Annotated in this window: 55 protein-coding genes; 8 read left to right on the top strand and 47 right to left on the bottom strand. The window is 62.2% G+C overall.

The genetic code is table 11. The annotated features are described in order from the left end of the window. Positions 1–1,363 precede the first annotated feature (1,363 nt). The 34 genes from JGR64_RS00270 to JGR64_RS00110 form a co-directional block, all read right to left on the bottom strand. A complete protein-coding gene (locus tag JGR64_RS00270; RefSeq protein WP_199375777.1) occupies positions 1,364–1,888 on the bottom strand; it encodes a hypothetical protein in 525 nt (174 codons plus the stop codon). Positions 1,889–1,968: 80 nt separating this feature from the next. Beyond that, positions 1,969–2,358, bottom strand: a complete 390-nt coding sequence (locus JGR64_RS00265; protein ID WP_199375776.1) for a hypothetical protein — start codon at positions 2,356–2,358, stop codon at positions 1,969–1,971. Continuing rightward, the gene (locus tag JGR64_RS00260; RefSeq protein WP_200649747.1) at positions 2,355–2,759 is read right to left on the bottom strand and encodes a hypothetical protein; all 405 of its coding nucleotides are present in this window, start codon (positions 2,757–2,759) and stop codon (positions 2,355–2,357) included. The genes JGR64_RS00265 and JGR64_RS00260 overlap by 4 nt, the downstream gene beginning before the upstream one ends. Positions 2,760–2,871: 112 nt before the next feature. Next, positions 2,872–3,393: a hypothetical protein gene (locus tag JGR64_RS00255; protein ID WP_200649746.1), complete on the bottom strand. Its 522-nt coding sequence runs from the start codon at positions 3,391–3,393 to the stop codon at positions 2,872–2,874. A gap of 493 nt (positions 3,394–3,886) precedes the next feature. Next, on the bottom strand, positions 3,887–4,294 hold the full coding sequence (locus tag JGR64_RS00250) for a hypothetical protein (RefSeq protein ID WP_199375774.1): 408 nt from the start codon (positions 4,292–4,294) through the stop codon (positions 3,887–3,889). Positions 4,295–5,885: 1,591 nt separating this feature from the next. Beyond that, complete coding sequence (locus JGR64_RS00245) at positions 5,886–6,269, bottom strand: hypothetical protein (protein ID WP_199375773.1); 384 nt, start codon at positions 6,267–6,269, stop codon at positions 5,886–5,888. A 90-nt stretch (positions 6,270–6,359) separates the two neighbouring features. Continuing rightward, positions 6,360–6,692: a hypothetical protein gene (locus JGR64_RS00240; protein ID WP_199375772.1), complete on the bottom strand. Its 333-nt coding sequence runs from the start codon at positions 6,690–6,692 to the stop codon at positions 6,360–6,362. Between the two features lie 471 nt (positions 6,693–7,163). Beyond that, complete coding sequence (locus JGR64_RS00235) at positions 7,164–7,646, bottom strand: hypothetical protein (protein WP_199375771.1); 483 nt, start codon at positions 7,644–7,646, stop codon at positions 7,164–7,166. 65 nt (positions 7,647–7,711) lie between these two features. Continuing rightward, a complete protein-coding gene (locus tag JGR64_RS00230; RefSeq protein WP_199375770.1) occupies positions 7,712–8,206 on the bottom strand; it encodes a hypothetical protein in 495 nt (164 codons plus the stop codon). 961 nt (positions 8,207–9,167) lie between these two features. Beyond that, entirely contained in the window at positions 9,168–9,617 is a 450-nt protein-coding gene (locus JGR64_RS00225; RefSeq protein ID WP_199375761.1) for a hypothetical protein, read from the bottom strand. A gap of 25 nt (positions 9,618–9,642) precedes the next feature. After that, on the bottom strand, positions 9,643–10,056 hold the full coding sequence (locus JGR64_RS00220) for a hypothetical protein (RefSeq protein ID WP_234446969.1): 414 nt from the start codon (positions 10,054–10,056) through the stop codon (positions 9,643–9,645). A gap of 76 nt (positions 10,057–10,132) precedes the next feature. Further along, the gene (locus JGR64_RS00215) at positions 10,133–10,573 is read right to left on the bottom strand and encodes a hypothetical protein (RefSeq protein ID WP_199375763.1); all 441 of its coding nucleotides are present in this window, start codon (positions 10,571–10,573) and stop codon (positions 10,133–10,135) included. Positions 10,574–10,641: 68 nt separating this feature from the next. Continuing rightward, entirely contained in the window at positions 10,642–11,052 is a 411-nt protein-coding gene (locus tag JGR64_RS00210) for an MAPEG family protein (RefSeq protein ID WP_199375764.1), read from the bottom strand. An 86-nt stretch (positions 11,053–11,138) separates the two neighbouring features. Beyond that, positions 11,139–11,609, bottom strand: coding sequence for an RDD family protein (locus JGR64_RS00205; protein WP_199375765.1), 471 nt, complete (start codon positions 11,607–11,609; stop codon positions 11,139–11,141). A gap of 77 nt (positions 11,610–11,686) precedes the next feature. Beyond that, positions 11,687–12,052, bottom strand: coding sequence for a hypothetical protein (locus tag JGR64_RS00200; RefSeq protein WP_199375766.1), 366 nt, complete (start codon positions 12,050–12,052; stop codon positions 11,687–11,689). 147 nt (positions 12,053–12,199) lie between these two features. Then, a complete protein-coding gene (locus tag JGR64_RS00195) occupies positions 12,200–12,721 on the bottom strand; it encodes a hypothetical protein (protein WP_199375767.1) in 522 nt (173 codons plus the stop codon). Positions 12,722–12,790: 69 nt separating this feature from the next. Continuing rightward, positions 12,791–14,299 carry an RNA-directed DNA polymerase gene (locus tag JGR64_RS00190; RefSeq protein WP_199375768.1) on the bottom strand — a complete coding sequence of 503 codons (1,509 nt, stop codon included), beginning with the start codon at positions 14,297–14,299 and terminating at the stop codon, positions 12,791–12,793. Positions 14,300–17,075: 2,776 nt separating this feature from the next. Further along, positions 17,076–17,393: a hypothetical protein gene (locus JGR64_RS00185; RefSeq protein WP_199375769.1), complete on the bottom strand. Its 318-nt coding sequence runs from the start codon at positions 17,391–17,393 to the stop codon at positions 17,076–17,078. A gap of 2,317 nt (positions 17,394–19,710) precedes the next feature. Next, positions 19,711–19,986, bottom strand: a complete 276-nt coding sequence (locus JGR64_RS00180) for a hypothetical protein (RefSeq protein ID WP_199375783.1) — start codon at positions 19,984–19,986, stop codon at positions 19,711–19,713. 17 nt (positions 19,987–20,003) lie between these two features. Further along, positions 20,004–20,498 carry a hypothetical protein gene (locus JGR64_RS00175; protein ID WP_199375782.1) on the bottom strand — a complete coding sequence of 165 codons (495 nt, stop codon included), beginning with the start codon at positions 20,496–20,498 and terminating at the stop codon, positions 20,004–20,006. A 58-nt stretch (positions 20,499–20,556) separates the two neighbouring features. Further along, positions 20,557–21,084, bottom strand: a complete 528-nt coding sequence (locus JGR64_RS00170; protein WP_199375781.1) for a DUF2726 domain-containing protein — start codon at positions 21,082–21,084, stop codon at positions 20,557–20,559. 125 nt (positions 21,085–21,209) lie between these two features. Beyond that, positions 21,210–21,578, bottom strand: coding sequence for a VOC family protein (locus JGR64_RS00165; RefSeq protein WP_255531439.1), 369 nt, complete (start codon positions 21,576–21,578; stop codon positions 21,210–21,212). Positions 21,579–21,716: 138 nt separating this feature from the next. Further along, positions 21,717–22,106: a hypothetical protein gene (locus tag JGR64_RS00160; RefSeq protein ID WP_199375779.1), complete on the bottom strand. Its 390-nt coding sequence runs from the start codon at positions 22,104–22,106 to the stop codon at positions 21,717–21,719. Between the two features lie 1,868 nt (positions 22,107–23,974). Continuing rightward, positions 23,975–24,382: a hypothetical protein gene (locus tag JGR64_RS00155; RefSeq protein ID WP_199375778.1), complete on the bottom strand. Its 408-nt coding sequence runs from the start codon at positions 24,380–24,382 to the stop codon at positions 23,975–23,977. Between the two features lie 497 nt (positions 24,383–24,879). Continuing rightward, complete coding sequence (locus JGR64_RS00150) at positions 24,880–25,266, bottom strand: hypothetical protein (RefSeq protein ID WP_234446967.1); 387 nt, start codon at positions 25,264–25,266, stop codon at positions 24,880–24,882. Positions 25,267–25,467: 201 nt separating this feature from the next. Continuing rightward, positions 25,468–25,800 carry a hypothetical protein gene (locus JGR64_RS00145; protein WP_199374274.1) on the bottom strand — a complete coding sequence of 111 codons (333 nt, stop codon included), beginning with the start codon at positions 25,798–25,800 and terminating at the stop codon, positions 25,468–25,470. A gap of 478 nt (positions 25,801–26,278) precedes the next feature. After that, on the bottom strand, positions 26,279–26,647 hold the full coding sequence (locus JGR64_RS00140) for a hypothetical protein (RefSeq protein ID WP_199374272.1): 369 nt from the start codon (positions 26,645–26,647) through the stop codon (positions 26,279–26,281). Positions 26,648–26,679: 32 nt separating this feature from the next. Further along, positions 26,680–27,033 (bottom strand): hypothetical protein, encoded by a 354-nt coding sequence (locus JGR64_RS13810; RefSeq protein ID WP_234446966.1) that lies wholly within the window; start codon positions 27,031–27,033, stop codon positions 26,680–26,682. Positions 27,034–27,932: 899 nt separating this feature from the next. Further along, positions 27,933–28,349 (bottom strand): hypothetical protein, encoded by a 417-nt coding sequence (locus JGR64_RS00135; protein WP_199374270.1) that lies wholly within the window; start codon positions 28,347–28,349, stop codon positions 27,933–27,935. Between the two features lie 948 nt (positions 28,350–29,297). Continuing rightward, positions 29,298–29,702 (bottom strand): hypothetical protein, encoded by a 405-nt coding sequence (locus JGR64_RS00130; protein WP_199374268.1) that lies wholly within the window; start codon positions 29,700–29,702, stop codon positions 29,298–29,300. Positions 29,703–29,759: 57 nt separating this feature from the next. Beyond that, positions 29,760–30,044 carry a hypothetical protein gene (locus JGR64_RS00125; RefSeq protein WP_199374266.1) on the bottom strand — a complete coding sequence of 95 codons (285 nt, stop codon included), beginning with the start codon at positions 30,042–30,044 and terminating at the stop codon, positions 29,760–29,762. 1,898 nt (positions 30,045–31,942) lie between these two features. Beyond that, positions 31,943–32,335 (bottom strand): hypothetical protein, encoded by a 393-nt coding sequence (locus JGR64_RS00120; protein ID WP_199374264.1) that lies wholly within the window; start codon positions 32,333–32,335, stop codon positions 31,943–31,945. Positions 32,336–32,365: 30 nt separating this feature from the next. After that, complete coding sequence (locus JGR64_RS00115) at positions 32,366–32,731, bottom strand: hypothetical protein (RefSeq protein WP_234446965.1); 366 nt, start codon at positions 32,729–32,731, stop codon at positions 32,366–32,368. 1,812 nt (positions 32,732–34,543) lie between these two features. Beyond that, positions 34,544–34,897: a DUF3147 family protein gene (locus JGR64_RS00110; protein WP_199374261.1), complete on the bottom strand. Its 354-nt coding sequence runs from the start codon at positions 34,895–34,897 to the stop codon at positions 34,544–34,546. A gap of 183 nt (positions 34,898–35,080) precedes the next feature. On the opposite strand from JGR64_RS00110, the gene JGR64_RS00105 reads away from it, so the two are divergent. Next, positions 35,081–36,166, top strand: a complete 1,086-nt coding sequence (locus tag JGR64_RS00105) for an integron integrase (RefSeq protein WP_199374259.1) — start codon at positions 35,081–35,083, stop codon at positions 36,164–36,166. Between the two features lie 4 nt (positions 36,167–36,170). Here the strand turns inward: JGR64_RS00105 and JGR64_RS00100 are convergent, their stop codons facing one another. Continuing rightward, the gene (locus tag JGR64_RS00100) at positions 36,171–36,647 is read right to left on the bottom strand and encodes an Lrp/AsnC family transcriptional regulator (RefSeq protein ID WP_199374257.1); all 477 of its coding nucleotides are present in this window, start codon (positions 36,645–36,647) and stop codon (positions 36,171–36,173) included. A gap of 311 nt (positions 36,648–36,958) precedes the next feature. Between JGR64_RS00100 and phhA the strand changes: the two genes are divergently transcribed. From phhA to JGR64_RS00080, 4 genes are all read left to right on the top strand, one after another. Continuing rightward, positions 36,959–37,855, top strand: coding sequence for a phenylalanine 4-monooxygenase (phhA, locus tag JGR64_RS00095; RefSeq protein ID WP_199374255.1), 897 nt, complete (start codon positions 36,959–36,961; stop codon positions 37,853–37,855). A gap of 121 nt (positions 37,856–37,976) precedes the next feature. Next, positions 37,977–40,109 carry a TonB-dependent receptor gene (locus tag JGR64_RS00090; protein ID WP_199374253.1) on the top strand — a complete coding sequence of 711 codons (2,133 nt, stop codon included), beginning with the start codon at positions 37,977–37,979 and terminating at the stop codon, positions 40,107–40,109. Between the two features lie 89 nt (positions 40,110–40,198). After that, on the top strand, positions 40,199–41,257 hold the full coding sequence (locus tag JGR64_RS00085) for a class 1 fructose-bisphosphatase (protein WP_199374252.1): 1,059 nt from the start codon (positions 40,199–40,201) through the stop codon (positions 41,255–41,257). A gap of 24 nt (positions 41,258–41,281) precedes the next feature. After that, positions 41,282–41,989, top strand: coding sequence for a 2OG-Fe(II) oxygenase (locus JGR64_RS00080; RefSeq protein ID WP_199374250.1), 708 nt, complete (start codon positions 41,282–41,284; stop codon positions 41,987–41,989). A 15-nt stretch (positions 41,990–42,004) separates the two neighbouring features. Here JGR64_RS00080 and JGR64_RS00075 read toward each other — a convergent pair whose 3' ends face one another. Then, positions 42,005–42,445, bottom strand: a complete 441-nt coding sequence (locus JGR64_RS00075) for a response regulator (RefSeq protein ID WP_199374248.1) — start codon at positions 42,443–42,445, stop codon at positions 42,005–42,007. Further along, entirely contained in the window at positions 42,442–43,311 is an 870-nt protein-coding gene (locus tag JGR64_RS00070; RefSeq protein WP_199374246.1) for an ATP-binding protein, read from the bottom strand. Before JGR64_RS00070 ends, JGR64_RS00075 begins: the two co-directional genes overlap by 4 nt. A gap of 141 nt (positions 43,312–43,452) precedes the next feature. Between JGR64_RS00070 and cls the strand changes: the two genes are divergently transcribed. The 3 genes from cls to JGR64_RS00055 all read left to right on the top strand — a co-directional run bounded on the left by cls (position 43,453) and on the right by JGR64_RS00055 (position 46,105). Then, positions 43,453–44,898, top strand: a complete 1,446-nt coding sequence (gene cls, locus JGR64_RS00065) for a cardiolipin synthase (protein WP_199374244.1) — start codon at positions 43,453–43,455, stop codon at positions 44,896–44,898. Between the two features lie 106 nt (positions 44,899–45,004). Beyond that, positions 45,005–45,283: a hypothetical protein gene (locus tag JGR64_RS00060; RefSeq protein WP_199374242.1), complete on the top strand. Its 279-nt coding sequence runs from the start codon at positions 45,005–45,007 to the stop codon at positions 45,281–45,283. Positions 45,284–45,349: 66 nt separating this feature from the next. Then, positions 45,350–46,105, top strand: coding sequence for a pyridoxine 5'-phosphate synthase (locus JGR64_RS00055; RefSeq protein WP_199374240.1), 756 nt, complete (start codon positions 45,350–45,352; stop codon positions 46,103–46,105). 92 nt (positions 46,106–46,197) lie between these two features. Here the strand turns inward: JGR64_RS00055 and JGR64_RS00050 are convergent, their stop codons facing one another. From JGR64_RS00050 to dnaA, 10 genes are all read right to left on the bottom strand, one after another. Next, positions 46,198–46,611, bottom strand: coding sequence for a biopolymer transporter ExbD (locus tag JGR64_RS00050; protein WP_182824002.1), 414 nt, complete (start codon positions 46,609–46,611; stop codon positions 46,198–46,200). 15 nt (positions 46,612–46,626) lie between these two features. Next, positions 46,627–47,052 (bottom strand): biopolymer transporter ExbD, encoded by a 426-nt coding sequence (locus JGR64_RS00045; protein ID WP_199374238.1) that lies wholly within the window; start codon positions 47,050–47,052, stop codon positions 46,627–46,629. Between the two features lie 26 nt (positions 47,053–47,078). Then, positions 47,079–47,825, bottom strand: a complete 747-nt coding sequence (locus JGR64_RS00040; RefSeq protein WP_182824005.1) for a MotA/TolQ/ExbB proton channel family protein — start codon at positions 47,823–47,825, stop codon at positions 47,079–47,081. 100 nt (positions 47,826–47,925) lie between these two features. Beyond that, entirely contained in the window at positions 47,926–48,591 is a 666-nt protein-coding gene (locus JGR64_RS00035) for an energy transducer TonB (protein WP_199374236.1), read from the bottom strand. A 141-nt stretch (positions 48,592–48,732) separates the two neighbouring features. Further along, positions 48,733–49,920, bottom strand: coding sequence for a tetratricopeptide repeat protein (locus JGR64_RS00030; protein WP_199374235.1), 1,188 nt, complete (start codon positions 49,918–49,920; stop codon positions 48,733–48,735). A 120-nt stretch (positions 49,921–50,040) separates the two neighbouring features. Next, positions 50,041–50,862 (bottom strand): M48 family metallopeptidase, encoded by an 822-nt coding sequence (locus tag JGR64_RS00025; protein WP_199374233.1) that lies wholly within the window; start codon positions 50,860–50,862, stop codon positions 50,041–50,043. An 80-nt stretch (positions 50,863–50,942) separates the two neighbouring features. Then, entirely contained in the window at positions 50,943–53,390 is a 2,448-nt protein-coding gene (gene gyrB, locus JGR64_RS00020; RefSeq protein ID WP_199374231.1) for a DNA topoisomerase (ATP-hydrolyzing) subunit B, read from the bottom strand. Positions 53,391–53,639: 249 nt separating this feature from the next. Continuing rightward, positions 53,640–54,728 (bottom strand): DNA replication/repair protein RecF, encoded by a 1,089-nt coding sequence (gene recF / locus JGR64_RS00015; RefSeq protein ID WP_199374229.1) that lies wholly within the window; start codon positions 54,726–54,728, stop codon positions 53,640–53,642. Positions 54,729–54,798: 70 nt separating this feature from the next. After that, entirely contained in the window at positions 54,799–55,899 is a 1,101-nt protein-coding gene (dnaN, locus tag JGR64_RS00010) for a DNA polymerase III subunit beta (protein ID WP_199374227.1), read from the bottom strand. A gap of 258 nt (positions 55,900–56,157) precedes the next feature. Next, positions 56,158–57,477 carry a chromosomal replication initiator protein DnaA gene (gene dnaA / locus JGR64_RS00005; protein WP_199374225.1) on the bottom strand — a complete coding sequence of 440 codons (1,320 nt, stop codon included), beginning with the start codon at positions 57,475–57,477 and terminating at the stop codon, positions 56,158–56,160. Positions 57,478–57,671 lie beyond the last annotated feature (194 nt).

The raw sequence follows: 57,671 nt of genomic DNA, 5'->3' as shown, positions 1-57,671 counted from the left end.
CTAACACCTGAATTAAGCCGTGCCGCGAAGCGGCATCGGCTTGAATGAATTGTTAGGCCCCGCCACGAAGGCGCCATTTGAGCCCAGCCGCGACAAGAAACCCAAAATGTATTGCGCCGGCCGCAAGAGACATGGAACCAAGGAAGCCAGCGATGCAAGCCAATAATGCCAAAGGGGTCAGTTGCAGTGCGTACGCAGCAACGATTAGGGCTGCCACCACAATAGTTCCGCCTGTGCCCGCCAACCCGCGTGACATTGCATCGGGCCGGACTGTGAAATGCGCCGCTCGCTTGCGAGAGATTCCGTAGAAACCTGCTCGCTCTAAGGCTGTGTGCCAATGTGCGACTGTGATGCCTAATGTAGTTGCCGCGCCTGCGCAAGCGGCGATCAGAGTATGCCCAGTGGCGTGCTGAGTAGCCGCCAGTACTAACGCCACAACACCAAATATGACTCCAATGAGAAGAAATGCGATACCGGCAGTTTTCTGAGAAGCATCCATAGGGGCCTAACACCTCCAGTAGCGCCTAACGCCTGAATTAAGCCGCGACGCGAAGCGGCGTCGGCTTGAATGAATTGTTGGACGCCAACTCTAGCCGAAGCCGACTCGCTTGCCACCAAGCCCGCAGTCACCCGAAGCCGGTGCCACAAGCAGGCCCGCCGCGTGGCGTCGCCCTGGCCGAAGCCGGGAAAGGCCGGCCTCGCGGCCACGAACCCACACCGTGAACTCTCTAATGCGACTGCTTGGGCGGAGCGCAGCGTAGCTAGTGAGAGCGCAGCGCACGAAGCCGAAGATGCCTAGCTAGACACCGACACCGCGAGCGAGATGTCCCGACGAAGCTCTCACACGCACCCGCATTGTCTCGCTCGAGCGCTCTGGTGCTCAGACGAAGCCGCCAGCGGAAAGGTCACCGCGGCCTACACACTGAAGCTCTGAGCGGCCAACGCCTGAATTAAGCCGCGACGCGAAGCGGCGTCGGCTTGAATGAACTGTTGGACGCCAACTCTAGCCGAAGCCGAGGTGCCTGCGACCAGCCCGCGCCGACGCGAGGCCGGTGCCACGACTACGCCCGCCGCGTGGCGTCGCCCTGGCCGAAGCTGGGAAAGTCCGGCCTCGCGGCCACGAACCGACACCGTTAACTATCTAATGCGACTGCTTGGGCGGAGCGCAGCGTAGCTGGTGAGAGCGCAGCGCACGAAGCCGAAGATGCCTGGCTAGACACCGACACCGCGAGCGAGATGTCCCGGCGAAGCTCTCACACGCACCCGCATTGTCTCGCTCGAGCGCTCTGGTACTCAGACGAAGCCGCCAGCGGAAAGGTCACCGCGGCCTACACACTGAAGCTCTGAGCGGCCAACGCCTGAATTAAGCCGCGCCGCGAAGCGGTGTCGGCTTGAATGAATTGTTAGACGCCGTCGATCCTGCATCGCTTGTGCAATGCAGGTAGATCGGGGCTGAGCCGTTGCCGGCAACGTACTTACATGATTGCCCTTTACCCAAGTCTTCTAGGAACGGCTGAGTAGTCTTCCCGTCAGCCGAGATCTCATGACGTATCACGTAGTTGTGTCCGGCCTCCACAGTCACCGTCAGGTCAAAATTGGTATAGGGAGTCGCTTGAATGGTGGGCATATCTACCCGCACAAACGAGTAGACGGAAACCGTGTACATGCCCGGTGGCACCGTCACAGCGTAAGGGCGTGAACGAATCGATTTCCCGTCAACTTTTGTGATCACAGATGAACGCTTCGGTGCATTCTCTGTCCAGATAACTGGCCAATTGGTATCAGCGATGGTTGCTGACTCATACAACTTCACAGGTGCGACCACCGAGCATGACGTAACAAGAAGGCAGGCAACAGCGTATGCGGTGATTTGCGCTTTTCGGATCACGATGGTTACCTTGAACGAGGAAAGGCGGCTAACGCCAGAATTAAGCCGTGCCGCGAAGCGGCATCGGCTTGAATGAATTGTTAGGCAGCGGGAACCTGCGTGCCCGTCTCACGAATCAATCTCGATACGTATGCCTTTCGCCCAGACTCTGAGGGTTGTTCCAGCGCTCGAGTGATGAGTGTTCTTTGATGACTCTCAAGTGCTGCAATGGCCTGGTGGATGTGACGGATATAATCCTCGTAAGCATCGCGTGGAAAAGGTTCGCTGGTAGCCGTTGCCTCTAGCAGCTGATTGAGCTTCTTCTGCTCATTAATTTTAAGATAACTACGCGTTAGCTCACGTATGAGGCGCCGCTCAGCAGAAATGCGGCGCTTCACCCCTAAGTAGCTGGCCGACGCACCGATTGCTCCTGCGATCACGCCAAGAATTGAGAGCGCAGTGGCGATATCTATGTGGCTTAGGTAGCTCATCTGGCGCCTCCATTGGCAAAACTGAGAAACGGGCGACAATCTGCGACGTGACGATTGTATCGCTCACAAATATGTATCAGAAATACGAGTCCGATCGAGACGGTAGAGCTAAAGCCGACTCCGGTAATCTGCTCATTGTTCGGGCCGGAAATAATCCCGTATACGGCTGAGAAACTGACGCCGATCAGGACGCAAAGCCCAAACATTGCCTTGTTTTCTGAAGATAGTCCGATCGCCATAGCATAGAGCGCTGCTGTAATCGCTAGCGTGCCGTCTGACGGCGGGCCGCGCGAGATAACGGCCTCAAATACAATGGGAAGAAGCGGGAGCAACATGTGCAAGAAAATGCAAGTTAAGAGATCTGTCCACTCATCACTGAGCCCCGGAATCCGTTTTGCCATTCCCTAATTCCCCAATGTTTTATGCAGAAGTGGAGCGCGTGAAGTAGAGCTGCCTAACGCCTGAATTAAGCCGCGCCGCGAAGCGGCGTCGGCTTGAATGAATTGTTAGGTGCTAGTTGCGACCAGCTATGCGCCGCACAGCGTCCCAAGCTTTGCGCCACAGCGATGCCTCCCACGCCATCAGGCGAGCGGCCCACTCAGGCATCCCAGCATCCTTGGCAGCGGTTAGCACCGCGGGCGCTGCATCACTGTTACGCCGGAATGTGGCACGAACGATGATGGCCGCGAGTTTGAGCTCAATGACGATCAACACGGCGAGGCCGATGTAGCGAACAAATCCTACTGTGCTGAGAATTTGGTGATGCTCGCTTGGAACCACATGCCCAGCTACCCAAATGCCGAGGCAGCTCAGCGCTATGGCGCGAACAACGGCAGCTTTGCCGCGGTAGCGATAGCACCACAGATACATGGCAGGAATGACAATGCTCAGGTCAAAGAGAATGCCTGCTTCAAGCAGACGAGGGTTTGACCAGCCATCCAGTGAAGCGAGAGAAAAGTCGGCTGCAACTACGGCAGCTGCAACGAAGAAAAACCAATGAGTCCGAAGAGCGCTTTTGATCTTACTTGCAGCCATGGTCATAGTGCCTCCTAGCACCTAACGCCTGAATTAAGCCGCGACGCGAAGCGGCGTCGGCTTGAATGAACTGTTGGACGCCAACTCTAGCCGATGCCGAGCCACGTGCCACCAAGCCCGCGCCGACCCGAAGCCGGTGCCACATGCAGGCCCGCCGCGTGGGCCGCTCTGCCCGAAGCCGGGAAAGGCCGGCCTCGCGGCCACGAACCCACACCGTGAACTAGCCGATGCGATTGCTTGGGCGGAGCGCAGCGTAGCTGGTGAGAGCACAGCGCACGAAGCCGTAGATGCCTAGCTAGACACCCACACCGCGAGCGAGATGTCCCGACGAAGCTCTCACACGCACCCGCATTGTCTCGCTCGAGCGCTTTGGTACTCAGACGAAGCCGACAGCGGAAAGGTCACCGCGGCCTACACGCTGAAGCTCTGAGCGGCCAACGCCTGAATTAAGCCGCGCCGCGAAGCGGCGTCGGCTTGAATGAATTGTTAGGCATCAGTCCCACCATGCGGTAACCGCCTGAACAACAGGAGGCTGAATGCCAAACTCACCTATCTCGTCCGGGTCGGCGGCGGTCACATAGTCCGATTGAAGCGCCGCAATGGCCTCAGTGAGCGCCTCTGGCTGGATGGTTCCCGCCACCAGAACCGTATCTGTGAAAGGCCATGAGTCATCGCCAGGGTCAAGCTCCGAAATCAGGGCGTATACGGCCGTTACGTCAGAGCGCTGAAGCAACCCAAGCAGAGTGTCGCGAAACAGTGGAATTCCGGGATGGGGGACAAGATTGCAGCCAATTGATCCTTCATCGTCGTTTCCGTCGAAGAATCGATCCAACGGAACTACTTGCGGCTCAGCCTGAGCCTCCAGATCTCTCTTTAATGCGATGCACTTTTCCTGATCCACGACGAATCCTCAACTGATGCCTAACACCTGAATTAAGCCGCGCCGCGAAGCGGTGTCGGCTTGAATGAATTGTTAGGTGCGCAGTGCTGCAAGTCTGCGCTCCACTTGCTCTCGATCTACGTAATGCGCCATGACCGGCCACTGCTGGTGGAACATTGACTTGTACAGGTCGTACGCAAATCCGACGCCAAGAATGAATGTGCCAATCGCGAGCAAGTAATGAGGCCACCGAAGCGGACCACCATAGTGGAACACCACAAAGAATAGGGCCGCGGAGCCTAGCCAGACCACGCCGGTAGTCAGCCAGAAGCCCCAGCTCCTAGGCTTCACGCTCGCCGTATCCAAGGCCTTAAGCAGCCCTTTGAGAATGCGCTCTTCTTGCTCCGGACTCATAGGACTCCCCGTGCGCACCTAACGCCTAAGTTAAGCCGAAACGCGTAGTGGAGCGAAGCACATGGCAAGCTGTATCTGCCATGTGCTTTGCGGAACGAAGCGGTTTCGGCTTGAACGCATTGTTAGGCAGCGAATGCCGGCTGCCACCAGAGCCACAGCTGAAGATTGCCACTACCTGACCTACCAATGGAATAGTCACCCGCGCCACGCGGGATAACTGCAATGGCCTGACGCAGTTGGGGTAGCCACTCCGAACCCACTGAGAGCGCTGCTGGCTCCAGCGAATCAGGAAAGCTCCATTCTGATGGGCTTGCCGAGAGTTCCAGCCGCAGCCTGGACGGCGACTGCCAAGTAGAAGAGCGATTGTTTGGCACAGCAAGCATTGCTGGCGTTGGAGCTTGGATGGCAAGCGTGCGGGATACAGCGCCGCCATCAGAAGCGAACGCATCAAGCAGGCTGAGTAGAGAAGCGCAGCGGCGGGATCCGCTGTGAGGTGCCAGCCAGGAAAGTTGCGCAAGTTCTCGTTGTAGCGCCAGAGCGCAACGGAGCCTGCCTGTCTCCACGAGTGCGATTGAAGGATCACAAGCTGCCTAACACCTAAGTTAAGCCGACCCGCGCAGTGGAGCGGAACACATGGCAAGCTCTTTCTGCCATGTGGGCCGCGTAGCGAAGCGGGGTCGGCTTGAACGCATTGTTAGGGCCCACGCGGGATGCACGGTGAGTCTTCTAGTGGAAGGGCATGCTCGAATACTGGGTGTGCTAGCCAGGATGCCGCCAGAAAAATCGATCCGAGCAAGACCGGTCGAATATAGCTGCGCGAGACGGAGCGCACTCTTTGATTGCCTGCGATGCGGCTCATGAGCCACAAGAAGATGCTCAGAGCGAGCCATGCAGCAAAGGCGATGAGCAAGACCAAGCTGTAGCCGGTGGTGAAGCTGTGACTGTAAGTCGGGCAGATGCCGGGGGCAGGACTGTAGAAAAGATCGCCAGCTGGCTTATCTGTGTAGTGTAAGTACCCGACTGCTATTGCGGCCGTCAGGACCAGAACAGGAGCCGAGATTGCGATGGTCTTCCTCATGGGGCCTAACGCCAGAGTTAAGCCGACTTGCGTAGTGGAGGCAAAGGTCTGGCAAGCTTTTTCTGCCAGACCTTTGCCGTAACGAAGCGAGTTCGGCTTGAACGAATTGTTAGGTGTGCTCTACGAGAAGTAGTTGCCCACACTAACCGCAATGTGCTTTGTGGCTGAGTTTGGTGAAGATTCGACCGTGCGGATTACTTGGTTGACGTACTCGTGCAGGACTTCATCATTTACGAGACGAAGAACCTCTTTTAGATGCTTCACGAACTCAGCAATCTCAGACTGCCCGACGAGAATGTTTGCCTCTGACTCAAAGTACCGAAACTGCCTGAATCCGTAAGCTTGTCCGATCCTGTACACGCGATACATGACAGAGGTCGGGACCTTGACGACAACTTCGTCTTGTCCGCTACGAACCTTAAGCCAAGACCCGCCTTCGCCGATGCGGTTTGGCTCAAAGACCTGCAAGTACGTCTCGTGACTGATCTTGTTTTTCTTATGCATCAGATCCCCTTACTGCTTAGTGCACACCTAACGCCTGAATTAAGCCGCGCCGCGAAGCGGTGTCGGCTTGAATGAATTGTTAGGTGGCGCCTACGGCAACTGCACGTGCGCCACCCAGCGGTCAGCGGTAAAGCCGAGAATCAGCCCCAATACTACCGCCAGCGCGTAGCCCTCACCGCTTGCGCCAAAGATTGCTGCGACGGCACACGACAAGGCCACGCCGAGCAAGGTTTGAGCCGGCAGTGAGAGCGACCGCTTCTTGCCCGAGGTAGCGAAGATCACGATCGCGCAGTAGAAGCCGAAGAGAAAGAACGCCGCTGTGCCACGTACGGCCTGAGAGTCAATGCTGTCCGCGCCCCAGGAAGCGAAAAGAGCGAAGACGCCCCCGAACACGACTGCACCAGCAAGCGACCAAAGGTTCATAGCCACCTAACGCCTGAATTAAGCCGCGACGCGAAGCGGCGTCGGCTTGAATGAATTGTTGGACGCCAACTCTAGCCGAAGCCGAGGTGCTTGCGACCAGCCCGCGCCGACGCGAAGCCGGTGCCACGCCTACGCCCGCCGCGTGGCGTCGCCCTGGCCGAAGCCGGGAAAGGCCGGCCTCGCGGCCACGAACTCACCCCTTGAGCTCTCCGATGCGACTGCCTGGGCAGAGCGAAGCGTAGCTAGTGAGATCGCAGAGCCCGAAGCCGAAGATGCCTGACTAGACACCCACATCGCGTGCGCCATGTCCCGGCGAAGCTCTCGCACGCGCCCGCGCTGTCTCGATCGTGCGCTCTGATGCTCAGACGAAGCCGCCAGCGGAAAGCTCAGCGAGGCCTACACGCTGAAGCTCTTAGCGGCCAACACCTGAATTAAGCCGCGCCGCGAAGCGGCGTCGGCTTGAATGAATTGTTAGGGCCCAACGCGACCCAGTACGTACTTAAGCCACTTGTCTTGTCGCTCACCGCGAACAACGTTGATGATCTCAAAGCTCTTCGAGTGATAGGGCTTGTCAAGGAAGGCCAGATACGTGGCCCCGACCGAGAATGAAGGGTGAACCTTGCAGTCCGGGTGCATCGTTATGCGACCGTTCCTTGAGTCCCAGAACGCCTGATCTGTGTGGTTGTTGAAGTTCTCGCTCTGCATTGGGTAAAGCAAAGCTTCGCCAATGATTCTGAACTCGCTTTCAGGGCTCCCCTTGACGGGCTGTACTGTGCGGAAGGTATAGACAATGTCGTTGCCAGCTGCCTCAGCGTTCACAACGGTCGCCAGCGAAATCGTCTCAGTCCGACTGATCAGTTCATCCGGGGTTGCGGCGAGGTGCGCAGGTGCGATGAAACACGAGTAAGCAGGACTCGTCATGAGAAGAAGTAGCAATCCAACCGGAGGCTTCATATTGGGCCCTAACACCTGAATTAAGCCGCGCCGCGAAGCGGCGTCGGCTTGAATGAATGGTTAGGCTATCTTGGCAGCAACAAGACCACCGGTGGCCTGCCGCCGATTGCCCCGCGCGCTATCTCGGATATTGCTTTTCCTGTCGCGCTATCGACAATCCAGAAATCGCAATGCGAAAATTTGGCGCCAAGACCACGGGTGTTGCACGAGGAATGAACCTGATATGCGTGGCCGGCGACTAGGGTTGCATCGACTTTTGCATACGCCATATACACGCCTTGCTCAAATCCGGCAGTAATTGTTCTGTCACCAGGCAGAACAGGAATGGGTAGGCCCCAATCCTTCTTTCTGCTCATGACGCGCTTGCCATCAATCGCGTACGTATAACTGTTCTCGTTGTCGAAGAGCGGAACTTTAGAGTCAACAATGTTTCCGCCGATTGTGGCGAGCAAAGATGCGTCACCAACTGGAGGTGTGTATTGCAACTCCGGTGGAATCGGCGGTGCCGAAGCACAAGAACTCAGCAAGAGAGTTGCAGCCAGTACGCTCCATGGCCTCATTTTCGAACCCCCTAATTGCTCGGTGATAGCCTAACGCCTGAATTAAGCCGCGACGCGAAGCGGCGTCGGCTTGAATGAACTGTTGGACGCCAACTCTAGCCGAAGCCGACTCGCTTGCCACCAAGCCCGCAGTCACCCGAAGCCGGTGCCACAAGCAGGCCCGCCGCGTGGCGTCGCCCTAGCCGAAGCCGGGAAAGGCCGGCCTCGCGGCCACGAACCCACACCGTGAACTAGCCGATGCGATTGCTTGGGCGGAGCGCAGCGTAGCTAGTGAGAGCGCAGCGCACGAAGCCAAAGATGCCTGGCTAGACACCGACACCGCGAGCGAGATGTCCCGGCGAAGCTCTCACACGCACTGAATTGTCTCGCTCGAGCGCTCTGGTACTCAAACGAAGCCGCCAGTGGAAAGGTCAGTGCGGCCTACACACTGAAGCTCTGAGCGGCCAACACCTGAATTAAGCCGCGACGCGAAGCGGCGTCGGCTTGAATGAACTGTTGGACGCCAACTCTAGCCGAAGCCGACTCGCTTGCCACCAAGCCGGCAGTCACCCGAAGCCGGTGCCACAAGCAGGCCCGCCGCGTGGCGTTCCCCTGGCCGAAGCCGGGAAAGGCCGGCCTCGCGGCCACGAACCCACACCGTGAACCGGCCGATGCGACTGCTTGGGCGGAGCGCAGCGTAGCTAGTGAGAGCGCAGCTCACGAAGCCGAAGATGCCTGGCTAGACACCGACACCGCGAGCGAAATGTCCCGGCGAAGCTCTCACACGCAGCCGCATTGTCGCGCTCGAACGCTCTGGTGCTCAGACGAAGGCGCCAGCGGAAAGGTAAGAGAGGCCTACACACTGAAGCTCTGAGCGGCCAACGCCTAAGTTAAGCCGCGCCGCAGCGGGGCGTGAGGCACATGGCACGCTTTACCTGCCATGTGGTTCGCGCCCCGATGCGGTGTCGGCTTGAACGCATTGTTAGGGCTCACACGCTGCGGCCCCGTGAAATTCGCAATCGAAGGTGAGTGTGCCAAGTGAGCCGCGGCCAGTATTGGCCACAAACTCGCCATATACGTGAACGGAGCGGATCGTGCCAGCAGCAGACCTAAATTCTTGCGTCTTGCGTCCGGACGTTGCCACCTTTACCGCCATGGTGTCCTCCAGATTAGAGCGAGCAATCAAGTTCGGGTAGAGCAAGAAGACTGTTGCATCAGGATCGTTAATGATGTCTCCGACGAATCCGCTGATTAACACCTGCTCATGGTCGTAAGATCCTGGCGCCACCGCGATATTTAGTATCGAAGTTCTGCAGTGCCCCGTATCGACATGCCCAGAGAGTGAGCAACGCATCGCATTGTCTTCAGCACATCCTGCCAAGAGCATTGCGATCCAAGAGATGGTTACGATTCTTGCGATGAGCGAATTCACGTTGGAGTGAGCCCTAACACCAGAATTAAGCCGCGCCGCGAAGCGGTGTCGGCTTGAATGAATTGTTAGGCCGCAGCCGGCGAAACACCAGGACAATAGCCGGTAGCGCAACTGCGAACACGAGCAAGTCGATCACCAGAGCTGCGACGGTGAATGCCCTGGAAGATGGCACCGACATCAGATAGAGGTCGAAGGCAGCACCAATGAGCGAGATCGAAGCGGCAGCAAGAACGGCGTACTGACGATAGAGCAGGGCAACTGGGACCGAGAAGGCGATGCCGGCCAGCAAGCCGCAAAGGGCAGAGGCGGCGAGAAGCCCAGACAACTGGAATGGCCGCGAGGAGAACAAGTCAGGCAGCCACTGCACCCACAGCGCGAGTCGTGAGTGAGCATGCCAGTAGCCATATAGCAGCGGCATGTAGAGAACGACCTGCAACACGAGCCTCATACTCTCCCCTGCGGCCTAACGCCTGAATTAAGCCGCGCCGCGAAGCGGCGTCGGCTTGAATGAATTGTTAGGCCGCGGCCTGAGAGAGCTGGGGCCAAGCCTGCCAAGCGCCAACAAAGTGCACTACACCGATTGTGAGGCAGATTGCTGAGCTCCACCACCAGAACGCAGGCCCGTTGCCGCCGGGTGCAAACGAGGCAAACGCGAGCCCCACCACCCCGCGTAGAAGATAGATGCCGGCAATGACGCACAAGGCCAGCCGCACAAAGGGAAGTCGCGGAATGAGGCCTGCGCCAGAGAAGGCGTACAGGGACCATATGGCGAGCACCAACACAATGCCCGAGGTGATAAAGGTTGGCCGCCAGCTCCCGGCCGCAGCAAGCTGAGCCATCTGTTCGCCAGCGCCGAAGAAGCGATACCACGAGGCGCCAAAAACCATGCAGCCAATGTGCAGCAGGGCTGCGACGGCGCTCAGAACTGCGCCAGAGATTAGTAGCGGATTGCCCATGTCTTCCTTGAGCGGCCTAACACCTGAGTTAAGCCGCGCCGCGAAGCGGCGTCGGCTTGAATGAATTGTTAGGCCGCGGCTGCCGCACCCGAAGCCGCGACCACGAAGTACCACAGGCCGAGTACTGCCAGGAAGTTGACAGTGAAGACGAGCCCTCTGAGCCGGACGTTGCTGGTAAGAACCTGCACGGCGCTATGAAGGACGCGGCCGGCAACGAAGATCCAAGCGAGGGCAACAACTGTCTGGCTGGCCTGGAACTGCAAGAAGAAGAGACAGGCGACGTGGAAGAACAGCGGCCACTCGAACTGGTTGGACAGATTGGCGCTGATCCGCGGCTCAATGGCGGACCACGGGTTGCTCCCGTCCGCCTGGCGCCCCAAGCCCCACACTGCCGGAGCCCGCGCGACGGTGAGCAGCACGTATAGGAATGCCGTGAGCGCGACATGCGCGGCCATTGGCAAAACCAGAGCTTGCGGCATGGATCAGTCTCCCCGAACTGACGCAATGAGCGGCCTAACGCCTGAATTAAGCCGCGCCGCGAAGCGGCGTCGGCTTGAATGAATTGTTAGGCCCCGCCAAATCGAACCGGCTCTGGGCCTCTATGCTGGGACCGAATCACCACTGTGCCGGCCAGCTTGTCGTGCCAGCCCTGCTTCTTCGGATCGAAAGCAACCCAGATAAGACCGAGAAACAAGGGAAGCATGGACAAGAAGTACGCCAAGTAGCGGCCCACGGCCTGCCCGGTGGAGATCGTTCCCCCCGTTCTCGCGTCAACCACACGCGCCGAGACAGCCATCTTGCCAGGTGTGGCTTGGCGGTAGAGCCAGAAGAGGATTACCGCCACCGCAGGAAACACCCAAGAAATGAGAAGGTCGGCAGGCCCAGCAATGAACGGCCTCTCCTCATCTGTGAAGTAGTCCCATCCGTAGATCAGGGCCGTAGGCGGCAGGGTGACGACCATGACCAGAATCGCATCCAGAATGCTTGCCCCGACACGCGGCCAGAAACCGACGTACTCCAAACCTTGCTCTTGCATCGAAACCTCCTAAGGGGCCTAACGCCAGAATTAAGCCGTGCCGCGAAGCGGCATCGGCTTGAATGAATTGTTAGGCCTCAACTGCGTGCCAGACGCCATAGGCCTTTCAATAAATAGTACCCGGCGAAGATGAATGCTCCGACTGCGACAAAGTAGCGGCCACCTCCGCGAGCTCCTGCGATTGCGTATGTAGCAACAGTTACTGCGATCGCCCCGAGCAACACCGCAGCACCAATCTTTAGACTTTCGATCGCGTCTTCCCGGGGATCCCACACTGCCTCGGGACGGGGCCGATTAATTGCATCCGACACGATGCCAAAGGCAACTATTTCGTCCAAGCCTTGGTTCTGGAGGGCGTTAACGACCTCTGCAACACTTTTCCCTTCTTCCAGGAGCTGAATCGCAAGCGACTTCTCTTGCTCCTTATCTTGCACAGCTTGCACCACAATCTCCTATGAGGCCTAACGCCTGAATTAAGCCGCGCCGCGATGCGGCGTCGGCTTGAATGAATTGTTATGCGCTACTGGCGCCAATTATGGTCTCTCGGGCTGTTGACGACGAAATCCGGGTTGCCAAAAGAGACGCTTGTATCAAGCGTAACTTCGATTGTGATCGGCTGCGGCGGCCGAAGAAACGCCCGACATTCCCGTTTCCGGAAGATAGACGCGAACCGGCTGCCCGAGCGCGCTTGCGCCAATCAAGGTGTCGCCCCATGGGTTGCTAGTCTCCGGCTCTAGGTAATACTTGACCCCGCTGCTTGGAGATGTGATCCAGGAAGCGGCGCCATACACGTCCTCTTGATCTGGCGGGGCGCTTAGCCAACCCGTCATATTCGCCAGATCGTAGGCAGGAAGGCCGCCTGGCAACACTACAGCCACCGCACCGCTACTTTGAGGATGCAACTCAACTAGGAAGATGCCAGGACGCTCCTCCATGACAAGCGCGCCGTAGTCGCTAATAGCCGCCTTCACGTCCGCCGCGCTCCCGTTCTCCACCAAGATCCAGCCTTGTGCCGGCTTGAGCAATAGGTCTACCGACTCATCGGCAGCCTTGCAGCTTGTGATCGAGGCGATCATGAGAACGGCGAACAAGAGTTCGGCGTACGTGGACATTTGGATGCGCATAACACCAGAATTAAGCCGTGCCGCGAAGCGGCATCGGCTTGAATGATTTGTTAGCTGTCAGCTCGTCTCTCTTACCCAGTTCGCTACCCACTTATCGAGCGGGCTTTGTGCATTATTCGCTACTACTCTTAGCCAGTTTGTCCGCTCATCCGCGGACAGTACCCTCGACGCGTTCATCAGTGCGCGTCGTGCCTTGCCGCCCAAGTTGCTCACGCCAGCCTTGTTCATTCTCACCCACGAAACATTGTTCGAAGTGCGAGCCGCGAGTGCGACATTCTCAAAGCTACCGCTTGCCATCACGAAGCGGTTGAGAGGCGCGGAGCGAAGCAGTGTTGGGCTTTGCGCAATGTAATGCTCGAGCCAATACCGAACGAGATCGCACTGCGCAGCTGCACTGTTAGTTGCAGATCTTAGACTTGCGTACAAAGATCTTTCTAACTCCGAGTCGCCGGCCTCCATGAGGTACAAGAAGACATCTGGGCAGACGGGCGCAAAGAAGTCAAAGTTGTCGATAATTTCTTCTGCAAAATCGGTGTACCTGTGCCTTCGCGCAGTGCGAAGCAGGCTTCTGGCTAATCCCAAATCGAGGGTTTCGAAGCCAAGAATTTGATCGAGGGCGTCCTGGAGATGGTCGGCTTCTTCTTCGTCTTCAAACTCGTCAGCGTTCGGGTCGCCATAAGGACTGAACTGGTCCAGGCTTTCCTTCAGATCCTCACGATCAGATTCATACTTGCTCTCGAGGAACTTCTCTACGAATTCTTCACTGCTCATTTGCTCCGTCTTTTCCGTTGCCAGAGTGAGACGATGACTTCGATATAGATACTTCGTAAGTGCCTCAAGAGCCGCGCTAAGTTTGGTGCTTGAATTGCCGAACATGCGGATATCATCCACATATCGAGTGTGCTTTACACCGCATTGGCTGATGAACGCATCAATGTCGATCATTAGCGCCTCTGCAAAAACCATGCTTGCGGCAGGCCCAACAGGTACGCCTTGTGAAGTCTTGTCATTGAATGCAGTTATGAACGATTCCACTTCCTTTGAGAAGCTGGCGAGACCGGTATCACATGTCTCGATGGAGTTCTGTAGGCGGTGAAGGTAGATCTGATTGTAGAAATCCGTGACGTCCGTTGTGACTACGTGCTTGTAGCTTGCTGCCATTTCGGCGCTTTTTTTACTGAAGTTCCGCCAGCCAGAGCCATGCGCGAAGAAGCTGCCGTTTTCAATCTTGATCCGGTAGGAGCACGCAACTCGCTTGCGCTTCGATGGCCTGTTTGACTCCACGGCTTGCGAAACGCGATGCGCCATTGCGGTGTAGCAAATTGCTTCCAGCGGCTCGAGTTGATGGACAACCCGGAAGCCCCCCCGCGCTTTGGGTATCGTTGCGCTGCGCGGCTGGAGCGCTTGAAGTTTGGGTATATTCTTTGACCCTAGTTCATGTTTGACTTCGGGCCAGTACCTCCAAAGAGCTTCAAACTCGAAGTGTTTCGGAAAGAAGTCGGAATCGTAGAACCTTTCGATGTGAGACTTTGCAAACTCAAGGTCTGCGTCGTTCAACGTAGCCATGAAACTCCCCTGACAGCTAACGCCTGAATTAAGCCGCGCCGCGAAGCGGCGTCGGCTTGAATGAATTGTTGGACGCCAACTCTAGCCCAAGCCGACTCGCTTGCCACCAAGCCCGCAGTCACCCGAAGCCGATGCCACAAGCAGGCCCGCCGCGTGGCGTTCCCCTGGCCGAAGCCCGGAAAGGCCGGCCTCGCGGCCACGAACCCACACCGTGAACTATCCGATGCGACTGCTTGGGCGGAGCGCAGCGTAGCGAGTGAGAGCGTAGCGCTCGAAGCTGAAGATGCCTGGCTAGACACCCACACCGCGAGCGAGATGTCCCGACGAAGCTCTCACACGCACCCGCATTGTCTCGCTCGAGCGCTCTGGTACTCAGACGAAGCCGCCAGCGGAAAGGTCACCGCGGCCTACACACTGAAGCTCTAAGCGGCCAACGCCTGAATTAAGCCGCGACGCGAAGCGGCGTCGGCTTGAATGAATTGTTGGACGCCAACTCTAGCCGAAGCCAAGGTGCCTGCGACCAGCCCGCGCCGACGCGAAGCCGGTGCCACGACTACGCCCGCCGCGGGGCGTCGCCCTGGCCGAAGCCGGGAAAGGCCGGCCTCGCGGCCACGAACCCTCACCGTAGACTCTCCATTGCGACTGCGTGCGCGGAGCGACGCGTAGCTAGTGAGAGCGCAGCGCACGAAGCCGAAGATGCCTGGCTAGACACCGACACCGCGAGCGAGATGTCCCGGCGAAGCTCTCACACGCACCCGCATTGTCTCGCTCGAGCGCTCTGGTGCTCAGACGAAGCCGCCAGCGGAGAGGTCACCGCGGCCTACACACTGAAGCTCTGAGCGGCCAACACCAGAATTAAGCCGTGCCGCGAAGCGGCATCGGCTTGAATGATTTGTTAGGCCGCGGCGTCATTGCTCGTCCTCTGGCCGAAGCGGAGAGTGTAGCCAGTTGAACGCACCCAAGACGCCCTTAGCCAGACCATCGAACTCCGCACGATAGTTGTGCTCATGAGGCGTTGGAACTGATGGGTGGCCCAGAGTGAATCCGAGGGAGCGCAGCGCTTTAGAGAATCTCTCAAGCGGACCATAGGCAAACAGTTGATTGTGGCGGTCCCAAACGACGGTAGCACTGTCGCTCGGTGAGTAGGCCCACAGGTCAAAGCGAGCATCCGCTGAAAGGAACGGGCCAAACGTGATCAAGAACTCATGAACCTGAGCTAGCGATAGGGCTGGACTTTTATACCGCCCCAGCTGGCCCTCGCCGCGCGTAGTGTGTAGCACGTAAAGCAAGTGGTACGGAGGCTCTAAGCACTCCACCATCCGCTCAAAGACCGCTGGATCGCCGCCAGGAACGCCCGCGACAATTCGATCTGCCGATTCGAAGACCGGGGCATGAGAGTGAGCGATCCAATCGCCGTCTACCAAGTGTCCGAGTCGATGCATGAGCGGCCTAACGCCTAAGTTAAGCCGAAACGCGCAGTGGAGCGAAGCACATGGCAAGCTGTACCTGCCATGTGCTTTGCGGAACGAAGCGGTTTCGGCTTGAACGCATTGTTAGGCCCTGAGCCCGAACCAGGCAGCTAGGGCCACCACGGTCAAGAACTGAGCGCCCAGGATAAGGGCAAGCTGGCTTCGCCTGAAGGCCAACGCAGACAACGCTGCTCCTGGGACGGAGGCGACTAGCACTCCGGTTGCCACAGCGAGCAACCACTCCGGCTCTTTGAGCACATGAGGCTGCATCGACAGTGAGCAGGCGAGCACGAGAAACGCCGCAGCGCACAGTGCGATCACGACGCGCTTCCAGTAAGGCTGTGTCAGAGCTTGCGACATACTTGCCCTCGGGGCCTAACACCTAAGTTAAGCCGCGCCGCGCAGTGGAGCAAAGCACATGGCAAGCTCTTCCTGCCATGTGGTTTGCGTAACGAAGCGGTGTCGGCTTGAACGCATTGTTAGGGCCCTCGAGCCCGTCGGGTATGCAGCCACAGTGTTGTAACGCCTAGCAGTAGTGTCAAAGCTGCCGCTCCGTACGAGGCCAGAAGGAGGTAAGTGCCAGTCCGGCACCACGCCTCCGGATGCTCCAGGGAGCTCGGTCCGCAGTGCCAGAAGCGCAATGAGGCCGACGCTGTTGCCGACACGAATAGGTAGCCAGTAGCGAGCGCAGAGAGCACTCCCAAGATGCCTGCGATGAGAACTTGCCGAGAACGTGCCATCGAGGGGCCTAACGCCTAAGTTAAGCCGCGCCGAAGCGGGGCGTGAAGCACATGGCAAGCTGTACCTGCCATGTGGTTTGCGACCCGATGCGGCGTCGGCTTGAACGCATTGTTAGGCGCGCCCACCCGACGTGTCAGACGCGAACTCTTTCACACCAGCAGCAGCGAGCTGTGCCCGTGCCTCTGGATCCTGCGCCACCACACGGTGAAGCGTATGAAACACGTATGTGCGGCACAAGCCTGGCCAAGCGACCAGCAGGTAGACCGCGCCTGCGGCCAGCCAGTCAGTTCGGGCTAAAGGCTTCCAGCCAGTGAAGTGTGCGGCGGCGGTGTAGCCAAGAACCAGCAAGAGCACCCAGCGAAACCACGCCCAAAAGCGAGTGCCCCACAACACGTTCTTGAAATGACGGACTTCGGATGCCGTTAGTTTCACTTCATGCCTCCATGCGGTGCGATAGCGCGCCTAACGCCTAAGTTAAGCCGACCCGCGCAGTGGAGTGGACCAGGTGGCAAGCTTTACCTGCCGCCTGGGCCGCGTAACGAAGCGGGTTCGGCTTGAACGCATTGTTAGGCGGACACCCGGGATGCCCGCCACTCCTTGAAGAACTGCTCATTGTCAGCGATCAGCTCCGAAAGGTCTCCTTGAGCATCCAGCTGGTGAAGTGCATCACGTGCAATTCGCATAGCGTCGTCGCCTTGCTGGATCGTGGTGCTGCCGCTCTTGAGAGTAGATCCGAGCTTGTCGATCGCGGACTGGATTGCCTTCTGCCGTTCAACCAGTCTTGCGTTCTGTTGCCTTGTGGTTCCGTTAGCCGCAAGTCTTCGATAGATCATGAGAGCCGCCAGGACTGCAACGACGAGAGCTACGGGAACGAGGAAGTCCATGATGTCCGCCTAACGCCTGAATTAAGCCGCGCCGCGAAGCGGCGTCGGCTTGAATGAATTGTTGGACGCCAACTCTAGCCGAAGCCGAGGTGCCTGGGACCAGCCCGCGGCGACGCGAAGCCGGTGCCACGACGACGCCCGCCGCGTGGCGTCACCCTGGCCGAAGCCGGGAAAGGCCGGCCTCGCGGCCACGAACCCACACCGTGAACTAGCCGATGCGATTGCTTGGGCGGAGCGCAGCGTAGCTAGTGAGAGCGCAGCGCACGAAGCCGAAGATGCCTGGCTAGACACCGACACCGCGAGCGAAATGTCCCGGCGAAACTCTCGCACGCACCCGCGCTGTCTCGATCGTGCGCTCTGATGCTCAGACGAAGCCGCAAGCGGAAAGGTCACCGCGGCCTACACACTGAAGCTCTGAGCGGCCAACGCCTGAATTAAGCCGCGCCGCGAAGCGGTGTCGGCTTGAATGAATTGTTGGACGCCAACTCTAGCCGAAGCAGGCCCGCTTGCCACCGAGCCTGCCGCCGCACGAAGCCGGTGCTACAAACAGGCCAAGCACGTGGGATTGCCCTCTCCGAAGCCGGGAGAGGCCGGCCTCGCGGCCACGAACTCACACCGTGAACTCTCCGATGCGACTGCGTGGGCAGAGCGAAACGTAGCTAGTGAAATCGCAGAGCCCGAAGCCGAAGATGCCTGACTAGACAACCGCATCGCGGGCGAGGTGTCCCGGCGAAGCTCTCGCACGCGCCCGCGCTGTGTCGATCGTGCGCTCTGATGCTCAGACGAAGCCGCAAGCGGTCGAGCCATCGCGGGCTACACGCTGAAGCACTTAGCGGCCAACGCCTGAATTAAGCCGCGCCGCGAAGCGGCGTCGGCTTGAATGAATTGTTGGACGCCGACTGTAGCCGAAGCTGGGGGGCTTGCCACCTGCTTGGCAGCCTCCCGAAGGAATCGCCACTCTTGCGCCTTGAATCCCACGCCGCTGCCTCCGAACCCGGAGAATCGCCCCTGCGCGGTCGGGAACCTGCACCGTGGACCAGCCAAGTGCGACCGCGTGGTCGAAGCGCGAACCCACTGGTGGCAGCGCACAGTCCGAAGCCCATAAAGGCGGGATTGCAGCTCGCATCGCGCGTGCGGCAGGTCCCGCCGAAGCCCTCTCACGCGCCGAGAACGTCGCGTTCGTGCGCTCTGATACTTGTGTGAAGCCTGATGCGCGGCCAGCCGAGAACAACAGTTTGCGAGCTCTTAGCGGCCAACGCCTGAATTAAGCCGCGCCGCGAAGCGGTGTCGGCTTGAATGAATTGTTAGGCGCCACGGACGCGCCTATGGCGCCGATGGGCCAGCCAGAACCTAAGCGCCAGAATAGCCGAGAAGGAGCTGGCCGCGACCTGGAACAGTGTCGATTGAACTGGTGCCATGTCTGCACCGAATGCGAGGAACAACATTGAGATTGCGAAGCCTGCCAGAGCGAGAGCAAACAGTGCGGAGGCCAAGCGCGACGAGAAGGGATAGGCGATGCAAGGCGCTGCGACCACGAGGAACCCGACACCCTGCACCCCACCCCGCACGTCACCGGACCCAATGGCTACAAGAATGCCCGTCCCGGCAAAGGCGAACACCGCTCCAGCCAGGAACGTAACGCTCCTAAGGATTGCGCGACCTATTGGCATGGCGCCTAACGTCTGAGTTAAGCCGACCTGCGTAGTGCAGGCAACGGCGTGGCAAGCTTTTTCTGCCGCGCCGTTGCCGGAACGAAGCGGGTTCGGCTTGAACGAATTGTTAGACCTCTAGCGTCGAACATACGAGGCCGACTCTGGGCTGACAAGGACACGATACTCCTGCGGGCGCCAAGCTTTGCGGGCTGCGAGATCAATGTTTGTCTCTGGCAGCGTAGTGCGCACGATAAAGCTTGCCATGCGGGTATTACCCGAAGTGACTGGACTGGACCAACCCTTGAACTCCCAACCTTTCTGCGTGGGAAGTTGATATAGAACCGGAGTCTCCTCAAGATCTCCGTGCGAGGCAGTCATGAACAGCCTCACGTCAGGACAAGAGGCGACCGTGCCACCGCACTCACCAACAGAAGTTGGTGCTGCATAGATGCGAACAATGTACGGCTGATCTGAAGCTGGAGGCGTTGTTGCCAGTTCGTCGAGTAAGCCGAGAACAGTAGCGAGCTCCGGCTTGTCCACGGGCGCCAAATCATGCGCGATAACGTCGGTGGGGAAAAGAAGGGCAAATATCGCGATTAGTTTCATTAGAGGTCTAACACCTGAATTAAGCCGCGCCGCGAAGCGGTGTCGGCTTGAATGAATTGTTAGGCCTCATCCGCGGCCCTGCGGTACAGCACTGCCCCTGACTCCGACGCTATCAAAACCAAAACCTTGTCCGTAGTGAAGACGTCTACGGTGTGTGGGACGCTCGGCGACGGCGAAATGTTGGTGGTGATGTGATCAAACAGCTCGCCCATGTCGCGACCCCAAGCGATATTGTGGATTTCGATGCTCTTTCCTCCAGCAAGGGTGGCTGTGGTGAGCGAGCCACAACGCCCCTGGAGAGCTTCTGAAACCAGATCAGCGGGGTCGTGTGTCATGAGGCCTAACACCTGAATTAAGCCGCGCCGCGAAGCGGCGTCGGCTTGAATGAATTGTTAGCGCCCACCCCGGACAAATAAACGGGCGAATCCAAGGCAGCAGAGTACTGCGACGCTGACAAGAACGGCCAAAAAGTCATGTCGCCTGCCGCTGAAAGGCGATGGAAGTAGATGCGTCCGGCCAAGCCGAGCGTAAGTAGGTTGCCAAGAGTGAGCAGAGCTGACATTGGACGAGAGAGGGTTGGCCATGGATAGGGCAAGCCGGACTTGAGAAATAGAACGCAGCGAGTTGCGACATCTCTCTGAGCAGGCGCCAGACTGTCAGAGCCAGTCAAGCGGTGCTCGCGGAGATCGCAGTAGAGCAGCCACAAGAACTGGCCGTAGATCTCCCGGATTGCAGGATCGTCTGACTTTGGAATTGCATCATCAAACTGATAATTGGTGATGCGCGCACCTACCAGCCAGCGCGTGGACTGAGCTAACAATGTTCGAGCTTGCTGATCAATTGCCATAGGGCGCTAACGCCTGAATTAAGCCGCGCCGCGAAGCGGCGTCGGCTTGAATGAATTGTTAGGTGCCAACCGACGCACCCGCTTGCGGCGGAGTGACGGCCGCCAAGAACTGCGAGCGGATGTCTTGTGGCGAGTATGCCTGCTTGGCTGGAACCATGAGCAGAGGCAGATTGATGGTCTTACACACTTTGACCAACAGGTCGTCTCGGGACTGTGCCCGCCGACTGGAATGCGATTTGTCGTTTAGCTCCACGACACAGACGATGGCTAGATCGCTCGCCCGGCACACAAGAAAATCAAAGTGCTTGTACGCGATGCGATTGAGGGCACCTTGGCGAGCAGCGTTGCCTAGGCCGGGTTTGACCGCTGCAACGTCAGCGACACGAACCTTGCCAAAAACGCGATGCTCTGGACCAACAGCTTGGTCGAGAATGCCGAGGAACGAACGTTCCGCGGCTGAGAAGAGCGTTTTGGCCGGCATGTAGTGGAGCCCGACTGAGCCAGCAGCGCCTTGCTTGCTCTTGAGAGCTGCAAGAACGATGAAGACTACGAATGCGAGAGCAAGCAGCAGAAACCCTGACGACATGCGATGCGCCCCCCTTGGCACCTAACGCCTAAGTTAAGCCGAGACGCGCAGTGGAGCAAAGCACATGGCAAGCTTTTCCTGCCATGTGCTTTGCGTAACGAAGCGGCTTCGGCTTGAACGCATTGTTAGGCCGCTGCCGAGACGCGCCAAGGCGGGTTCTTGCGGTTCTGGCCGGCCCAGAAGAGGCAGAGGGTGTTGCCGGATGGATCTTGGAGCCGAGCCTCCCGCCAAAGCCAGCGCTCATCCGTGGGTGGCTTGGAGAAGACGTAGCCGCGCCCCTGGAGTTCCGCAACCCGCACATCTAGGTCCGAACACTCGAAGTACACAACTACTCCGCTCGCACCCGAAGGGTCGACTGACAGGTGGACCGAGAAGGTGGCGTCGCCCTCAGGACATTCGAACCTGGCGTAATGGGGCGAGAGGACGATCAGCGCGAAGCCCATGCCTTTGTAGAACGCGACGGATGCGTCGATGTCCACCGCCGGAAGTGTCACTTGGTTCAAGTTCACCGCAGCCCTCCCCAGCGGCCTAACACCTAAGTTAAGCCGCGCCGCAGCGGGGCGTGAAGCACATGGCAAGCTGTACCTGCCATGTGGTTTGCGGCCCGATGCGGTGTCGGCTTGAACGCATTGTTAGGCGCGCAACCCGTGCTGGTACAGCAACGTAAGAGCAACTGCCGCGGAAGCGCGAACTGCAAAGTTGACGGCGCAGGCCACGCAAAATTTTGGCCATACCCGGCTCGCCACAGAATCCACGACCCCTGTCAGCAAGTGACAAACCAACGATACCCAAACCAGGGCCACCGCGGCAATTGGAAGCTTGAACGCCGCGAAGCCACAGACCACGAGAGCCAAGCCCGAGCCGTTTGCCAAGTGCTTAAGCATGTCGCCGACAAGCGGGTTTCGACCTTCATAGATGCAGATCTGCTGGAACCCCTCACCGGTGGTAAGGGCGAGCAGTAAGATCCCGCAGACCGAGTAGAGAATCGCCAGTAGCTTGAATGTGATCTCGAGAGCTTCCATGCGCGCCTAACACCTGAATTAAGCCGCGACGCGAAGCGGCGTCGGCTTGAATGAACTGTTGGACGCCAACTCTAGCCGAAGCCGACTCGCTTGCCACCAAGCCCGCAGTCACCCGAAGCCGGTGCCACAAGCAGGCCCGCCGCGTGGCGTTCCCCTGGCCGAAGCCGGGAAAGGCCGGCCTCGCGGCCACGAACCCACACCGTGAACTGGCCGATGCGACTGCTTGGGCGGAGCGCAGCGTAGCTAGTGAGAGCGCAGCGCACGAAGCCGAAGATGCCTAGCTAGACACCGACACCGCGAGCGAAATGTCCCGACGAAGCTCTCACACGCACCCGCATTGTCTCGCTCGAGCGCTCTGGTGCTCAGACGAAGCCGCCAGCGGAAAGGTCACCGCGGCCTACACACTGAAGCTCTGAGCGGCCAACGCCTGAATTAAGCCGCACCGCGAAGCGGTGTCGGTTTGAATGAATTGTTAGGCCGCTGACCACGCTCCAGCGACCGCGAATGACGCACCAAGTGTGCACCATGCAGCTGCAGTGAGAAGCATAGCGGCCGCGCAGGCACGGCGGTGCCCGCTGGCTGCCTTGCCCAACACCCTGCGGCGAGCCGCAATGGAACCCGCCAGCACGAGCAACGAGCCGGCAACAAAGATGATGGGCACCGCGACCGGAACGACCAGGTACGTGCCGGTGTACGTGCCACTTAGCGAGGGATACAGCAGGGGAAGAAGAAGCCCAGTGAGCGACATGGCGAACAGCAATGCGCCGCCAAAGACGAGGACTGCAGCAATAACATTGCGACGCACTGTCATAGCGGCCTAACGCCTGAATTAAGCCGCGCCGCGAAGCGGTGTCGGCTTGAATGAACTGTTGGACGCCAACTCTAGCCGAAGCCGAGGTGCCTGCGACCAGCCCTCGGCGACGCGAAGCCGGTGCCACGACTACGCCCGCCGCGTGGCGTCGCCCTGGCCGAAGCCGGGAAAGGGCGGCCTCGCGGCCACGAACCCACACCGCGAACTATCCGATGCGACTGCTTGGGCGGAGCGCAACGTAGCTAGTGAGATCGCACTGCCCGGAGCCGAAGATTCCTGGCTAGACACCCACACCGCGAGCGAGATGTCCCAGCGAAGCTCTCACACGCGCCCGCATTGTCTCGCTCGTGCGCTCTGATGCTCAGACGAAGCCGCAAGCGGACGAGCCATCGCGGGCTACACCCTGAAGCTCTTAGCGGCCAACACTAGAATTAAGCCGTGCCGCGAAGCGGCATCGGCTTGAATGACTTGTTAGGCGGCAGCTCTGTCACCGGCATGTGATCGTCTCGGACTCGGGCAGTGACTCAAAGCCTGATAGTTTCAGCTCGGCGATGGCATAGGGCCAGTGCTCTAGGCCGAAGCGCTTTGAGAGTACCGGGCAACTGCTGGTGTACTCACTTCTCGAACTTCTTGCACGCAGCATGTGCGCCTTATAGCTGAGAAATGTCGCCAAGGGATTGTGCACGGTGAGGACTGAGTCGCCTGTGCCAGGCTCCTGCCAGAACTTGAGAACGATGGTGTTGCCTGAGTCTGCGCTAGGCACTACCGCAATAGGGATAACCGAGTGGCCTTTAACTTGGACAGTCACGCAAATGGTCTGTCCAGGCCGGATGGTGACGGAACCGTCGGATAGGGATATCTCATGACCCGACTCGCAAGATGGCGTCGCCTCGCCTGCCACGCGAAGCCCAATGTCTTCAAGCGTCGGTGGGGACGCCGAAGCGCACCCTGCGACTAGGACCAACGAAAACACTGCTGCAGATCGCATAGATTTTCCCCTGCCGCCTAACGCCTGAATTAAGCCGCGCCGCGAAGCGGCGTCGGCTTGAATGAATTGTTAGGTGTTCTCCGGCGCAACCGATGCAATGGAGAACTTACCCCGCAGCTTGAATGTTGCCTCAACCGCGCGAACACCGGCCCAAGCAAGGATGAGAGCGAGGAAGACGTTGTTGCCACCACCGAGATCCTGCCCAGCCTTGTTGAGGAAGGTAACGACAAGACCAATAGCTGCAAGAAGTAGAGCAACGATCGCTGCGGCCCGGCTGTGTTTAGCGCGAATGAAATAGCCGCAAATGGCATAAAGAACGGCGTCAACGAGGACCGAATAGCCTATGAAGTAAGACAGGGCTGCATGCAAGGCCGCTACGACCAGGAAGGCCGTGCCACACCCTTTTGCGAGATCAACTGCGGCTTCGCGATCTTCGATCTTGCCGAAGAAGGCGTTCTTTCTCTGCTTCTCGTTCATGCATCCCCCTGATGCTGGTTGAACACCTAACGCCTGAATTAAGCCGCGACGCGAAGCGGCGTCGGCTTGAATGAACTGTTGGACGCCAACTCTAGCCGAAGCCGACTCGGTTGCCACCAAGCCCGCAGTCACCCGAAGCCGGTGCCACAAGCAGGCCAAGCACTTGGCATTGCCCTATCCGAAGCCGGGAAAAGCCGGCCTCGCGGCTACGAACCCACACCGTGAACTAGCCGGTGCGACTGCTTGGGCGGAGCGCAACGTAGCTAGTGAGAGCGCAGCGCTCGAAGCCGAAGATGCCTAGCTAGACACCGACACCGCGAGCGAGATGTCCCGGCGAAGCTCTCACACGCGCCCGCATTGTCTCGCTCGTGCGCTCTGGTACTCAGACGAAGCCGCCAGCGGGAAGGTCACCGCGGCCTACACACTGAAGCTCTGAGCGGCCAACGCCTGAATTAAGCCGCGCCGCGAAGCGGTGTCGGCTTGAATGAATGGTTAGGCTATCTTGGCAGCAACAAGACCACCGGTGGCCTGCCGCCGATTGCCCCGCGCGCTATCTCGGATATTGCTTTTCCTGTCGCGCTATCGACAATCCAGAAATCGCAATGCGAAAATTTGGCGCCAAGACCACGGGTGTTGCACGAGGAATGAATCTGATATGCGTGGCCGGCGACTAGGGTTGCATCGACTTTTGCATACGCCATATACACGCCTTGCTCAAATCCGGCAGTAATTGTCCTGTCACCAGGCAGAACAGGAATGGGTAAGCCCCAATCCTTCTTTCTGCTCATGACGCGCTTGCCATCAATCGCGTACGTGTAACTGTTCTCGTTGTCGAAGAGCGGAACTTTAGAGTCAACAATGTTTCCGCCGATTGTGGCGAGCAAAGATGCGTCACCAACTGGAGGTGTGTATTGCAACTCCGGTGGAATCGGCGGTGCCGAAGCACAAGAACTCAGCAAAAGAGTTGCAGCCAGTACCCCCCATGCCCTCATTTTCGAACCCCCTAATTGCTCGGTGATAGCCTAACGCCTGAATTAAGCCGCGCCGCGAAGCGGTGTCGGCTTGAATGAATTGTTAGGTGGCGCCTACGGCAACTGCACGTGCGCCACCCAGCGGTCAGCGGTAAAGCCAAGAATCAGCCCCAATACTACCGCCAAGGCGTAGCCCTCACCACTTGCGCCAAAGATTGCTGCGACGGCACACGACAAGGCCACCCCGAGCAAGGTTTGAGCCGGCAGTGAGAGCGACCGCTTCTTGCCCGAGGTAGCGAAGATCACGATCGCGCAGTAGAAGCCGAAGAGAAAGAACGCTGCTGTGCCACGTACGGTCTGAGAGTCAATGCTGTCCGCGCCGCAGAAAGCGAAAAGAGCGAAGACGCCCCCGAACACGACTGCACCAGCTAGCGACCAAAGGTTCATAGCCACCTAACGCCTGAATTAAGCCGCGACGCGAAGCGGCGTCGGCTTGAATGAACTGTTGGACGCCAACTCTAGCCGAAGCCGACCCGCTTGCCACCAAGCCCGCAGTCACCCGAAGCCGGTGCCGCAAGCAGGCCAAGCACTTGGCATTGTCCTATCCGAAGCCGGGAAACGCCGGCCTCGCGGCCACGAACCCACACCGTGAACTGGCCGATGCGACTGCTTGGGCGGAGCGCAATGTAGCTAGTGAGAGCGCAGCGCACGAAGCCGAGGATGCCTGGCTACAGACTCACACCGCGAGCGAGATGTCCCAGCGAAGCTCTCACACGCACCCGCATTGTCTCACTCGAGCGCTCTGGTACTCAGACGAAGCCGCAAGCGGAAAGGTCACCGCGGCCTACACACTGAAGCTCTAAGCGGCCAACGCCTGAATTAAGCCGACCCGCGAAGCGGGTTCGGCTTGAATGAATTGTTAGGCCTAGCCGTTGCTGGCAAACGAGTCGGCAAGCTGCTTGGGCAACGGTGGGTAGACGTTGTACCAGTCATAGTTGTAGACCTTCTCTCGTTCACGGTCCATGACCTTTGGGGCAACCGGAATATCCGCGCCCGGAGTGCCGCGAGCTTTGCCAACAACAATTGACGTAAGAGCGGGCAACTTGTTGTCGCTGCAGAAGAAGGCGATGTGCCCAAGAATCTTGTCTAGAACGCCGGCAGCATCTTTCTGGTACATCAGCTGCGAGAGACCTTTATAGGTGAAAGTCTGGCGGTTCATCGCGGCCGCGACCAGGATCTGCCAAGCCTGTAGCGCACGATCTGGGTGATTTGATGAAGGATTGAATTTCTTCACAGCGCGATGCTCCTAGAGGCCTAACACCTGAATTAAGCCGCGCCGCGAAGCGGCGTCGGCTTGAATGAATTGTTAGGCCGCGACACCGAGCTCGCGACCAGCCAGAAGCTTGCAGACGCGCAAAGCATGAGTAGTGCTGGCACTACGACGTCTATGGCCAGGTAGACATAGTTCTGGAGAGGAGTCGGGCGCGACAGATCTGAGTAGTAGAAGACAACACGGAAGATCGCATCTGAGACGAAGAGCCACGCGAAAGATGACAGAAGCGAGAAAAACAGAACTTGGCTGCTCCGCGTCCGCAATGCGCGCATCATTCTCCAGCATCCCGCCAGTACAGCAAGCAGGCCCACTGCAGCAACGACGCCTAGAATTTCGTTGGGTCCCATTGAATTCTCCCCGCGGCCTAACGCCTGAATTAAGCCGCGCCGCGAAGCGGTGTCGGCTTGAATGAATTGTTAGGTGCGCAGTGCTGCAAGTCTGCGCTCCACTTGCTCTCGATCTACGTAACGCGCCATGACCGGCCACTGCTCGTGAAACATTGACTTGTATAGGTCGTACGCAAATCCGACCCCAAGAATGAATGTGCCAATCGCGAGCAAGTAATGAAGCCACCGAAGCGGACCACCATAGTGGAACACCACAAGGAAAAGGGCCGCGGAGCCTAGCCAGACCACGCCGGTACTCAGCCAGAAGCCCCAGCTCCTAGGCTTCACGCTCGCCGTATCCAAGGCCTTAAGCAGTCCTTTGAGAATGCGCTCTTCTTGCTTCGGACTCATAGGACTCCCCGTGCGCACCTAACGCCTGAATTAAGCCGCGCCGCGAAGCGGCGTCGGCTTGAATGAATTGTTAGGTGCCATCTACGCACCTGAGGAACGCGTATGCGGATGCTGGAACGGGATGCTTGAGCTGGCCGCCAGCATAGTTAGCCACTGCGAAGTCTCTAAGGAAGTTGATGCTAAAGCCGTCACCAGAGACGACGACCGAAGGCAAATAACTGGCGGGTGTTGAGTCCCACCCATCTCGGTTGGCGATCAGCAGTGCGTCAAGCTGCCGGAACTCAGGCGACCCTGGGGCGATGCGGCACGTTTGTACCGGTGATCCGTTTGAGTGGATATTCAACACAAGCGGCCTGTCCGCAGGAAGCTCAAGGCCGAGCAGCTGTCCACAGCCCGTCAAGATTACGAGAGAAAGAGCCAGGATTACCGCGCGATCTGACATGGCACCTAACGCCTAAGTTAAGCCGCGCCGCGAAGCGGTGTCGGCTTGAATGAATTGTTAGCGCCGATCACGGCATTCTGGGGCAGTAGTTCATGTCTGCTCCGCTGAGCCAAGAGCTCAAAGCACGTTGCCAGTCTGACGTTCTGGAACGATTGCCCAAGGTGTAGCCAATCTTTACATTCACCCTAGTGCCCTCTTCCGACTTCGCGAAATCCACAACCGACATCAAGTGCCCCAATGAGCTGTTTATCTGGATCGAAGGCGGCCTAGCAGGCGATGGTGGTGCACTAGCAATGATGTAATTTGCTGCGTCAGCCCAACAATGGACGGCATTGGATTGAATGATGGCGTAGGCATCAGCGACAGACTTGCTCGTAGTGAATGTCGCCACCCCCGCCGACTCATTTACCCTAAGGTTAGCGGCACTTTGCACGCAACCGGCGAGCAGCATACAGACCATGGCAAAAATGATGGGCTTGCTCACTGGCACTCCTTGAGAGTCGATATGGGCGCTAACGCCTGAATTAAGCCGCGCCGCGAAGCGGTGTCGGCTTGAATGAACTGTTAGCGCTCGCCTCGGGAGGCCACCAAAACTGAGCGCATGATCTTGCGGACTGTACCGCTCGGCCTGAAAGTCCAACAGGAAACAGATCGCGTCGTTTCAGCTCCTCCCAGAACGCGAGGCCGCCACTTGCCTCAACTGGGACCATGATTGGCTCAGCGGCCTCTCGCGTAAATACGTAGAAGCAATCGCTGCCAAGACCTCCGTCAACGAAGCAAACGGCGCTGACGTTGCGCCAGGGTGAGCTACGACTAGTTGAGCTATTGCCGCGCAATGACTCGTTCACAACAAACCCGTCGTTATCTGACATGACAGCAAAATGCGACCACCAGCCGCCGGCTGATCTAAAGAGCGAACGAATGGCCGATATGACTTTCAAGAGCGCTAACGCCTGAATTAAGCCGCGCCGCGAAGCGGTGTCGGCTTGAATGAACTGTTAGCGCTCGCCTCGGGAGGCCACCAAAACTGAGCGCCTGATCTTGCGGACTGTACCGCTCGGCCTGACAGTCCAGCAGGAAACAGATCGCGTCGTTTCAGCTCCTCCCAGAACGCGAGGCCGCCACTTGCCTCAACTGGGACCATGATTGGCTCAGCGGCCTCTCGCGTAAATACGTAGAAGCAATCGCTGCCAAGACCTCCGTCAACGAAGCAAACGGCGCTGACGTTGCGCCAGGGTGAGCTACGACTAGTTGAGCTATTGCTGCGCAATGACTCGTTCACAACAAACCCGTCGTTATCTGACATGACAGCAAAATGCGACCACCAGCCGCCGGCTGATCTAAAGAGCGAACGAATGGCCGATATGACTCTCAAGAGCGCTAACGCCTGAATTAAGCCGCGCCGCGAAGCGGCGTCGGCTTGAATGAATTGTTAGGGCTCATACGGCGAAGTGTTTGTAACCGAATCGATCCTAAAGAAAATTCGCTTACCCGCCTTTGGCCATCTCACATCTCTTTCCACCACTACGCCCATGAAATCTGCTTCGACGTGACTGGAGAAGTCGATGCCCAGCTCGCTGAATGCAGCTAAGCCTCTGTCCGCGGGGTCAAACACACCCACGAGCTCGCGCCAATCGTTGCTGCCACATGGCTCGATAAAGCTTCCATGGGGCGTATTGACCAAGCATCCGTGCGTAACGACCGACTGGCCGATCAGGTTGGCTCTGCTCTTTGCCAGGACCGCAATCTCAATGCGGTCCGGGTCCGACGCCACTCCTACGAGCGGGATCGCCAGTAGCAGTGCAGCTACAGCCGGATGGACGCGCAGATTGGTCATGAGCCCTAACGCCAGAATTAAGCCGTGCCGCGAAGCGGCATCGGCTTGAATGAATTGTTAGGCCGCGCTGCCAAACGCGATCCTTAACGGGGCAGCAGCCTGGTTAATGCCTAGCCCAGTAGCGCCGGCGGCTAGGCCAAATAGGAGTGGATGCTGCTGCAAGTTCTGCACGATATAGATCAAGTAGTAGCCGCAGCCAATTCCTATACCTAGCAAGATCAGACCAATTAAAACCCTCGTGGCAAGTGACGGGCTCTTCGAATTGATCAGGCGTGCACCGCCAACGACCACCCCGCCAGCAACTGCGACCGGAATTAGAAGGTCAATGTTGAGCCAGTCCATGATGCCACCAAAGCGGCCTAACACCAGAATTAAGCCGTGCCGCGAAGCGGCATCGGCTTGAATGATTTGTTAGGCCGCGCCCTACCTGCGCTTTCCCATACCGTACGCGCCCACTGTGCGTCTACTTGGAGCAGCCCTTGGGGTCCTGTTGTCGTAGTGGTCGGGAAGCCGGCCCGTCGGCATTGCATGAGTCACGCGCCGATCTTCGAATCTCAACTTCTTACCGTTCTTCTGGTTAACTTCTTTAGCCAGTTCTAGCAGTGCGTTGTACTTGGACATCGTCAAGCCGTGATCTGCCTTAACGTGCTTAGTTAGCCCAGATGTGGAGAACGTCAGATGGCAAATATAGCATTCCTTCTGTATTAGGCGCATTCCTATTTCCCTAGGCGACGAAGTTGAGGCCTAACGCCGGAACTATGGCGCGTTGCGAACCGATGCCGGATTGGAATAATTATTAAGCGACTTTGCTAAAGTTTGCGGGACACCGTTCCTATCTACCTTCACGCGCATCTCTAGAGAAAACTTCTCGAGCACGTTTCGATGTGAATAGATAGATCAACCACGGAACCATGAGCACCGCTGCCACTATCACTCCGTCTCTCGCATATGTGACTTCTTCTAAGCTTTCGGCAAATAAGAATCCAGCTGCAGGCCCAGTGAGGGACAGGAGAAAATATGCAAGAAACATCCAACGGAATGATTCTCTCCGCTCTAACAAGCTGTACAGCAGAAGAAAGCACAATCCAGCCAAAAACAGCTGAATGAACACCTGATATGCAGCTACCGGATGCGTTAGAACTTGAAGAACCGCATTCGGGGGTATTCCGGAAAGGCGCGCATCGCCGTAGGCAATGAGTCCGTTCATGAGGTCGCGCACTACGTAAAGGATGATAAAAACGGCGAGAATCTTTAACGGAGCGGTTAGAGGCCTTTCTTTCATATGTCCTCGCGAATTATCAGTTAGACAGAATATTCCGCACTTGGCTAGAAATTACGAGGCGCCCCATCGAGTCTGAGCTGGAGCTTCCATTGGCCTACTTTCTCACGCAGACAAACTGGCAAAGGTTGTCCCCAGCGCTCATGAAGAAAACTCGTCTTTTCTGTTGATCTGAGTATCCAAACTCGCACATCACATTGTTGCCCCGTGATCCAATGATCCCGGATAACGCGCAAAATTGGTACTTCTGAGAGAACTCAGCAGTGCTTACCCTGACGCTACACATACTGTGTGTCTTCTCTCCAGCCCAAACGACCTGGCTGTTTCTGCTGCCGGATTCCACTAATGTGCACGAACTAGAATCTATCTGAAGATGATCGAAGCCTGCGTCTGCAGCGAGCAACTGATTCGAGTGCAGCAAGAGCATAAGTAGCAGCGGTGCGATTTTCACCTCGTCTCCCTCCGTGTGTAGTTCATCCTTTCCCCCTTTGCCACGATGTGACGCTTAGCGGCCTAACGCCTGAATTAAGCCGCGCCGCGAAGCGGTGTCGGCTTGAATGAATTGTTAGGCGCGTCCCGTATCGTTCTGCACCTCACGTTTCTCGGCAGTTCTGAATTACGTGCTTGAATGCTAGCTCAGACGGTGTGGAGGGGATCTGCTTTGCCGCACAGAGAGCCTGTTCTCGTTCTTCGTCGCTGGAGCTTGCATCAGTAGCTGTTCCACAAAGCTGGTAGCCCCAGCGAACTATTTGATCAGTCCCACCCCTCTGCGCGTACTCACGGATGCACTCCTCCCTGTCGATTTCGCTCGTGCATGCGGTCGCGAAGATCGTGACCACGAAGAAGGTGGAGAGCTGTAGGGCCTTGGCTGGCATAGATGACACCTCGGCGAAATAGATGAAGACGCGCCTAACGCCAGAATTAAGCCGTGCCGCGAAGCGGCATCGGCTTGAATGAATTGTTAGGCCCCAGTGCCCGCATATGGAGCCTTGCACACAGGGCAAAGGTGCGAAGCAATATGACTTAGCTTGGCGGGAACCGGAGACAAGCGCACCAACTTGCCGCTAGTGTCGTAGCACCCCGAGCAATACGGCCCGTCGGAGCCGTCCTTGAAGTAGGCCCCTGCCTTGAACTGGAGGTCCGGCTTAGGTGCTTCGACTGCGGCCAGTTGCGCCTTAAGCCTGGTGTTCTCGTCCAGCACGGTCGCCAATGCGGACTTGAGCTGAGCAAGCTCTAAGCCAAGGTCGGCGAGCGCGTTGCTGAACTCCGAGTTCTCGACGTTCTTATTGATCTCGCGCAGGCGAGACACGATCTGTATCGAATTTGCTACCGCTGCAAAAACTGTGGCTGCCATCGCTGCTTCCTATGGGGCCTAACGCCTGAATTAAGCCGCGCCGCGAAGCGGCGTCGGCTTGAATGAATTGTTAGGTGGCGCTGCCGTTCCCTGAGCGCATTCCGGGTTTGGGAATGCTCCAGAGTCCTTCGGCACGACCTTTACTGTCCAGTGCTTCTCTAGCCGTGCAATGACCTTGCCTGAAAAGGTATGGGCTGCATCAATGTCCCGGCCACGAGAAAACCCTACAGCAACGTCGTAGGGATTGAGGCCCATGTTGCCTGCCGTCAGTCCATGACCAGCATCTGCCTCAACCCCGACATGGATTAGCCTCCCGTCTGTGTGCATATTCGTTCCGGTGGCGCCCATGACTTTAAGGTCATCTGCAGTAGATTTGCTTCCGTCGACGTAGCGCATACGCTCATCACGCGCAACGGACTGAAGTGTCTGCTTGAACAAGTCTACGCCGCGGTCATTCGCAAGGCAGAGTTGAACCGTCAGAAAAGCGTGCTCTCCTGGAGTGCAAGAGGAGAGGAGCAACATACTCGCCAATGCTGAGAGGAAGACTTTGTGGGCAGGCATCTTTCGACGGACTCTCATAGCCACCTAACGCCTGAATTAAGCCGCGCCGCGAAGCGGCGTCGGCTTGAATGAATTGTTAGGCCGCTCGCCGAGAAGCGATGCGCGAGAAGCCTACAAAGGACCAGAATGCTATTGCCAGCCCTAGCCACGCGATGGATATGCGGGCTAGCGTGGCAGCAATCTCCAGATTGGGGAAGGACGTCAGTGGGTAATTGCCATGTATTACCGGCCACACCTGCTTCTGCCAGAAGTCCGTGTAGACACCCACAGAGACCCAAAGCGGCACAGCCCATCCACTGGAGAGTAGAGCGACCAATGCTGCGATGGCTCTAGCTCGATTCATAGTGGTTCCCCATGAGCGGCCTAACGCCTGAATTAAGCCGCGCCGCGAAGCGGTGTCGGCTTGAATGAACTGTTAGCGCTCGCCTCGGGAGGCCACCAAAACTGAGCGCCTGATCTTGCGGACTGTACCGCTCGGCCTGACAGTCCAGCAGGAAACAGATCGCGTCGTTTCAGCTCCTCCCAGAACGCGAGGCCGCCACTTGCCTCAACTGGGACCATGATTGGCTCAGCGACCTCTCGCGTAGATACGTAGAAGCAATCGCTGCCAAGACCTCCGTCAACGAAGCAAACGGCGCTGACGTTGCGCCAGGGTGAGCTACGACTAGTTGAGCTATTGCCGCGCAATGACTCGTTCACAACAAACCCGTCGTTATCTGACATGACAGCAAAATGCGACCACCAGCCGCCGGCTGATCTAAAGAGCGAACGAATGGCCGATATGACTTTCAAGAGCGCTAACGCCTGAATTAACCCGTGCCGCGAAGCGGCATCGGGTTGAATGAATTGTTAGGTGCCGGGCGAGTTGTTACGCAGGAACTGATAGTCCGACTCTTGAACATGTTTGGTCCAAAGTTGTCCGTTGTGATGTGTGAGAACGCTGCCACCAACGAACTGAAGGGTCATGTTGCCGTCCGAGACAAATATTCCACCGCTGGGAGTAGTGGCGTAATACTTCGACCAGCCAGTCTGGTTCCGCGCCATCCAGTTCTCGAGTTCTTGATATGCGGGGGTTCCAGGCTGGATGTGTTGAGCCTTTGTGCCGTCACGAACCGAGATCTGTGTGTTCGGAGCTACAGCTAGTTCAAGCCGTGTGCTGCATGCTGCGAGCAGAAGAAGGCTTGTCAGTATCAGCTTGCGCATAATTCTCACCGGCACCTAACACCAGAATTAAGCCGAGCCGCGAAGCGGCTTCGGCTTGAATGAATTGTTAGGCCTCAATGCGAAGGCCATACCTTGCCCCCATAGCTCGGGGCCCCACCGACAAGCTGAGAGTTGCATTGCTTGCAGTGAAAGCCAGCCTCATGACCCGCTACGCGGCCATCGTACTCATACCACTCAACGAAGGTTGGGAGTTGGAACAAGCTCTCGATACGCTCTTGGGAAATCACACAATTGAAATAGACGCTTTGTACTGCGCCATTACCCCACCAGTCCCCTGATGCGCCGACCTCAATGCCAGAAGACCGAGCCAGTGACTCGATCCCTTGTAGATGCTCACACGTGAGAAGTTCTGTCATGAGGCCTAACACCTGAATTAAGCCGCGCCGCGAAGCGGCGTCGGCTTGAATGAATTGTTAGGCCCGCTCACGGCAGCAGTTGGATGCCGAACTGACGGACCAGCAATGCGAATAGCCCGAAGCAAACTACTGTGATTCCAGCGCTGGCCAACATGGTAAGCCAGAAGCCGAGACGAGGCAGAAGGAGCGGGAACGCCAGGAACATGGGCAGTGTTGGCACCACGTACCAGAACGTGTACCAGGCGTGGTTGGAAATCTTGGCTTGCGGCTGCTTCTCAACGTAGAGCCAGATGAGCGCAAGGAATGTCACCAGCGGGAGCGCAGCAATGAACCCGCCGAGCTTGTCACTCCGCTTTGCTGCCTCCGACACAAGGACGACGACCGCAGCAGTGAGCAGGTACTTTGTGATCAGCCAGCCCATAGTGTGTTCTCCAAGCGGGCCTAACACTTAGTAGATTCCAGAAACGAAGTGTAATCCGTTACTGACGCACCTTGTCTGACAAGCTGATCCCGCTGCAACCCATTCCAGATCAAGTGCTTGGCTTATTTTTGCATGGCTCGTCTGCGGTAATGATTCCGGGAAATACTGCAGGAATGGAGTGCTATGTCGTATCACCGCAAGGATGCGGCGGTACCCGGTGATTCTCAGGATCGCCGGTCGGCTCCGGCTCGGCAACGCGACGCAGCTGTGTCGGCGTCGACACCACCTGCCCGCGCACCCGCCAACGCGCCACCCCCACGCCTTCTCGATCAGGTCCGCGCCCGCTGTCGTGCCAAGCACTACAGCATCCGCACCGAGCGGGCGTATGTGAGCTGGGCGCGGCGCTTCGTGCTGGCCAACGCTCGGCGCCATCCTCGGGAGCTCGGTGCCTTGGAGGTCGAGGGCTTCCTGTCGACGCTCGCGGTGCGGCATGACGTGGCGGCCAATACGCAGAACCAGGCGCTGTCCGCGCTGCTGTTCCTCTACAAGGAGGTGCTGGGCATCGACCTGCCGTGGATGGAGTCGGTGACGCGGGCGAAGCGTCCCAAGAAGCTGCCGGTGGTGTTGTCGCACGACGAAGTGCGGCGCCTGTTGGCGCTGGTCGATGGGCAGGTTGGCCTGATGGCGTCGCTGTTGTACGGCGCGGGGATGCGCCTGATGGAGGCGGTGCGGCTGCGGGTGAAGGATGTCGATTTCGACCGCCGCGAGATCTGCGTGCGCAATGGCAAGGGTGGCAAGGATCGCCGGGTGCCGCTGCCGCGCAAGGTGGAGGTGCCGTTGCGCGAACAGCTGGAGAAGGTGCGCGTGCTGCACGCCGGCGACCTGCAGGCGGGGTGCGGGGAGGTGTGGCTGCCACATGCATTGGGGCGCAAGTATCCCAATGCGGCGCGGGAGTTCGGGTGGCAGTACGTGTTTCCGGCCACGCGGCTTTCGGCGGATCCGCGCACCGGTGCACTGCGGCGCCATCACATCGACGAGGCGGTGCTGCAGCGCGCGGTCAAGTCGGCGCGGGTGGCGGCCGGCATCGACAAGCCGGCGACCTGCCACACGCTGCGGCATTCGTTCGCCACGCACCTCATCGAGTCCGGCCAGGACATCCGCACGGTGCAGGAGTTGCTGGGACACAAGGATGTCGCCACGACGCAGATCTATACGCACGTGTTGGGTCGCGGCGCCGGTGGTGTCTTGAGTCCACTCGATCGTTACTGACGCTTCACCCACGCGGCAGCGGCAGCCCCCGGAACGCCTTCACCGTGCGCAGCACGAAGCTCGAGTTCACGTCGCCCACGCCGGGTTGGCCGAGGAGGCGGTCCAGCAGGAAACGCGAGAAATGTTCCAGGTCGCGCACGGCGATCTGCAGCAGGTAGTCCATGTCGCCGGTGAGGGCGTGGCACGCGACCACTTCGTCCCAGGCGTTGACGGCGCTGGCGAAGGCGGCCACCGATGGGGCGTCGTGGCGCTTCAGGCGGATGCGCACGAAGGCCGCGAGGCCGAGGCCCAGGTGTTCGGGGTCGACGTGCGCGTGGTAGCCGGCAATCACGCCGTCGCGCTCCAGCCGTTGCACGCGCCGCAGGCAGGCGGAGGGCGAGAGGTGCACGCGTTCGGCCAGCTCGGTGTTGCTCAAGCGGCCGCGGGTCTGCAGTTCGGCGAGCAGTTGCAGGTCGATGCGGTCGAGGTCGGCGGTGGGCATGGGTCGGCTCCGTAAGGCCGTGGGCGACGGTGGCGGTGCGGGCCGGCGTCGGACTCGGGCCTGCGCCGGCGAAGGCTGCCGTGGTGTCGGATGCCGAGCCAGCGCACCGCCATTCGAGCGCTCACCTTGCCGCAGGCTCTCTGTTGTTGCAGCGACAACGCTACACACGGTTGATTGTTGCACGGAAGCCGCATTATGACGCAACAGACACAACCATGTTGCGGGGTTTCGGCGCTAGAGTCTTTCAGGTCGTGCCTTTTTCACCGTCTTTCGCGCCGGCCCTGCATCTGCCGTGCCGCCAGGAGTCCGCCATGTCCAGCCAGTCCCAGCCGCGCCGCGTCGAGAACCTGCACACCGACAAGGGCAAGGTGCCGGTGTACGCGACGGGCATCGTCGAGCAGCCGTGGGACGACTATTCCGCCGACGACCACGCCACGTGGGCCACGCTCTACGCGCGCCAGCGCGAGCTGCTGGTCGGCCGCGCCAGCAGCGAGTTCCTGCGTGCGCAGGATGCGATGGGCATGACGCCGGACCGTATTCCGCGCTACGCGCAGTTGAACGCGGTGCTTGAGAAGGCGACCGGTTGGACGTTGATCGGCGTGGAGGGCCTGCTGCCGGAGCTCGATTTCTTCGAGCACTTGGCCAACCGGCGCTTCCCGGTGACGTGGTGGATCCGCCGGCCGGACCAGCTCGACTACATCGAGGAGCCGGACCTGTTCCACGATCTGTTCGGCCACGTGCCGCTGCTGATGAACCCGGTGTTCGCCGACTACATGGCCGCCTACGGGCGCGGCGGGGTGAAGGCGCACGCGATCGGGCCGGATGCGCTGCAGAACCTGACGCGGCTGTACTGGTACACGGTCGAGTTCGGGCTGATCCGCGAGGCCGACGGCCTGCGCATCTACGGCAGCGGCATCGTGTCATCGAGCGGGGAGTCGGTGCATGCGCTGGAGTCGGCGGCGCCCAACCGCATCGGCTTCGACCTGGAGCGGGTGATGCGCACGCGCTACCGCATCGACAGCTACCAGAAGACCTATTTCGTCATCGACAGCTTCGAGCAGCTGATGGACGCGACGCGGCCGGACTTCACGCCGGTCTATGCGCGCCTGGCCACCCAGGACGCGATTCCGGCCGGCACGGTGCTCGAGACCGACACCGTGCTCCAGCGCGGCACCGGCGAGGGCTGGCCGACCGACGCCGACGCCTGAGGGCGTCGCCCGGCGACCTGCCGGGCGCGGCACAGGCACCCACGCTCCCGACGGAGCGTCCGTTCCGCAGTGTTCCGTCCCCCGACCCGCCGTGCACGCCTGCGCGGGGGACAATACGCGGATGACTTCTCCCCTGCTTTCCGCCCTCGCGCGGGCGCTTGCGCTTGCCCTCGTCGTCCCCGCCGTCGCCCATGCCGCGCCGGCCGACAGCCCTCGGCAGCCTGAGGCTGCCTCCCCCACCACCCTCGACCGCGTCATCGTCGAAGCCACCCGGCTGCGCACGGTGCCAGCCTTCGACACGCCCGCCTCCACGGCCACGGTGGATCTCTCCGGCGAGCGCTCCAACGCCAGCGCCGATGTCTCCGAGGTGCTGCGTGGCATCCCGGGCCTGCTCGCGCGTGACCGGCAGAACCTGGCGCAGGACACGCAGCTGTCGATCCGCGGCTTCGGCGCGCGCGCGACGTTCGGGGTGCGCGGACTGCGGCTGTATGCGGACGGCATTCCGGCGTCGATGCCGGATGGCCAGGGCCAGCTGTCGCACTTCAGCCTTGCCGGCGCGGAGCGCATCGAGGTGCTGCGTGGTCCGTTCTCGGCGCTGCACGGCAACTCGTCGGGCGGCGTGGTGTCGATCCACAGCGCCGACGGGCAGGCCGGCGATCCGTGGCGGCTGCGGGCGACGGTCGGCAGCGACGGCACGTGGACCGGCGCGGCGCGGCTGCTTGGCGGCAACGACATCGTCGGCTACAACTTCGCGGTCTCGCGCCTGGATACCGACGGCTGGCGCGACCATTCGGCGGCGCGGCGCGACGTGGCCAACCTCAAGCTGGGCGTAGACTTGGGCGGGCGCCGCAAGCTCACGTTCGTCCTCAACCACGTCGACATCCCCGAGGCGCAGGATCCGCTCGGGCTGACCGCGGCGCAGATGCGCGACGATCCGCGGCAGGCGGTGGCCAATGCCTACGTCTTCGACACGCGCAAGAGCGTGCGCCAGTCGCAGGGCGGCGCGATCTACGAGCACGGGTTGGGTGATGCGCACGCGCTGCGCCTCTCGGCCTGGGGCGGCGACCGCGAGGTGATGCAGGTGCTGCCGATCCCGGCGGCGCCGCAGCGCAATCCGCTGCATTCGGGCGGGGTGATCGATCTCGACAACCGCTACGCGGGCTTCGATGCGCGCTGGTCGTGGAGCGGCAGCCTGGCCGCGCGACCGCTGGAGCTCTCGGCGGGTGCCAGCGGCGAGCGCCAGCGGCAGCGGCGGCGCGGCTTCGAGAACTTCGTCGGCGACGCGCTCGGCGTGCGCGGTGCGCTGCGTCGCGACGAGCGCAACGAGGTGGAGACCGATGATCTCTACGCGCAGGCCTGGTGGCAGTTCGCGCCGCGCTGGTCGCTGCTGCTGGGTGCACGCCACAGCGAGGTCGGCTTCACCTCGAGCGATCGCTACGTCGCCGAAGGCAATCCGGACGACAGCGGGCGCGTGGACTATGCGGAAACCTCGCCGGTGGCCGGCATCACCTTCGCGCCGTCGGAGCACCTGCGGCTGTACGCCTCGGTCGGACGCGGCTTCGAGACGCCGACCTTCAACGAGCTGTCGTACCGCAGCGATGGCGGCGCGGGCCTCGCCTTCGGGCTGCGCCCGGCGGTCAGCGACAACCACGAGCTCGGCCTGAAGTGGCGCACGCCCACCGGTGGCCTGCTCGAGGCGGCGCTGTTCCGCGCCGACACCGATGACGAGATCGCGGTGGCCACGAATGTCGCGGGGCGCAGCAGCTACCGCAACGCCGGCAGTGCGCGCCGCCAGGGCGTGGAGCTGGCGTTGCTGCAGCCTCTGGGTGACGCCTGGGACCTGCAGCTGGCGGCGACGCAGCTGGAAGCGGAATTCCGCGGCGGCGCGGCGGCGGGCGGTGGCACGGACATGGCCGGCCGCATCCCCGGCGTGCCCGAGCGCCACGCCTTCGCGCGCCTGCAGTGGCAGGGTGGTCCGTGGAGCGCGGCGTTCGAGGCCGAGGCCATGGGCGACGTGATGGTCAACGATGCCGGCAGCGAGTCGGCAGCCGGTTACGGCCTGCTGCACGTCGAGGCCTCGCGGCGCTGGCCGACGGCGGCCGGCCCGGTGCGCGTGTTCGCGCGCGTCGACAACCTGCTCGACCGCGAGCATGTCGGCTCGGTGATCGTCAACGAAGGCAACGGCCGGTTCTACGAGCCGGGCGGCGGACGCGGCTGGCTGCTCGGGTTCGAATGGGAGTTCGACCGGCGCTAGCGGCACGCCTCGACCGCGACGCCCGGCCTGCAGCCGCGCCGCCCTTGGGCGACAATGCGCGCTGGTCCGTCGTCGAGAATCGTCACGCCATGGCTGCTTCCGGTCCCGTTTCCCTCACCCGCCACCTGATCGAGGCGCAGCGCGCCGGGCACATCGAGCCCGACCTGCGGCTCTTGATCGAGGTGGTGGCGCGCGCCTGCAAGTCGATCTCGGTGGCGGTCGGGCGCGGCGCGCTTGGCGGGGTGCTGGGCGATGCGGTCTCGGCCGCGGGCGGCGACAGCGTCAACGTGCAGGGCGAGGCGCAGAAGAAGCTGGACGTGCTGTCCAACGAGATCCTGCTCGAGGCCAATGCCTGGGGCGGCCATCTCGCCGCCTGCGCTTCGGAAGAGATGGAGCACTGCCAGCCGATCCCGGACGCGTATCCGCGTGGCGCCTACCTGCTGCTGTTCGATCCGCTGGACGGCTCCAGCAACATCGACGTCAACGTGTCGGTGGGCACCATCTTTTCGGTGCTGCGCTGCCCGGAAAACGTGGAGACGGTCGGCGACGAGCACTTCCTGCAGCCGGGCACCGCGCAGGTCGCCGCCGGCTACTGCGTGTACGGCCCGCAGACCACGCTGGTGCTGACCATCGGCCAAGGGACGCATGCGTTCACGCTGGACCGCGAGCAGGGCGCATTCGTGCAGACCCGCAGCGACATCCGCATCCCGGGCGAGACCCGCGAGTTCGCCATCAACATGTCCAACCAGCGCCACTGGGAGCCGGCGATGCAGGGCTACGTGGAGGAACTGCTGGCCGGCCGCGAAGGCCCGCGCGGCAAGGACTTCAACATGCGCTGGGTGGCGTCGATGGTCGCGGACGTGCACCGCATCCTCACCCGCGGCGGCATCTTCATCTATCCCTGGGACCGCAAGGACCCGGGCAAGCCGGGCAAGCTGCGGCTGATGTACGAGGCCAACCCGATGGCGATGCTGGTGGAGCAGGCCGGCGGCGCCGCCACCGATGGCCGCGGCCGCATCCTCGACATCGCGCCGACCACGCTGCACCAGCGCGTGCCGGTGTTCCTGGGGTCGAAGGCCGAGGTCGAGTTGGCCACGCGCCAGCATCGCGAGCACGACGCCGCGAACGCGGTCGCGACCACCGCATGACTTCCGCGATCGGCTGACGCGGCGATGGGCGCCACCCACGACTTCATCGAGGTCACCCCCGGCGCGCTGGATGCCGCGACCTGCGCGGCGATCGTCGAACGCATCCGCGCCAGCGACGCGCTGCAGCCGGGGCGCGTCGGCAGCGGCGTGTTTCCCGAGCTGAAGAAAAGTCGCGACATCGCGCTGACGGGACGTCCCGACTGGGCGGACGTGGAGCAGGCGCTCAATGTCGCGGTGTACGGCGGCCTGCTCGCGTACCTGCGGCGCTACCCGCAGGCGCTGATCGCGCCGCTGATGCTGCAGCAGCCGGGGGAGGACGGCGCGCTGCGCCGGCTTGCGGCCGACGACATCGCCGCCATGGACGATGCGGCGCTGGGCCGGCTGGCGATGACCTGCCTGCGCCCGGGCAGCGTGAACCTGCAGTGGTACCGCGCCGACGAAGGCGGCTATCCCTACTGGCACTGCGAGCTGTACCCGCGCGACGCGCCGTGCGAAACCCTGCACCGCCACCTGCTGTGGACGATCTACCTCAACGACGGCTACGACGCGGGCGAAACCGAGTTCCTGTTCCAGGAGCGCAAGGTGGCGCCGCGCACCGGCGACCTGCTGATCGCGCCGACCGCGTTCACCCACACCCATCGCGGCAACCGGCCGGCGGGCGGCGACAAGTTCATCGCCACCAGCTGGATCCTGTTCCAGCGCGCGGAAGCCCTGTTCCCCGCCGGCACGTAACGCCGCGGTGCCTGCTCAGTGCGGCTCGCGGCCGTGGTTGAGCACCAGCCAGTACAGCCCGACCTGCTTCACCGCCCACACGAACTGGCCGAAATCGACCGGCTTGCGGATGTAGCTGTTGGCGCCGAGCGCATAGCTGGCCTCGACATCGAACGGCTCCGCGCTGGTGGTCATCACCACCACCGGCAGGCTGCGCGTGCGCTCGTGGCTGCGGATCGCCTGCAGCACCTCGCGGCCGTCGACCTTCGGCAGGTTCAGGTCGAGCAGCACGATCGACGGCAGGTCATCAGGGTCGCGGCCGGCGTGCGCGCCGCGCGCGAACAGGTAGTCGAGCGCCGCGGCGCCGTCGGTGACCACGGTGAGCGCGTTGGCGATGTTGGCTTCGGCGAACGCGATGCGCGTCAGCTCGACATCGTCGGGGTTGTCTTCGACCAGCAGGATCGGCCGCGTGCTCATGGCGCGGTGCCGTGTGCGCCGGGGGCCGTGTCGATGCGCGTTTCGCCTCGTGGCAGCAGCACGTGGAACGTGCAGCCCTCGCCGGCGCGCGCGTCCACGGTGATCGTGGCGCCGTGGCGTTCGGCGATGCGCTGCGCGATGGCCAGGCCGAGCCCGTGGCCACCACCTTCGTCCGTGCCGTGCAGGCGCTGGAACGGCTCGAAGATGCGTTCGGCGCGCGCGGGATCGAAACCGGTGCCGTGGTCGCCGACCGAGATGCGCACATGGTCGCCCACGCGTTCCGCAGTCACCGCCACCGACACCCGGTCGCGGCTGCGCGAGAACTTCCAGGCGTTGTGCAGCAGCTGCTCCAGCAGCAGCTTCAGCTGGCGCTCGTCGGCGCGCACCACGATGCCGGGCTGCACGTGCAGCTCGGCCGCGCGCGTGGGGTCGGCATCCTGCAGCTCGGCAAGCGTCCACTCCGCGAGCAGGCTGGCATCGACGTCGGTGCAGCTGAGCGGTGTGCGCCCGGCGCGCGACAGCGCCAGCAGGCCGTCGATCAGCGTGGCCATGCGCGCGGCGGCGGCGCGCACGCGTTCGAGGTGGTCGCGGGCGGTGGCGTCCAGGTCCGCAGCGGCATGCTGCTCGAGCAGCGCGGCGAAGCCTTCGATCGCGCGCAGCGGCGCGCGCAGGTCGTGGGAGACGCCGTGCGACAGCAGCTCGAGATCGCGCTGCGTGGCTGCGAGCTCTGCCCGGGAGTCAGCCAGCTGCTGCGCGAGGTCGGCGTCCGCCGTTGGCGCAACGTGGTCGCGCGGTTCCGCGGCTGGCATCGCGCCGGCCACGGCGTCGGTGCACGCGGACCGGTTGTGCGGGAGTGGCTGCGGCATGCGCATACGGTAGCAAGCCGCCGTGGATACCGCGTATAGGGCCGGTGAATTGGCAGGCGATGCTGCTGCAACGCCTTGCGCTTGGCGCACTTGTCGCTAGCCTGATGCGCGGGCGCCACTGCGGCGCAACGGGGGCATGCGATGTTCGACTGGTTGCGGGACGCGTGGCAGGCGCTGCTGGCCATTCCGCATCTCGGCGTGTATCTGGCCCTGGCCTGGCTGGCGTACCTGCTGGTGCTGGGTGGCTGGATCATCCTGCAGAAGCGCGAACCCGTGGCCACGCTGAGCTGGCTGCTGGGCCTGGCGCTGCTGCCCTACATCGGCCTGCTGGTCTACCACGTGTTCGGACCGCAGCGGATCCACCGCCATCGCCTGCGCCGCGCGCGCAGCCGGGGCCGATTCAAGGCGGACGACGTCGACGCCGGCCACGTCGATGGCGTGGAACTGGCGCGCCTGTCGCAGGCGACCACCGGCCTGCCGCTTTCATCCGCGCGCAACGTGCGCCTGCTGGTCGACGGCGCCGCGAAATACCAGGCGTTGCTGGCCGACATCGCCGAGGCGCGGCACCACGTGCACCTCGAGTACTACATCTACGAGCCGGACCAGACCGGGGCGGCGCTGCGCGACGCGCTCGTCGAGCGTGCGCGTGCCGGCGTTGCCGTGCGCCTGCTGGTCGATGCGGTGGGCTCCGGCGGCGCGCGACGGTTCTTCAAGCCGCTGCTCGACGCGGGCGGCGAAGTGGCGTGGTTCCATCCGATGCGCCTGGGCCAGTTCTGGCACCGGCCCTGGGCCAACCTGCGCACGCACCGCAAGATCGTGGTGATCGACGGCCGCGTCGCCTACACCGGCGGCATGAACGTGGCCGACGCCCAGGACGAGCGCCTTGGCGACCATGCCTATCGCGACCTGCACCTGCGCCTGGAAGGCGACGTGGTGCGCGTGCTGCAGCTGGTGTTCGCGGAGGACTGGACCTATGCCACCGGCCGCCGTGATTTCCTGTCCGATGTCGCGCGTGAAACCCCGCGCGAACCGGAACCCGGGCCGATCCGCGCGCAGGTGCTCACCTCGGGTCCCGACTCGCCCTGGGAGGCGATCCACCGCCTGCATGTGTCCACCATCCACGCCGCGCGCAAGCGCGTGTGGATGACCACGCCGTACTTCGTGCCCGGCGAGGCGGCGATGATGGCCCTGAGTTCCGCCGCCATGGCCGGCCTGGATGTGCGCCTGCTGGTGCCGCGCGACAGCGACTCGAAACTGGTCACCCTGGCTGCGCGCTCGTACTTCGGCGCACTGCTGCTGGCCGGAGTGAAGGTGCACGAGTACGGCCCGCGCATGCTGCACAGCAAGACCCTGCTGGTCGACGATGACCTGGCGATCATCGGCAGCGCCAACTTCGACCATCGCAGCTTCCGGCTGAACTTCGAGGTCTCGGTGTTGTTCGACGACGCCGGTATCGCCGGCGAGCTGGCCACCCTGATCGAAGGCGAGATGGCCAGTGCGCCGCGCGTGCACCGCGGGCGGCCGCGTTCGCTGCTGGGTGCGCGCATGCCCGAAGCGCTGGCGCGCCTGATGTCGCCGCTGCTTTGATGCCGCGACCGGCGGCGGCACGGGCCGCCCGGACGGCGCGCCTCGGCGGTGGTCGCGACGCCGGCTGCGGTTAGACTTCCGCCATTGTCCCTGGCGGAGCCGATCCATGCCCTGGTTGTTCCTGCTGCTGGCCGTGGCCGCGTTCGCCGTGGCACTCAACACCGCGTCGATGGCGCTGGCCGTGGTCTGCCTGCTTGCCGCGCTCGGCCTGGTGGTCGCCTGGGTGCTGGGCCTGCTGGCACAGCGCGTGGGCAACCAGTCCCGCGACGACAGCATGATGCTCGACCCGGTCGAGCTGCGCCGCCTGCGTGAAGAGGCTGACGCACGGCGTGCGGCGGCCGCGCAGGCGCAGGCGGGCGACGCGCCGGAATCAACCGGCGCCTGACCGCCGCGGTAGACGTTGCGCGCGCATGGCGGGACGGTATCGCGCCCGCCGGGTATCCTGCCGCGCATGACCGTGCTCAGCGTGAACCTCAACAAGGTCGCCGTACTGCGAAACTCGCGCGGCGGTGACCAGCCCGACATCCTGCGCGCCGCGCGCGCCTGCCTCGACGCGGGTGCCCACGGCCTGACCCTGCATCCGCGCCCGGATGCGCGCCACGCGCGCAGCGCCGACGTGATGGCACTCGCCGCCCTGGCGGGGGAGCGCCGCGTCGAGCTCAACCTCGAGGGCAATCCGTTCGCGGCGCCGCGACCCGGCTATCCCGGTTTCCTCGCGCTGTGCCGGGAGGCCCGCCCTGCGCAGGCGACCCTGGTGCCCGACGACGACGGGCAGGTGACCTCGGACCACGGCTTCGACTTCGCGCGCGACGGCCTGCGCCTGCGCCCGCTGGTCGCCGAACTGAAGGCACTCGGCTGCCGCGTCAGCCTGTTTGCCGATGCCGGCTGCGATGTCGATGCGGCCGCGGCCACAGGCGCCGACCGGATCGAGCTGTACACCGGTCCGTTTGCCGAGGCCCACGCCGCCGGCGACGCCGCGGCGCAACTGGCTGGCTGTGCCGACACCGCGCGGCGCGCGCAGGCCGCCGGACTAGGCGTGAATGCCGGCCACGATCTCAGCCAGGACAACCTGCGGGATTTCCTGGCGGCAGTACCTGGGGTCCAGGAGGTGTCGATTGGCCACGCGCTGATCGGCGAGGCATTGCATGACGGGCTGGCGACGACCGTCGCGCGCTACCTGGCGATCCTGGACGCCGCCGGCGCCTGACATAAAAACGCCGCCCTTGCGGGCGGCGCGAAGACAGCAAGCGTCTCTCCCGTCCGGCGCGCTGCAGGCGACGCCGGGGGGCCTTGCGTATTTCAGTTCCTGACGAACCCGATCTTCAGCATCTGCGCGTTCTTGGCCTCGGCCAGCACCTTGGCCAGCGTGCCGTAGTCCGCGTCCTCGTTGACGTCGATCTCAAGCGTCGGCTGGTTGGACGGATCGCGCTCCACTTCGGCCTGCATCATGTTGCGCAGGGCCGAGGTGGGCGTCGGGCTGTCGTTCCAGTACACCTGGCCCGACGCGTCGATCCGCAGGCGGATCGGCGGCGGCGGATCCACCGGGTTCACCGGCGGATTCAACGACGGCTGCGGCAGGTCGATGTCGATCGGATACGACAGCTGCGGCGCGGTGACCATGAAGATGATGAGCAGCACCAGCATCACGTCGCAGAGCGGAATGATGTTGATGTCGGCCATCGGGCCGTCACCGGAATTTGACGAAAAAGCCATGGTGCGAACTCCGGATCAGTTGCTTTCGCGGGTGGCGACGAAGCCGACCTTGCGCATGCCCTGGGCCTGCGCGATGCCGACGACCTGCTTCACCACGCCGTACTTCGTGGTCTTGTCGCCGCGGACATTGACCGGCGGCTGCGGGGTCTTCTGTGCCTCGACCGACAGTGCGCTTTCGAGCAGCTGCAGGGTGACCGGCTGGTCGTTGAGGAAGATCTCGCCGTCTTCGGTGACCGCGATGGTGATCGGCGGAGCCGGCGGTGCCGTCTCCGGCCGCTCATCCAGGTTCGCCTGGGGCAGCTCGACCTGGACCTTGTGGGCCATGAGTGGTGCCGTGACCATGAAGATGATCAACAGCACCAGCATCACGTCGACCAGCGGCACGATGTTGATCGTGGCGTTGACCTTGTCATGGCCACGACCGCTTGAACTGTAAGCCATGTCGGGACTCCCTCAGTACCTGGCGATCAGCGCTTCTGCTCGCCGACGCGCGAGCCGGTGGCGAAGAAGTCGTGCAGGTCATGCGCAAACGTGTCGAGCTTGTTGTTCGTCGAGCGGTTCAGGCGCACGAAGAAGTTGTAGCCAAGCACGGCCGGGATGGCCACGCCAAGGCCCAGCGCGGTCATGATCAGCGCCTCGCCGACCGGACCGGCAACCGCGCCGATGTCGGCCTGGCCGCTGGCGCCGATGCGGATCAGGGCGCGGTAGATGCCCCACACGGTGCCGAGCAGGCCGACGAACGGCGCGGTCGAACCGACGGTGGCGAGCACGGTCAGGCCGGCTTCGAGCTTCAGCGACTCGCGGGTCACGCCCTGGCGCAGCGCGCGGTCGACGAACTCGGAGCGGTTGAGCGACTCGACGAGGCGCGAACCTTCGTGGCGCTGGTGGTGCGCGGCGGCCAGGGCGGCGTCAAGCGCGACCTTGGAGAAGGGCTCGCTCTTGCGCTGCTCTTCCATGTGGCGGATCGCGTCCTGCGCGTTCGGGGTTTCCCAGAACGACTGGATCACGTTGTCCGAGCTCGCACGCAGGCGCGCGTTCTTGATGGCGTTGAAGATGATCCAGTAGATGGACATGGCCGACATGACGACCAGGGTGATGAGCACCACCCAGCCGACTGCGTCCATATGCTGGACCATGTCCGCGAAACCCATCTGCTGGAGCGCAGCGGCGTTGCTGCCGCCGGAGGCCGGGATGTTCGAAGTTTCCTGCAGCATGACGCTTACCTTCTAGATGTTGTGATTTGGATAGTTTGAAACGGGTATAGCCGGTGCAGCGATATAACAGCGTGAGGCGAGGCGGTGGCCGCGACCCGGGTCAGAGCACGAAATCAACCGGGACGCGCACGCGCCCTGCGGTGGCGACGCCGTTGACGACCTCAGGATTGAAGCGCCACTTGCGCGCAGCCTCCACCGCGGCGCGGTCCAGGTCGCGATTGCGGCTGGATTTCTCGACCGACACGTTGGTGACGTTGCCGTTCGCATCGACATCGACGATCAGGATCACCTGGCCGGTGACGCCGGCACGCAGGGCGGCCGGAGGGTACTTCGGCGGATTCATGCTCTTGGACGACGGGTCGACGCTCGCGCCGATGCTCGGCGTGGGCGCGGGCGGCGCGGGCGGCGCCGGCGGCGGGGCCGCGACGTCCATCGGCGACGGGTCGTCGAAGATCACCGGCGGCTGCTCGGGCGGCGGCGGCAGCGGTGACGGCGACGGCGGCACCAGCTCCTTGATGGGCTTGGGCTCCGGCGGCTGTTCCGGCGGCGGCGGCGGCGGCGGGGGCGGCGGCGGCGGTTCGATGATCACCACGCGCGTGACCTCTTCCTCATCCGCTGCGGCGCCGGGCGGGTTGACTGGCGCCAGCAGCAGCAGGACCGCGGCAGCGTGCAGCGCGACAACCATGGTGAAACCGGTGATACGTGCCCAGTTCAGGCCCTCGTCCTGGTCGTCGTTCCGGTTCGAGGTCGTGGAGGGTTGCGTCATGCGGGGAACTCAAGTCTGGCCGGGCGGGAAGCGCCCCGAATATTGTCGTATCCGCGCCGCTGGTTCGGCGCGGGAATTTCCAAGCTTATACCAATCGTGGCGGCTAGTACCAACCTTGCCGACCCACAATCGAGGACGCGCTCAGCGCTTGAGGAGCGCCCGCGCCTCGTCAGGCCGCTTGATGCCCTTGTCCAGCGCCTTCTGCGCGGCATCCTTGGATTCGGCGCTGCGGCCTTCATTGGCCAGCACCTTCGCGAGATTGAGCCAGGTCTCGCCATCAGGTGCGAGTGGCGCGGCCTTCTGGTAGGCCTTGATCGACTCGTCGTACTGCTCGCTGAAATAGTACGCCTGCGCCAGCGCGTTGTACGTCTGGTGGTCGGGCTTGAGGATCTGCTTGTCCAGGCCCTCGGTGATCACCGCGGCGGCCTCGCGCTCCTTGCCCTCGCTGTTGAGGTACAGCGCCATCAGGTTGCGGTAGTCGCGCTCCTCGGTGAGCTCGCCGGCCTTGCGCAGGCGCTCGTAGACTTCCAGCGCCCGCGGGATGTCGTCTGACTGCAGGTAGATGTTGGCGAGGTTGAGCTGTGCACGCTTGTCGCCCGGTGCCTTGGCGGCGATCTCCTCGGCAAGGCGCGCAGCCTCTTCCGACCGGCCCGACTCGGCGTAGGACGCCATCAGCAGCTGCACCCAGTCGGGCCGTGCCTCCGGGTTGCCCTCCACCACCGGCTTCAGCGCCGCGATCGCCTCGTCGAAGCGTTCGAGCCGGTAAAGCGAATTGCCGCGGATCACCTGGTAGGTGGGATCGGTGGTCTTGGTTTCGGCAATCAGGCGGTCGAGCGTCGCGAGGGCTCCGGCATAGTCGTCGTCCTGCAGCTGCAGCTGGGCCAACGTCACCATTGATCCGTAGTGGTCGTTGTTCTTCAGGCCGTTCAGTTCGATCGCCTTGCGCAGGTAGTCCTTGGAGCGCTCGGCGTCGGTGTCCAGGTACAGGTCGGCCATCAGGCGCATCGTGATGGCCCGCTCGTAGGCATTGGCCTTTTCGTTGGCGAGGATCTCGTCGGCGATCACCTGCGCGGCGGCGACATCACCTGCCTGCTGGGCGTCGGAGAGCTTGTTGAGGCGCGGCCCGATCCGCTGCGAGGCGGCCAGCGTGGGTTCCTGGCGAGTGGCGCCGGGGAACAGGTTCGCCGGCTCCTCGGCCGTCGCCTTCGCGGCCTCGGCGCGCGCACGACGATCATTGGCGCGCTGGGCGTTGGCATCACCAACGGTCATCACCAGCAAGGCAGCGGCGATCGCCGTGGTCAGCAGGCGGCTGGAATTGGAAACGGACATCGGGGACACCTTTCAGGTTGCGGCTGCCGTGTAGCGCGGGCGCCTTGCTTCAATCGGGTCGCAAAAACTAACAGAAGAAGATGACGGCCGCGAGCGTCCGCATGTCCAATATGAACACGCTCAACCGCATGCCGGGCGCCGGCCGGCGCTGCGGGCCTGCTCCCAGGTGGGCACCAGCCCGACGGCCCTCGCCTGCAGCTCGCCGATGCGGGCGCTGGGATCCGGATGGGTGGACAGCCACTGCGGCGCGCGGCCACCGCCACTGGCCGACATCATGTTCTGCCACAGATTGACCGCCTGGCGCGGGTCGAAGCCGGCCTTGGCCATCAGCTGCTGGCCGACGACGTCGGCCTCGCTTTCCTGCACACGCGAACCGGGCAGCAGGAACGCGGTCTGCAGCGCAGCGCCGCCGAGCTGGTTGGTGGTCTGGCTGGCGCCCTCGCCGTAGCGCGAACCGAGCACCGCGCCGACCACACCCAGGCCGGCCTGCGCGCCCATCTGCCGGGTGATGCGCTCATCATGGTGGTTGGCGACTACATGCCCCACCTCATGCGCAATCACGGCCGCCAGCTGGTCCTGGGTCCGGGCGACGGTGAAGATGCCGGTGTACACGCCGACCTTGCCGCCCGGGAGCGCGAACGCGTTGGGATTGGCATCCACGAACACCGCCGACTCCCAGCCGATGCGCTGCTGGTCTGCCGGCAGCTCGCGCACGATGGCGTTCACCACGCAGCTCACGTAGCGCTTCTGCGCGGCGTCGGTCGACTGCCGGAGCTGGGCCTTCTGCTCGGCGAAGGCCTGCGCGCCCATCGCATCGAGCTGATCCTGGGACACGGCGCCGACGTACTGGGTACGCCCGGTCGGCGAGGTCGTGGTGGCGCACGCCGCCGCCAGGCAGGCGATGGCGACAGCGGTGGCGGCAGAGATCGGCGAGGTCCGCATGGGGAGTTCCTTGAATGGGTCAAGCGGTTGTAGACCGCGCAACCTGAAGGCGGCGTCAACTCCCCTGCGGGCAGGCGGGGTCACACGTCGAGGTTGGTCACGCGCAGCGCGTTGTCCTCGATGAACGCCCGCCTGGGCTCGACCACGTCGCCCATCAGGGTGCTCAGGATCTGGTCGGCGGCAACCGCGTCCTCGATGCGCACCTGCAGCAGGCGGCGGGTCTCCGGGTTGACCGTGGTTTCCCACAGCTGTTCCGGGTTCATTTCGCCGAGGCCCTTGAAGCGCTGGATCTGACGGCCCTTCTTGGCTTCGTCGAGCAGCCAGGCCTGCGCCTGGGCGAAGCTCGAGACCGCCTGGGTGCGGTTGCCGCGCACGATCTGCGCACCGTCGCGCACCAGGCCATTGAGCAGCGCCGCCGCATCGCGCAGGGCGCGCAGCTCGCCGCCCTCGAAGGCGGAGAACGGCAGCACCTGCACGGTTTCCAGGCCCATGTGCCGGCGCCTGACAAGCAGCGCGGCCGGATGCTCGCCTTCGCCCGCCTGGAACTCCAGCGCGTAGCGCGGCTGGCCCAGGCCACCCCGGTTCAACCGCGCCTCGAGCACGTCGAGTTCGTGGCGCTCGTCGGTGTTCTCCGCCAGGCGCGCGGCGTCGAGCGGGGTGTAGTCGATCAGCGCTTCGAGCACGTTGGGATCGTAGCGGTGGGTGTTGCGGACGATGGTCTCGCGCGCGCCGGCAAAGGCCAGCAGAAGCTTCTCCAGCGCCATGCCTTCGATCGCCGGCTCGCCGGTGGCCGGGACCAGGGAGGCGCCTTCAACGGCGTTGCCGGCGAGGTAGGCGTCGAGCGCCGCGTCATCCTTCAGGTACAGCTCGGTCTTGCCCTGCTTGATCTTGTACAGCGGCGGCAGGCCGATGTAGACGTGGCCGCGCTCGATCAGTTCCGGCATCTGCCGGTAGAAGAAGGTCAGCAGCAGGGTGCGGATGTGCGAGCCGTCGACGTCGGCGTCGGTCATCAGGATGATGCGGTGGTAGCGCAGCTTGTCGGGGTTGTATTCGTCCTTACCGATGCCGGTGCCGAGCGCGGTGATCAGCGTGCCGACCTCAGCCGACGCCAGCATGCGGTCGAAGCGCGCGCGCTCGACGTTGAGGATCTTGCCCTTCAGCGGCAGGATCGCCTGGGTCTTGCGGTTGCGGCCCTGCTTGGCGGAGCCGCCGGCCGAGTCACCCTCGACGATGAACAGTTCGCTGAGCGCGGGATCCTTCTCCTGGCAGTCGGCGAGCTTGCCCGGCAGGCCGGCGATGTCCAGCGCGCCCTTGCGGCGGGTCAGGTCGCGCGCCTTGCGCGCGGCCTCGCGGGCGCGGGCGGCGTCGACGATCTTGCCGGCGATCGCCTTGGCCTCGGACGGGTTTTCCTGCAGGAATTCCTCGAGCTTGGCGCCGAAGGTGTGTTCCACCACCGGGCGCACGTCGGAGCTGACCAGTTTTTCCTTGGTCTGCGACGAGAAGCTCGGATCCGGCACCTTCACCGACAGCACCGCGATCATGCCTTCGCGCATGTCGTCGCCCGAAAGGCTCACCTTGGCCTGCCTGGCGATGCCGTTCTGCTCGATGTAGTTGGTCAGCGTGCGCGTGAGCGCGGCGCGGAAGCCGATCAGGTGGGTGCCGCCATCCTTCTGCGGGATGTTGTTGGTGAAGCAGAACATCGTTTCCTGGTAGCTGTCGGTCCACTGCAGGGCCACGTCGACCGTGATGCCGTTTTCCTCGCCGGTGACCGAGATCACCTTGGGGTGCAGCGGCGTCTTGAGCTGCGCCAGGTGCTCGACGAAGGAGCGGATGCCGCCCTCGTACTCGAACACGTCGCGGCGCGGCTCGCCGCGCTCGTCGGCCAGGGTGATCTTGACGCCGGAATTGAGGAACGACAGCTCGCGCAGGCGGCGCGCGAGGATTTCGTAGTGGAACTCGACGTCGCTGAAGATCTCGACCGCGGGGCGGAAGCGCAGCAGCGTGCCGCGGCGCTCGGTGGCCTCCATCTGCTTGAGCCGGTACAGCGGTTCGCCCAGCGAATACTCCTGGCGGTAATGGAAACCGTCGCGCCAGATATCCAGCCCGAGGTGCTCGGACAATGCGTTCACCACCGAGACGCCCACGCCATGCAGGCCGCCGGACACCTTGTAGCTGTTGTCGTCGAACTTACCGCCGGCATGCAGCACGGTCATGATGACTTCGGCCGCCGAGACGCCCTCTTCCTTGTGGATGTCCACCGGAATACCGCGACCGTTGTCGGACACCGACACCGAGCGGTCTTCGTGGATGGTCACCACGATGTCGTCGGCGTGGCCGGCCAGCGCCTCGTCGATCGCGTTGTCGACCACCTCGAACACCATGTGGTGCAGGCCGGTGCCGTCGTGGACGTCACCGATATACATGCCTGGACGCTTGCGGACGGCCTCCAGCCCGCGCAGGACGGTGATCTTGCTGGAGTCGTAGCTGCTGTTGCCGCTATCGGGGGTGCTGTCGGTCTGGTCGGTCATCGAATGCTTCTGGCCCTTCGGGATACCCCACCCGTGCCTGCCGCTGCCATGCCGCGGCTGACACATTACTTATAGGGGTGTGAGACGGCCATTATACCAGTTTGCGGCGCTTGGCAAGGATGCGCGCAACCCTACCCCAGAGGGGCTCGCCGGGGCCGCTGACGGAGCGATGGCGCAATGATCCATTGGCCGCAGCTGCGGCGCGCCCGAAACATGCGCCCTGACGCACCCACCCTCACCCCCCGCACCTCAAACGGCGCGCCGGACCTCACCATGTTCCACGTGGAACACGACGCTCTGCGCAACGGGCAGGCTGGCCAGTTCGACGCCGGTGATGAACACCTGGGCCGGAGTCGCCTGCAGCACCGACAGCACCCGCTGGCGGTGCTCGGCATCGAGTTCCGAGGCAAGGTCATCCAGGGCCACGACCGGCCAGCCGCCGCGCTCGAGGGCGCAGTCCGTCGCCTGGGCAAACAGGCAGGCCAGCGCCGCCAGCTTGGCCTGGCCGCGGGACAGCGTCTCCCGGTCGGGCTTCGACGCCAACTGCAGCCGCCAGTCCGCGCGGTGCGGGCCGACCGTGGTGTGGCCGAGGGCCCGATCGCGGTCCTGCGCGACGGCCAGCGCGTCGCTGAGCGACAGGCTGTTGCGGCGCCAGCCCGGATCGAACTCCAGCGTCATGCGCCCCAACCCGGGCGCAAGGTCCGCAGCCACCACAGCCAGGCGCTCCTGCAGGCGCTCCAGATAGAAGACCCGGCGGCGCGTGAGTTCTTCACCGGCCGCGCCCAGCTCGAGATCCCAGGCGGCCAGCTGCGCCGGTCCGGCACCCGACTTCAGCAGCGCATTGCGCTGCTTGAGCCCGCGCGAATAGCGGCGCCAGACCGGCAGGAAGTCCTGTTCCACGTGGAACAACCCCCAATCCACGAACCGTCGGCGCGGCTCGCCGCCTCCCGACACCAGCGCATGGCTGCCGGGCTCGAACGCCACCACCATGAACGCGGCACACAGTTCCCCGAGGTGTCCGACCTTCTCGCCATCCAGTCGCGCCTCCCAGCTCGCGCCGGTATGGCGCAGCCCGGCCTTGCGCAAGCCTTCAGTTCCCGACGCATCTGATGCCCGCCATTCCGCAAAGACTTCGAGCGCGTCGGCGCCGGTGCGTACCAGCCCGTCCCGCACGCGGCCACGAAAGCTGCGACCGTAGGCCATCAGGTGCAGTCCCTCCAGCACGCTGGTCTTGCCCGCACCGTTGGCCCCGACCAGCAGGTTCAGGCCCGGGCCGGGCTGCAGCGCGACGTCGCGCAGGTTGCGCAGGTTGCGCAGCTCGAGTCGGGTCAGGCGCATGCAGCCCACCCTGGAAAAGCAGAACGCCCGGACCAGGCCGGGCGTTCGTGTTCCACGTGGAACGTGTTGATCACAGCCGCAGCGGCATCACGACATGGCGGGAGCGCTCGTTGGCGGCCTCGCGCACCAGCGCCGACGAGTTGGCGTCGCGCAGGGCGATGACCACGGTCTCGTCGCGCAGCGCACCCAGTGCGTCGAGCAGGTAGTTCACGTTGAAACCTACCGCCAGGCCGTCGACGCTGGTGTCGGCCTCGACTTCTTCCTGGGCTTCTTCCTGTTCGGGGTTATGGGCGTTGATCTTCAGCTGGCCCGGCGACACTTCCAGGCGCACGCCGCGGTACTTCTCGTTGGAGAGGATGGCGGCACGCTGCAACGCGGCGCGCAGCACCTCGCGGTCGATGCGCACCTCGCGGTCGGCGCCAATCGGGATAACGGCCTCGTAATCCGGGAAACGGCCGTCGATCAGCTTGCTGGTGAAGGTGACATCGTCGCGCTTCACGCGGATGTGGTTGCGGCCCATCTCCAACTCGAGCACGCGGTCGCCGCCCTCCAGCAGGCGCTGGAGCTCGGTCACGCCCTTGCGCGGCACGATGATCTGGCGCTTGGACTGCACGCTGTCTTCCAGCGCGGCTTCGCACAGGGCGAGGCGGTGGCCGTCGGTGGCCACGCAGCGCAAGCGCTGGTCGGCGAGGTCGAACAGCAGGCCGTTGAGGTAGTAGCGGACGTCCTGCTGCGCCATCGCAAACGACGTGCGCTCGATGAGCTCCTTGAGCGCCGCCTCGGGGACATTGACGCGCTCGGTGGCCTCGACCTCGTCGATCGACGGGAAGTCGTTGGCCGGCAGGCTGGCCAGCGTGAAGCGGCTGCGACCCGCCTGCACGGTGACCTTGTCGCCGGACTGCGACACGGTGACCTTGCTGCCATCGGGGAGGGCGCGAACGATGTCGAACAGCTTGCGCGCCGGGATGGTGATCTCACCGTCCTGGGCGTCGTCGACTGCACAGCGCGCCACCATTTCGACCTCGAGGTCGGTACCGGTCAGCGACAGCTGGCTGCCGGTCACCACGACCAGCAGGTTGGCCAGGACGGGCAGGGTCTGGCGCCGCTCCACGACGTTGACGACCTGGGCCAAGGGCTTGAGGAAAGCTTCTCGCTGCAGACTGAAACGCATGCCGTGGTGTCCCCTTAGCCCTTAGCTCTTAAATAGGATAAATAACAAAAAGCGGTGGTGGTGGAGTCGGAAAAATCTGTTGAAAACCTACGTAATTATCTGATCTACAACATATTTCCGCCGCTACAACCCCAGTGTGAAACCCCGCCAGGTCTGCGGACAAGCTGTGGACAATTTCCGGCCCCGTTTCAACATCGCAAACTATCCACAACTTGTCCCCGGTCCGTACAGGCGTTCGCGGGGCGGCCCAGCGATGGCTTATTCGTTCAACTTGCGGATCAGCTTGTCCCAGTCCTCGCGCAGCTTTCCGTCAGTCTGCGCCAGGGTGCGGATCTGACGGCAGGCGTGCAGGACCGTGGTGTGGTCTCGACCCGCGAACGCGTCGCCGATTTCGGGCAGGCTGTGCTCGGTGAGTTCCTTGGCCAGCGCCATCGCCATCTGGCGAGGGCGGGCCAGCGAACGCGTCCGCTTCTTGCCCAGCAAATCCTTCATCTGCAACGCATAGTAGTCTGCCACGGTCTTCTGGATGTTGGCGATGCTGACCGAGGCCTGCTGGGCGCGCAGCAGGTCGCGCAGGGTCTCCAGCGCGAACTCCTGGGTGATCGCCCGGCCGGTGAAATTGGCCTGCGCAGTCAGCGTATTCAGCGCGCCTTCCAGGTCACGCACGTTGGACGGCATCCGCTTGGCGAGCAGGAACGCCACGTCTTCGGGGATGTGGGTGCCGCGCTCGCGCGCCTTGGCCAGCACGATCGCCGCACGGGTCTCGAAATCGGGCGGGTCGATGCCCACCGGCAGGCCCCAGGCGAGGCGTGATTTCAGCCGCGGCTCGAGGCCCTCGACTTCGCGCGGGAACCGGTCGCAGGTCATGATGATCTGCTGGCGGCCTTCGAACAGCGCGTTGAAGGTGTGGAAGAACTCCTCCTGCGTGCGGTCCTTGCCGGCGAAGAACTGGATGTCGTCGATCAGCAGCGCGTCGAGCTGCTGGAACTGGCGCTTGAACTGGTCCGCGGTGCGTTCCTGCAGCGAGCGGAAGAACGCGCTGTAGAAGTCGTTGGAGCGCATGTACAGCACCCGCGCGCCGGGGTTGTTGCGGCGCATCTCGTTGCCGGCGGCGAACATCAGGTGGGTCTTGCCCAGGCCTGTGCCTCCGTACAGCAGCAGCGGGTTGTGGGCGCGGTCGCCCGGCTTCTGCGCGGCCTGCCACGCGGCGGCGCGGCCGAGCTGGTTGCTGCGGCCCTCCACGAAATTCTCGAACGTGTAGTGGTTGTCGAGGTTGCCGTGGAACGCGAGATCAGCCGCCGATACCGCCGGCGCAACAGTCGCGCGCGCCGGCTCCGCGGCCTTTGGCAGCGAGCCGATCTCCAGCGAGACCTCGCCGCCGCCACCGAAGTGGCCGAGCAGCTCGCGGATCCGCACCATGTAGCGGTCGCGCACCTCGTCACGCACGAAGGCGTTGGGTGCGTACAGCACCGTCGAGTCGGCGCGGCGCGCCGCCTGCAGCGGCCGCAGCCAGGTTTGAACGTCTTCGGCCGGGAATTCGGCTTCCAGGCGTTCGAGGCAACGGGGCCAGGCTTCCATGTGTGCGTTCGACATACCGACGGCAGGGCCGCCGACACCGTGGGCGAACCACGTGCGGCGGGGGCGAAAGGGGAACGCGCAGCCTATCACCGCGCACCCGGCCATGTACGCCGCGCCGCCGTGGGGACAGGAGGCGGTGGCAAACCCGATTTGACCTGCGGCCATCGACGCGCCTAGAATCTCCGGTTCTTTCC

Origin of the sequence: Luteimonas sp. MC1572 (genome assembly GCF_016615815.1) — a bacterium.
Classification (GTDB): Bacteria; Pseudomonadota; Gammaproteobacteria; order Xanthomonadales; family Xanthomonadaceae; genus Luteimonas.
The sequence above is the reverse complement of the archived record's forward strand: the minus strand, read 5'-3'. Positions and strand labels throughout refer to the sequence as shown.

Bases quoted from the DNA above. Each gene is read 5' to 3' on its own strand.
- JGR64_RS00240 (WP_199375772.1), bottom strand. From the start codon at position 6,692: ATGAACCTTTGGTCGCTTGCTGGTGCAGTCGTGTTCGGGGGCGTCTTC.
- JGR64_RS00205 (WP_199375765.1), bottom strand. From the start codon at position 11,609: ATGCAAGAGCAAGGTTTGGAGTACGTCGGTTTCTGGCCGCGTGTCGGG.
- JGR64_RS00230 (WP_199375770.1), bottom strand. From the start codon at position 8,206: ATGAGGCCATGGAGCGTACTGGCTGCAACTCTCTTGCTGAGTTCTTGT.
- JGR64_RS00195 (WP_199375767.1), bottom strand. From the start codon at position 12,721: ATGTCCACGTACGCCGAACTCTTGTTCGCCGTTCTCATGATCGCCTCG.
- phhA (WP_199374255.1), top strand. From the start codon at position 36,959: ATGTCCAGCCAGTCCCAGCCGCGCCGCGTCGAGAACCTGCACACCGAC.
- JGR64_RS00245 (WP_199375773.1), bottom strand. From the start codon at position 6,269: ATGCATAAGAAAAACAAGATCAGTCACGAGACGTACTTGCAGGTCTTT.
- JGR64_RS00060 (WP_199374242.1), top strand. From the start codon at position 45,005: ATGCCCTGGTTGTTCCTGCTGCTGGCCGTGGCCGCGTTCGCCGTGGCA.
- JGR64_RS00210 (WP_199375764.1), bottom strand. From the start codon at position 11,052: ATGCCGCAAGCTCTGGTTTTGCCAATGGCCGCGCATGTCGCGCTCACG.
- JGR64_RS00155 (WP_199375778.1), bottom strand. From the start codon at position 24,382: ATGAACGAGAAGCAGAGAAAGAACGCCTTCTTCGGCAAGATCGAAGAT.
- JGR64_RS00070 (WP_199374246.1), bottom strand. From the start codon at position 43,311: ATGCCGCAGCCACTCCCGCACAACCGGTCCGCGTGCACCGACGCCGTG.
- gyrB (WP_199374231.1), bottom strand. From the start codon at position 53,390: ATGACCGACCAGACCGACAGCACCCCCGATAGCGGCAACAGCAGCTAC.
- JGR64_RS00160 (WP_199375779.1), bottom strand. From the start codon at position 22,106: ATGGAAGCTCTCGAGATCACATTCAAGCTACTGGCGATTCTCTACTCG.
- JGR64_RS00175 (WP_199375782.1), bottom strand. From the start codon at position 20,498: ATGGCAATTGATCAGCAAGCTCGAACATTGTTAGCTCAGTCCACGCGC.
- JGR64_RS00025 (WP_199374233.1), bottom strand. From the start codon at position 50,862: ATGCGGACCTCGCCGATCTCTGCCGCCACCGCTGTCGCCATCGCCTGC.
- JGR64_RS00050 (WP_182824002.1), bottom strand. From the start codon at position 46,611: ATGGCTTTTTCGTCAAATTCCGGTGACGGCCCGATGGCCGACATCAAC.
- dnaN (WP_199374227.1), bottom strand. From the start codon at position 55,899: ATGCGTTTCAGTCTGCAGCGAGAAGCTTTCCTCAAGCCCTTGGCCCAG.
- JGR64_RS13810 (WP_234446966.1), bottom strand. From the start codon at position 27,033: ATGGGACCCAACGAAATTCTAGGCGTCGTTGCTGCAGTGGGCCTGCTT.
- JGR64_RS00040 (WP_182824005.1), bottom strand. From the start codon at position 47,825: ATGCTGCAGGAAACTTCGAACATCCCGGCCTCCGGCGGCAGCAACGCC.
- JGR64_RS00170 (WP_199375781.1), bottom strand. From the start codon at position 21,084: ATGTCGTCAGGGTTTCTGCTGCTTGCTCTCGCATTCGTAGTCTTCATC.
- JGR64_RS00080 (WP_199374250.1), top strand. From the start codon at position 41,282: ATGGGCGCCACCCACGACTTCATCGAGGTCACCCCCGGCGCGCTGGAT.
- JGR64_RS00145 (WP_199374274.1), bottom strand. From the start codon at position 25,800: ATGAACCTTTGGTCGCTAGCTGGTGCAGTCGTGTTCGGGGGCGTCTTC.
- JGR64_RS00055 (WP_199374240.1), top strand. From the start codon at position 45,350: ATGACCGTGCTCAGCGTGAACCTCAACAAGGTCGCCGTACTGCGAAAC.
- JGR64_RS00125 (WP_199374266.1), bottom strand. From the start codon at position 30,044: ATGGACTGGCTCAACATTGACCTTCTAATTCCGGTCGCAGTTGCTGGC.
- JGR64_RS00035 (WP_199374236.1), bottom strand. From the start codon at position 48,591: ATGACGCAACCCTCCACGACCTCGAACCGGAACGACGACCAGGACGAG.
- JGR64_RS00255 (WP_200649746.1), bottom strand. From the start codon at position 3,393: ATGGCTGCAAGTAAGATCAAAAGCGCTCTTCGGACTCATTGGTTTTTC.
- dnaA (WP_199374225.1), bottom strand. From the start codon at position 57,477: ATGGAAGCCTGGCCCCGTTGCCTCGAACGCCTGGAAGCCGAATTCCCG.
- JGR64_RS00180 (WP_199375783.1), bottom strand. From the start codon at position 19,986: ATGACACACGACCCCGCTGATCTGGTTTCAGAAGCTCTCCAGGGGCGT.
- JGR64_RS00260 (WP_200649747.1), bottom strand. From the start codon at position 2,759: ATGGCAAAACGGATTCCGGGGCTCAGTGATGAGTGGACAGATCTCTTA.
- JGR64_RS00265 (WP_199375776.1), bottom strand. From the start codon at position 2,358: ATGAGCTACCTAAGCCACATAGATATCGCCACTGCGCTCTCAATTCTT.
- JGR64_RS00045 (WP_199374238.1), bottom strand. From the start codon at position 47,052: ATGGCTTACAGTTCAAGCGGTCGTGGCCATGACAAGGTCAACGCCACG.
- JGR64_RS00030 (WP_199374235.1), bottom strand. From the start codon at position 49,920: ATGTCCGTTTCCAATTCCAGCCGCCTGCTGACCACGGCGATCGCCGCT.
- JGR64_RS00120 (WP_199374264.1), bottom strand. From the start codon at position 32,335: ATGGCAGCCACAGTTTTTGCAGCGGTAGCAAATTCGATACAGATCGTG.
- recF (WP_199374229.1), bottom strand. From the start codon at position 54,728: ATGCGCCTGACCCGACTCGAGCTGCGCAACCTGCGCAACCTGCGCGAC.
- JGR64_RS00115 (WP_234446965.1), bottom strand. From the start codon at position 32,731: ATGCGCTACGTCGACGGAAGCAAATCTACTGCAGATGACCTTAAAGTC.
- JGR64_RS00185 (WP_199375769.1), bottom strand. From the start codon at position 17,393: ATGGACTTCCTCGTTCCCGTAGCTCTCGTCGTTGCAGTCCTGGCGGCT.
- JGR64_RS00105 (WP_199374259.1), top strand. From the start codon at position 35,081: ATGTCGTATCACCGCAAGGATGCGGCGGTACCCGGTGATTCTCAGGAT.
- JGR64_RS00075 (WP_199374248.1), bottom strand. From the start codon at position 42,445: ATGAGCACGCGGCCGATCCTGCTGGTCGAAGACAACCCCGACGATGTC.
- JGR64_RS00085 (WP_199374252.1), top strand. From the start codon at position 40,199: ATGGCTGCTTCCGGTCCCGTTTCCCTCACCCGCCACCTGATCGAGGCG.
- JGR64_RS00110 (WP_199374261.1), bottom strand. From the start codon at position 34,897: ATGGGCTGGCTGATCACAAAGTACCTGCTCACTGCTGCGGTCGTCGTC.
- JGR64_RS00235 (WP_199375771.1), bottom strand. From the start codon at position 7,646: ATGAAGCCTCCGGTTGGATTGCTACTTCTTCTCATGACGAGTCCTGCT.
- JGR64_RS00090 (WP_199374253.1), top strand. From the start codon at position 37,977: ATGACTTCTCCCCTGCTTTCCGCCCTCGCGCGGGCGCTTGCGCTTGCC.
- JGR64_RS00130 (WP_199374268.1), bottom strand. From the start codon at position 29,702: ATGACCAATCTGCGCGTCCATCCGGCTGTAGCTGCACTGCTACTGGCG.
- JGR64_RS00215 (WP_199375763.1), bottom strand. From the start codon at position 10,573: ATGGGCAATCCGCTACTAATCTCTGGCGCAGTTCTGAGCGCCGTCGCA.
- cls (WP_199374244.1), top strand. From the start codon at position 43,453: ATGTTCGACTGGTTGCGGGACGCGTGGCAGGCGCTGCTGGCCATTCCG.
- JGR64_RS00100 (WP_199374257.1), bottom strand. From the start codon at position 36,647: ATGCCCACCGCCGACCTCGACCGCATCGACCTGCAACTGCTCGCCGAA.
- JGR64_RS00190 (WP_199375768.1), bottom strand. From the start codon at position 14,299: ATGGCTACGTTGAACGACGCAGACCTTGAGTTTGCAAAGTCTCACATC.